Source organism: Novosphingobium sp. ZW T3_23 (assembly GCF_044987305.1).
Classification (GTDB): domain Bacteria; phylum Pseudomonadota; class Alphaproteobacteria; order Sphingomonadales; family Sphingomonadaceae; genus Novosphingobium.
The window spans coordinates 1-41,722 of sequence record NZ_JBJDRF010000045.1; the positions used below are offsets into that span (position 1 = coordinate 1).

The 41,722-nt window shown below is 63.2% G+C and carries 31 protein-coding genes and 3 pseudogenes; 21 read left to right on the forward strand and 13 right to left on the reverse strand.

The features are described from left to right. Positions 1-5,802 (reverse strand): MBG domain-containing protein (locus ACI3K3_RS19050; protein WP_404916513.1); only part of this gene is annotated, 5,802 nt, incomplete at its 3' end. An 11-nt stretch (positions 5,803-5,813) separates the two neighbouring features. Continuing rightward, entirely contained in the window at positions 5,814-7,538 is a 1,725-nt protein-coding gene (locus ACI3K3_RS19055) for a ShlB/FhaC/HecB family hemolysin secretion/activation protein (RefSeq protein ID WP_404916515.1), read from the reverse strand. Positions 7,539-8,105: 567 nt separating this feature from the next. Between ACI3K3_RS19055 and ACI3K3_RS19060 the strand changes: the two genes are divergently transcribed. The 4 genes from ACI3K3_RS19060 (at position 8,106) to ACI3K3_RS19075 (ending at position 14,808) form a co-directional block, all read left to right on the forward strand. Next, on the forward strand, positions 8,106-8,963 hold the full coding sequence (locus ACI3K3_RS19060; protein ID WP_404916517.1) for an RNA polymerase sigma factor: 858 nt from the start codon (positions 8,106-8,108) through the stop codon (positions 8,961-8,963). A gap of 31 nt (positions 8,964-8,994) precedes the next feature. Beyond that, positions 8,995-9,978: a FecR family protein gene (locus tag ACI3K3_RS19065; protein WP_404916519.1), complete on the forward strand. Its 984-nt coding sequence runs from the start codon at positions 8,995-8,997 to the stop codon at positions 9,976-9,978. A 121-nt stretch (positions 9,979-10,099) separates the two neighbouring features. Beyond that, complete coding sequence (locus tag ACI3K3_RS19070) at positions 10,100-12,637, forward strand: TonB-dependent receptor domain-containing protein (RefSeq protein ID WP_404916521.1); 2,538 nt, start codon at positions 10,100-10,102, stop codon at positions 12,635-12,637. Between the two features lie 173 nt (positions 12,638-12,810). Next, on the forward strand, positions 12,811-14,808 hold the full coding sequence (locus ACI3K3_RS19075; RefSeq protein WP_404916523.1) for an Atxe2 family lasso peptide isopeptidase: 1,998 nt from the start codon (positions 12,811-12,813) through the stop codon (positions 14,806-14,808). On the opposite strand, the gene ACI3K3_RS19080 is transcribed toward ACI3K3_RS19075, so the two are convergent. The 7 genes from ACI3K3_RS19080 to ACI3K3_RS19110 all read right to left on the reverse strand — a co-directional run bounded on the left by ACI3K3_RS19080 (position 14,798) and on the right by ACI3K3_RS19110 (position 20,397). Then, positions 14,798-16,537, reverse strand: coding sequence for an asparagine synthase-related protein (locus ACI3K3_RS19080; RefSeq protein ID WP_404916525.1), 1,740 nt, complete (start codon positions 16,535-16,537; stop codon positions 14,798-14,800). The two genes, ACI3K3_RS19075 and ACI3K3_RS19080, sit on opposite strands and share 11 nt — an antisense overlap. Further along, positions 16,534-17,202: a lasso peptide biosynthesis B2 protein gene (locus tag ACI3K3_RS19085; protein WP_404916527.1), complete on the reverse strand. Its 669-nt coding sequence runs from the start codon at positions 17,200-17,202 to the stop codon at positions 16,534-16,536. The genes ACI3K3_RS19080 and ACI3K3_RS19085 overlap by 4 nt, the downstream gene beginning before the upstream one ends. Before the next feature lie 65 nt (positions 17,203-17,267). Beyond that, positions 17,268-17,387 carry a benenodin family lasso peptide gene (locus ACI3K3_RS19090; RefSeq protein ID WP_334185946.1) on the reverse strand — a complete coding sequence of 40 codons (120 nt, stop codon included), beginning with the start codon at positions 17,385-17,387 and terminating at the stop codon, positions 17,268-17,270. A 113-nt stretch (positions 17,388-17,500) separates the two neighbouring features. Next, entirely contained in the window at positions 17,501-18,100 is a 600-nt protein-coding gene (locus ACI3K3_RS19095; RefSeq protein WP_404916529.1) for a GntR family transcriptional regulator, read from the reverse strand. Continuing rightward, positions 18,100-18,969 carry a phytanoyl-CoA dioxygenase family protein gene (locus tag ACI3K3_RS19100; protein ID WP_404916531.1) on the reverse strand — a complete coding sequence of 290 codons (870 nt, stop codon included), beginning with the start codon at positions 18,967-18,969 and terminating at the stop codon, positions 18,100-18,102. Before ACI3K3_RS19100 ends, ACI3K3_RS19095 begins: the two co-directional genes overlap by 1 nt. Then, positions 18,956-19,573 (reverse strand): acyl-homoserine-lactone synthase, encoded by a 618-nt coding sequence (locus tag ACI3K3_RS19105; RefSeq protein ID WP_404916533.1) that lies wholly within the window; start codon positions 19,571-19,573, stop codon positions 18,956-18,958. The genes ACI3K3_RS19100 and ACI3K3_RS19105 overlap by 14 nt, the downstream gene beginning before the upstream one ends. Before the next feature lie 71 nt (positions 19,574-19,644). Continuing rightward, the gene (locus ACI3K3_RS19110; RefSeq protein ID WP_404916535.1) at positions 19,645-20,397 is read right to left on the reverse strand and encodes an autoinducer binding domain-containing protein; all 753 of its coding nucleotides are present in this window, start codon (positions 20,395-20,397) and stop codon (positions 19,645-19,647) included. 176 nt (positions 20,398-20,573) lie between these two features. Here ACI3K3_RS19110 and ACI3K3_RS19115 point away from each other — a divergent pair, with 176 nt between their 5' ends. Both ACI3K3_RS19115 and ACI3K3_RS19120 read left to right on the forward strand, forming a co-directional pair. After that, positions 20,574-20,879, forward strand: a complete 306-nt coding sequence (locus ACI3K3_RS19115; protein WP_404916537.1) for a transcriptional regulator domain-containing protein — start codon at positions 20,574-20,576, stop codon at positions 20,877-20,879. A 157-nt stretch (positions 20,880-21,036) separates the two neighbouring features. Continuing rightward, positions 21,037-21,378 (forward strand): DNA -binding domain-containing protein, encoded by a 342-nt coding sequence (locus tag ACI3K3_RS19120; protein ID WP_404916539.1) that lies wholly within the window; start codon positions 21,037-21,039, stop codon positions 21,376-21,378. A 221-nt stretch (positions 21,379-21,599) separates the two neighbouring features. On the opposite strand, the gene ACI3K3_RS19125 is transcribed toward ACI3K3_RS19120, so the two are convergent. Next, on the reverse strand, positions 21,600-21,866 hold the full coding sequence (locus ACI3K3_RS19125) for a hypothetical protein (protein ID WP_404916541.1): 267 nt from the start codon (positions 21,864-21,866) through the stop codon (positions 21,600-21,602). A gap of 399 nt (positions 21,867-22,265) precedes the next feature. On the opposite strand from ACI3K3_RS19125, the gene ACI3K3_RS19130 reads away from it, so the two are divergent. The 4 genes from ACI3K3_RS19130 to ACI3K3_RS19145 all read left to right on the forward strand — a co-directional run bounded on the left by ACI3K3_RS19130 (position 22,266) and on the right by ACI3K3_RS19145 (position 28,175). Continuing rightward, on the forward strand, positions 22,266-23,087 hold the full coding sequence (locus ACI3K3_RS19130) for a DUF1206 domain-containing protein (RefSeq protein WP_404916543.1): 822 nt from the start codon (positions 22,266-22,268) through the stop codon (positions 23,085-23,087). A gap of 1,028 nt (positions 23,088-24,115) precedes the next feature. Further along, positions 24,116-25,201 carry a diguanylate cyclase gene (locus ACI3K3_RS19135; RefSeq protein WP_404916545.1) on the forward strand — a complete coding sequence of 362 codons (1,086 nt, stop codon included), beginning with the start codon at positions 24,116-24,118 and terminating at the stop codon, positions 25,199-25,201. A gap of 360 nt (positions 25,202-25,561) precedes the next feature. Continuing rightward, positions 25,562-27,163, forward strand: coding sequence for an alpha-amylase family glycosyl hydrolase (locus ACI3K3_RS19140; RefSeq protein ID WP_404916547.1), 1,602 nt, complete (start codon positions 25,562-25,564; stop codon positions 27,161-27,163). Between the two features lies 1 nt (position 27,164). After that, entirely contained in the window at positions 27,165-28,175 is a 1,011-nt protein-coding gene (locus ACI3K3_RS19145; RefSeq protein WP_404916549.1) for a glycosyltransferase family 4 protein, read from the forward strand. Between the two features lie 190 nt (positions 28,176-28,365). On the opposite strand, the gene ACI3K3_RS19150 is transcribed toward ACI3K3_RS19145, so the two are convergent. Beyond that, a complete protein-coding gene (locus ACI3K3_RS19150; RefSeq protein WP_404916551.1) occupies positions 28,366-28,974 on the reverse strand; it encodes an outer membrane protein in 609 nt (202 codons plus the stop codon). Positions 28,975-29,614: 640 nt separating this feature from the next. Here ACI3K3_RS19150 and ACI3K3_RS19155 point away from each other — a divergent pair. The 10 genes and pseudogenes from ACI3K3_RS19155 to ACI3K3_RS19200 form a co-directional block, all read left to right on the forward strand. Continuing rightward, positions 29,615-29,797 (forward strand): hypothetical protein, encoded by a 183-nt coding sequence (locus tag ACI3K3_RS19155; RefSeq protein WP_404916553.1) that lies wholly within the window; start codon positions 29,615-29,617, stop codon positions 29,795-29,797. A 62-nt stretch (positions 29,798-29,859) separates the two neighbouring features. Next, a complete protein-coding gene (locus ACI3K3_RS19160; RefSeq protein WP_404916555.1) occupies positions 29,860-30,111 on the forward strand; it encodes a hypothetical protein in 252 nt (83 codons plus the stop codon). Positions 30,112-30,647: 536 nt separating this feature from the next. Next, the gene (locus ACI3K3_RS19165) at positions 30,648-30,935 is read left to right on the forward strand and encodes a hypothetical protein (RefSeq protein ID WP_404916557.1); all 288 of its coding nucleotides are present in this window, start codon (positions 30,648-30,650) and stop codon (positions 30,933-30,935) included. Positions 30,936-31,993: 1,058 nt separating this feature from the next. After that, a pseudogene (locus tag ACI3K3_RS19170) lies at positions 31,994-33,004 on the forward strand (ArdC family protein); the annotation flags it as partial. After that, positions 33,001-33,405, forward strand: coding sequence for a DUF2958 domain-containing protein (locus ACI3K3_RS19175; protein WP_404916559.1), 405 nt, complete (start codon positions 33,001-33,003; stop codon positions 33,403-33,405). The pseudogene ACI3K3_RS19170 and the gene ACI3K3_RS19175, both read left to right, overlap by 4 nt. A gap of 104 nt (positions 33,406-33,509) precedes the next feature. Continuing rightward, complete coding sequence (locus ACI3K3_RS19180) at positions 33,510-35,492, forward strand: ParB/RepB/Spo0J family partition protein (RefSeq protein ID WP_404916561.1); 1,983 nt, start codon at positions 33,510-33,512, stop codon at positions 35,490-35,492. A 256-nt stretch (positions 35,493-35,748) separates the two neighbouring features. Then, positions 35,749-36,246: an NUDIX hydrolase gene (locus tag ACI3K3_RS19185; protein ID WP_404916563.1), complete on the forward strand. Its 498-nt coding sequence runs from the start codon at positions 35,749-35,751 to the stop codon at positions 36,244-36,246. A 649-nt stretch (positions 36,247-36,895) separates the two neighbouring features. Beyond that, positions 36,896-37,216 carry a DUF736 domain-containing protein gene (locus tag ACI3K3_RS19190; RefSeq protein WP_404916565.1) on the forward strand — a complete coding sequence of 107 codons (321 nt, stop codon included), beginning with the start codon at positions 36,896-36,898 and terminating at the stop codon, positions 37,214-37,216. 123 nt (positions 37,217-37,339) lie between these two features. Continuing rightward, the gene (locus ACI3K3_RS19195) at positions 37,340-38,239 is read left to right on the forward strand and encodes a HEPN domain-containing protein (RefSeq protein WP_404916567.1); all 900 of its coding nucleotides are present in this window, start codon (positions 37,340-37,342) and stop codon (positions 38,237-38,239) included. A 546-nt stretch (positions 38,240-38,785) separates the two neighbouring features. Then, a pseudogene (locus ACI3K3_RS19200) lies at positions 38,786-39,004 on the forward strand (transposase); the annotation flags it as partial. A 112-nt stretch (positions 39,005-39,116) separates the two neighbouring features. Here ACI3K3_RS19200 and istB read toward each other — a convergent pair. Both istB and istA read right to left on the reverse strand, forming a co-directional pair. After that, positions 39,117-39,854, reverse strand: coding sequence for an IS21-like element helper ATPase IstB (gene istB, locus ACI3K3_RS19205; RefSeq protein WP_404916569.1), 738 nt, complete (start codon positions 39,852-39,854; stop codon positions 39,117-39,119). 10 nt (positions 39,855-39,864) lie between these two features. Next, complete coding sequence (gene istA, locus ACI3K3_RS19210) at positions 39,865-41,391, reverse strand: IS21 family transposase (RefSeq protein WP_404916571.1); 1,527 nt, start codon at positions 41,389-41,391, stop codon at positions 39,865-39,867. 202 nt (positions 41,392-41,593) lie between these two features. Here istA and ACI3K3_RS19215 point away from each other — a divergent pair. Further along, positions 41,594-41,722: pseudogene (locus ACI3K3_RS19215) on the forward strand (IS3 family transposase); the annotation flags it as partial.

Below are 41,722 nucleotides of genomic sequence, written 5' to 3' on the forward strand. Positions count from 1 at the left end.
GAGGGCATAGTTGCCGCCGGCGGCGAGGGTGCCCTGGGTAATGCCATAGGCACCGACATTGCTGGTGGCGGTTGCTGCGGTGGCCAGCGCGCCGCTGAGGCTATCGCCATTGACGAGGCCGTCGCCGCCCAGGGAGTAGGTCAGCGCGGGATTGGCATTACCATAGAGGCGCGAGAGCGCGTCGGCGGTGACGGTGAGGCCGCGCGGAGTGACGGTGAGGTCGGCGCCGGTGAAGGTAAGGGCATAGTTGCCGCCAGCCGCGAGGGTACCCTGGGTGATGCCATAGGCGCCGACATTGCTGATGGCGGTTGCTGCGGTGGCCAGCGCGCCGCTGAGGGTATCGCCGTTGACGAGGCCGTCGCCGCCCACGGAGTAGGTCAGCGCCGGATTGGCATTGCCATAGAGGCGCGAGAGCGCGTCGGCGGTGACGGTGAGGCCGCGCGGGGTGACGGTGAGGTCGGCGCCGGTGAAGGAGAGGGCATAGTTGCCGCCAGCGGCGAGGGAGCCCTGGGTGATGCCATAGGCGCCGACATTGCTGATGGCGGTTGCTGCGGTGGCCAGCGCGCCGCTGAGGGTATCGCCGTTGACGAGGCCGTCGCCGCCCACGGAGTAGGTCAGCGCCGGATTGGCATTGCCATAGAGGCGCGAGAGGGCATCGGCGGTGACGGTGAGGCCGCGCGGCGTGACGGTAAGGTCGGCGCCGGTGAAGGTGAGGGCATAGTTGCCGCCAGCCGCGAGGGAGCCCTGGGTGATGCCATAGGTGCCGACATTGCTGGTGGCGGTTGCCGCAGTGGCCAGCGCGCCGCTCAGGGTATCGCCGTTGACGAGGCCATCGCCGGCCACGGAGTAGGTCAGCGCCGGATTGGCATTGCCATAGAGGCGCGAGAGCGCGTCGGCGGTGACGGTGAGGCCGCGCGGGGTGACCGTCAACGTACCGGTGCCAAAGCTCACGTTATAGCCGTTAGCGCCCGACAGTCCGGACATCGTGATGTCATAGGCGCCAGCGTTCGCGGAGGCGGCCGCTCCGGTCGAGGCGAAGGTGGGCATGCCCGTCCAGTTGAGGCCGGAACTATCGCCTTGGTAGGCGCCACTGACGCCCTGGCGATAACCGGTGACCATGAACGCGAAATTCGGGGCGATGGTATCGCCATAGGTCTTGAACGTATTGAGCGGCGTCATCACGAGCGTGCCGGCACTTTCGCCGAAAATGTAGCGATTGCCGTTCGCTGAGATGCTTGCTCCGGCTGCGGTAGCCCAGACTGCCGTGTTCTGGCTGTCGAGACCGCCATAAGCGTTGTCCAGCGCATCGGGAAGATAGATCAACCAGCGACCTGCGGCATCGAGCGCCGACGCTCCCGCCAGATTGATGAAGTTGCCGCCTGCGCTGAGACTGATATTGCGAGCCGTCAGGCTGGCGCCTGCGAGAAGGGACAGGTCCCCGCCCGTGTTCACCGAGAGGTCGGCGGCGCTGGAATTACTGCCGAAGCTCGTGTCGAACGTGAAGTTGCCCCGCGCATTGATCGTGGTCGAAATGTCCGGATCGACCGAGGTGAGCCCGCCCAGGGTCGCCTGGACCATCGCGCCCAGATCGGAAATCCGGGTCTGGCTGGTGGTCAGGTTCATGAGGCCGGACTGGACGGAAAGGCCGAGGAGATTACCCTGGGGATCGACTGAGACTGCGTCCCGATAATCAACGCCGCTTACGGTGGAAGCCCCACCCAGTGTCAGGGTCTGGCCGACGCTGCCGCCGTCAGCAAGGGTGCCTACCGGTAGGATGGTGTAGTAATAACCGTTCGCCGCAGTCGCCAGCGTGCCGCCCGCCAGCAGCGAGCTGCCGCTATAGAGGTTGACGATGGCATTGGCCGCACCCACACCGCCGACGGTGTAGGCGGTGCCGGAAATAACCTGCACGCCGTTGGGGAAGAAGCTGGCGAGATAGGGATAGAGGCCATTCGTGCCGCCGGCAAAGGCAGAACCGAGACCTGCGGCGCTGCCCGACTGGAACTGCGCCGTGTTGAGCCCGGTACCGCCGCCGGAGCTGGTGGGGCGACCGGTGGTTTCCATGTCCCAGAAGCTTGACTGGACAGTCCCCCCACCATTGCTGCCGACAAGGCCGCCTTGGCTAGAGCCGGTGCCGCTGACCGGTCCAGTGGCGTAAGCCTGGGTGAGAGCCCCCCGGTTGTTACCTACGACACCGCCGACAGCAGAACTGCCGCTCACCTTCGAGGTCGCGTAAGCATTGCTGATAGTGCCGTTCTGAGCCCAGCCTACCAGACCGCCGATGTTCTGTCCGCCGCTGACGGAACCCGATGCATAGACGTTGGTGATGAGGCCGGCGCCATTGTAGCCGACCAGGCCCCCGGCGTTGTTGGCCGAGCTGTTGATTGAGCCGCTCACCGAGGCATTGACGATCACGCCGGCGTTGTAGCCAGCCAGGCCGCCTGCATAGCCGCCGCCCGAAATCGATGCGCCGGTCAATCCTATGTCGCGCAGGGTTCCGGTGTTTAGCAGATTTCCGATCAACGCTGTGTAATCGGCCGTGCGCGTAATCCGGAGACTCGAGATGGTATGGCCCAGACCTTCCAGCGTGCCGCCGAAGGTGGGAATGACTGCCGTGGTATAGATATTGGAGGCCGTCAGGTCCGTGGCCAGGGCATAGCGGCCCGTCGCGTTGTTCAAACCGGCGAGGTCGCTCATCGAATGGAGAAGCGTATAGGCATCGCCGTTGATCGACAGGCTCTGTCCGCTGTTCGGTGCGGCGGTGTAGCTGATGCCGGCGCCGTTTCCGAAGGTCAGGTTCAGAAGGCTAAACCCGCTGACCGTGCTGGTAGCTGTATTCAGGGCCATTTGGCCGGCGCCGCTCGCGATGATCGACTTGTTGATGGCGATGGCACTTGCCGCATTCAACGTCACGGCGGCATTGGTCGCCCAGTTGATGGGCGCGGCCACGGTTATTTTACCGCCGGCGTGAAGGTTCAGTCCGCCATCGACGGTCAGGGCCTGGTCGAGCGTGAAATCGCCCGTTGCGGTGACCTGCCGGTTCAGCCCCGAAAGCGAAGTCTCCAGCGCGGCATGAGCGCTTGCTCCGAAGGTTGCATCGAGATCCGACCAGCGCGTCCGACCGGTGTCGATGAGGAAGGTGCCCGCAATCGGGGTCTGGCCGGAGATGTTGCCGTTGCCGTCAAGCGTCAGCCTGTCGCTGTACTGGAGGCTGCCGGGGGCACTTTGGCCGCTGAGCGTTATTGTCTGACCGATGCCGGTGGCGTTGGTGAGCGTGCCGGCCTGGACGATGGTGTAGTAGTAGCCGTTGGCACCGGTCGAAATCGTGCCGCCGCCGATCAGACCGCCATTGGCATAGACGCCGACCTGCGCACGTGCTGCTGCGGCATTGCTTGCGTCATAGGCCGTCCCCGAAATCGCCTGCACGCCATTGGGGAAGAAGCTCGCAAGATAGGGATAGAGGCCGTTCGTTCCGCCGGCGAAGGCAGACCCGAGCGCTGTTGCCGCACCTGATTGGAATTGGGCAGTCGTCAGGCCGGTGCCGCCGGCACTCCCTGACTGTCCAGATGTCTGCAAATCCCAATAGGCGTTTGTTACGCTGGTGTTGTTGTTGATGCCGATCAGGCCGCCAGCCGTACCGAAAGAGCCATTCGTTGTAGTCACCGATCCGGTGGCGTAAGCGTTGCTGACTGTCCCGCCGTTAGCATAGCCGATCAGGCCGCCAGCGAGACCGTTAAAGCTGCCCGCCACCGATCCGGTTGCGTAAGCGTCGACCACGGTGCCTTCAACGCTGTAGCCGATCAATCCGCCAGCCAAACCGTTGGAGCTATTTGCGACTGATACCGATCCAGTGGCGTAAACGTTGCTTACAGTTCCACGGTAATTGTAGCCTATAAGCCCGCCTACGAGACCATCGGACCCGTCCGTTACTGAACCGGTGTTGTAAGCGTTGTTTACAGTGCCCAGGTTGAAGCCGATCAACCCCCCGACACCGTTGCTGAGACCATATCGACTGGTTACCGACCCCCCGCGCAGGCCGATATTGCGAACGACGCCCCCCGAATTGAGGGATCCGATCAGGCCGCCATTAGAACTGGAGTTGTTGCCGGCCACGGTCAGGTTCGAGATATGATGGCCCAATCCCTCGAGCGTGCCGCTGAAGTACGGGATGACGGCGCTGTTATAGGTCTCTGTCGATGCAAGATCGTTTGCGAGCGCATACCTACCGTTGGCATAGCCCAGACCAGTTAGGTCGCTCATTGAATAGAGCAGGCCATAGGCTTCGCCGTTGATCGCCAGGCGCTGCCCGCTGTTAGCTGTTCCGGTGTAGCTGACGCTCGCGCCATTACCGAAACTGAGATTAAGAATGCTGGCGTTTCCAATCGCCGTGGAACCGGCATTCAGCGCTACCCCGCCGGCGCCGCTCACGGTGATCGGCGCATTGATGGCAATGGCGTTCGCTGCATCCAAGGTGAGCGTGCTGCCCGACGACCAGGTGAGCGGTGCCGCCACGGTGATGTTGCCTGCTTGCGCGCCCCCCGTTCCGGTGGAGACGGTCACGTTGGCCAGCGTCAGCGCGTTTTGCAGGGTCGATGCATTGATGACGCTGTCATCGGCGGTAGCGGTGAAACCGCCGCTGTCCGCGGCGTTTGAAATGAGGATGTTGTAGGGATCGAGCAGCAGCGTGCCGAAACGGCTGCCGCGCAGATCCGCGATGCCGGTGTAGTTCAGCATCCCGGCTGAGGAAATCTCGGCATCGCCGCCGATGCCGATGCCCGCGCCGCGGGCGGACAGCCTGCCGGCAAAGTCGGTGCGCCGGTCCGACCATAGAACGATTTCGCCGCCGTTTCCGGCACCGGTTGCGTCGGCCTTGATGCTGCTGGCGCCATCGGCGCTCAGCGTCTGGGCGTGCGCAAGCTTGCCCTGGCCCTTCGCCTCGCCGCCGATAAGGACGCTGCCGCCACCATGGGTGCCCGACACGTCGATGCTGGCGCCGGTGAGAGCGATCGCATCGCCGGTCAGCACCACGGTGCCACCCTTGCTCTCGAAGCCCTTGGCCTCGATCACGCCCGAGAGGTTGACCGTGAAGCGCGCGGCATCGACGGCCTGGGCCGCGCTGATGACCACCGCGCCGCCGTCGGCCACGACCCGGCCCGGCATGGTGATGCCGCTGTCGCTCGCGGGCAGGGCGACTTGGAGGAAACCGTCGCCTTCCAGATCGAGCGTCGCACGGGTGCCCGCGCCAAGCGCTACTTTGCCCAGCGGCGCCAGGATCAGGCCGCTGTTGTCCACTTTGCCGCCGATCAGCGCGGCGAAGCCGCCCTTGACGATCGAGATGGTTCCTTGATTTGTGACCGATCCGCCCCGCCCGAAGACGTTGATCTCGCCGCGCATGAACTCCGCATCGCCGAGGTCGAGCGTCGAGGCGACGAAGCCTGCCGCCTTTACCGATCCGGTGGGGGTGATGAGGATGCCGTTCGGGTTGACCAGAAACACCTGACCGTTCGCATTGATCTGTCCGGCGATCGTGGAACTGGTGCCCCCGGTCACGCGGTTGAGCAGGGCGGAACCGGCATTGGGCTGGAGAATGTCGACCCGTCCGCCGGCGCCAACCGAAAAGTCGTGCCAGTTGATGACGGCGCGGTCGCTGCCCTGGGTGATGGTCATGGCGCCACCGGAAGGGGCGCTGATGGCAGCGTTGCCGGCGGCGACCTGGCCGCCGCTCGGAAGTTGCTGTGCTTTGGCCGTGACCGGCAGCAGGGCGGTGGAAGCGAGCAGGGCGAGCGCGAAATTGCGGTTCATGGTTCTGGTCCTCAGAACTGGGTCAGGATGCTGAAGGAGACGCGGTCGGTTTCGCGGCGGATTCCCTCGATTTTGGCGCGGCCATATTCCAATGTGGCGGAAACGCCGGCGCTGCCGCCGGCTGTCTGGCCGTTCACGCGCAGGCCGAGGCCATAGGCAGTTGCGCCGGTATTGCTGCGTTCGACCACGGTGGGGCGCTCCAGATGGACCTCGCCATGCGCCGCAAAGATGTAGGGGGCCAGGCGCGAGAACATGCCGCGCGTGTCGAGATCGAACGGAGCGAGAATCTCTCCGCGCACCACATAACCGCTATCGCCCTGAAGCGTGCCCGAATAGAGCGGGGAGAGGCCGTCGGCGCTGGCAATGCCGATTTGCTCGGCATTGGCCATCACCTGCCCGAACGCCGTTTGCGCGCGGCCGTTCGCTGACAGCGCAAGATGCGGCGCAACAGGTTGATCGATCCCGGCATCGATGGTCAGCTTCTGGAAGTCTGCATCGGTCCCGGCGCGGGAAAGCGGCTGGACCGGAGTGGCTTCTGCCGCCGAGCGGGCGCCCAGCGCGTCGATGCCGGACGAGAACTCCACTCGCAGGCGGGCCATGCCGTTGCTGGGCAAGGCCGCGCGGCCGTCGATTGAGCTCCTCAGCACGCGGAGGCGGTCGAGCGAGATCGGCAATGTCAGCGGATCGATGATCTGCACCCGTTCATTCTGGACGTCGAAGGTCACTTCGCCGACGAGGTTGAGAGCGCGGCTGCGGATGAAAGGATAGTTCAGGCGCGTCGAAAGCCGCTTGAAGTGCGTGCCGAATCCGGGCGCGGTGTCTGCATGGCGTGGTGCCGTTCGCGCATCCGTGCCCTCGACATTGAGACGCAGTCCATCATGGCCGATCGGCACGATGGCTCCGGCAGCAAGCATCCGGTTTCGCGGTGCCGGATCGAGAAAGCTGTTGTCATGGGTGACGTTGGGAATGCCCGCTGCGCGCAGATAGACCGTCTCACCCGCGCCTAGCACCCCGTTGAAGGTCACTCCGATCGCGAAGTTCTTGCCGCCCAGGGCGCTCGGCAGGCTGTTGTCTACCGAAAGCAAGGCGTTGGTCGGTCTATAGGTTCCCTCCACCACCAATACGGTACCGCCCGGCGTTTCGCCGGCGGCGAGCGTCGAGCGCAGGGTAACACCCGGCACGTCAGCCGCGAGAAGCAGGCGGCGTTCGAGATCGGCCTGGGTCATGTCCGTGCTGCCTTCGAGCGCAGCCAGCGTCGCCGCGATGCGTCGCTGCACGGGGCGGGGCAGGCCGGTTACATCGACACGCTCGATAAAGCCTTGAACAGCTATCAGCTTGAGAGTGGCACCTTTATTAAGGCTTTGGGCCGGGACGGTAATGCGCGTCAGCACATGGCCCTGGCGGGCAAAATCCGCCTCCAGGGCCCGCGCAGCGCTGAACACTTCGGACAGCTTGACCGGATGTCCGACGAGTGTCTCGCGCAGGTTGGCCAAGGCCTTGGTGTCGAGATCGGCACCTTCGACACTGACTTCGCCCAGGCTCAGTTCGATTTCCTCGGCGCCTGCTGGCGCTTGCGCTCCAGACCCTTGCGGAATGACGATCGGAGCATCGACCCTTGGCGGTGGCGGCGCGAAGGTCGGAGGGGTGATCTGCGAAGCTGTCTGGGCGTAAGCCAGCGAAGGCATTTCCAGTGCGATCATCATGATCGTTCCGCCGGCCGCAAGGCGCTTCATCATCGGTGTTCTGTCCTGTCATCACGTAGGAAGTCATTCCGATGCCAGGAAGGCGCCGGGCGAGACGAGATGGCGTCTCAGTCACGACCGCCGTGTTTCACATCATGTGCCAAACGGGGCGTTAACTTCTCTATAGATAGGAAAACGTTGATAAGACGTAACATCGCGGTTTTTTCCGGCCGTGATGAAATGATCACGAAACAAGGTATGTGTGTCGTCAAAGGCCTCTATTCGGCGAGAGAGGGCTGTCCTGGCAGTGGCGTCTGAATGGGCTTCCCTCGGCCGCTGCTCGCGGGCTTTGGTGTGCATCACGAAGATGTGCTGCGAATAGGCCGTTATTGGGCAGCGTGCTGCGAAACTTGCAAAGATTTAATCCTGGCGCAGATGCCCTGATGATACTTTGTCAATGCGGCGACCAACATTCCATTATGTCGATGCGAAATGTCGGCCGAATGGATTATTCGGGCTGCCGGGATGTATGTCCAGGCCGCATGCGGCTAAAGATCTCGGCACTTGCTCAAGCAATGAATCTTCAGCCCGGGTCCCGTACTTTCGGAACTTGCATTGTGAGTGCACCTGCGTAGTGTCGGGCGTGCGCTTATTTTCAGCGTAGAGGCGTGCCAACTTCCTCTTGAAACTATCGCTCGGCGCGAAAGCATCCGGGCCGCCAGCGTGAATGTCCAGGCCTTCGTGGCTAAAGACGCCGGTACTCGATTTCAAAACGTTGGCTTCGTCCGGTTTAGGCCGGGTGAACTCCGTGTGGAGAAAGCCCATGAAGATGGGCAACGAGAGCGCCCGCAACTGGCGGAGTGCATCAGCTGCGTACGTTGCTGGACGGGCATCGTCATGCGGCTGAACCGGGCATCGGAAGACTGTGCGGAAACGCGCGTCATCTGCGAAGGCGAGCCCCTGCCGCCGGAGGACCGGCTCGTCAGGCGTGATCCCGACTGGCTCGAGGGTCTCTACCACGCGCATCGTGACAGGCTCGTGCGTTTTGCGGTCCGTCATACTTCGGCCGACCGCGCCGCCGATATCGTCCAGCAGCTTTTCATGCGGCTTGCCGGACGAGGAAGGGACGATCCGCTCGAAGTCGTCGCCCCGGCTGCGTACCTGAGGCGGGCGACGATCAATCTGATCAGGGACGAGGCGCGCCAGGCGGTTCGGCGCTGCGCCGAATTCCACGACGATGGAGTGGATGAACTTGAGGGTTTCGATACCGTTGCGGCCCTTGAAGCGAGGGATACTCTCGCGCGCCTCGAGGCGATCATGGCTCGCCTGAAACCCAGGACCCGGGAGATATTTCTCGCGCACCGGCTCGACGGCTATAGTTACGGCGAGATAGCGACAAGGACCGGGCTGAGCGTGAAAGCGATCGAGAAGCATATGAGCAAGGCGATCGCTCACGTGTCGCGGCATTTGAAACCGTGATCGTCGCGGCGGGAGCAGGGCCGGTGCCGCAATGAGCATCGAGCAGGAAGCGGCTGACTGGTTCGCGGTCATGCGCGGGCCCGACGCGGAAGCCTCGTGCGCCGCCTTCGAGGCCTGGCGCATGGATCCGGCGCGCGCGCAGGCCTATGAAGAGAAGCTACGGGCCTGGGACACGACGATGTTCCTCGCCAATACCGCGACGGGCAAGCGCCGTGGTCTCGAAGGCGTTGGACGGCGGAAATTTGCACCCCAGGGTTGGGCATGGGCCGCAGCGGCAATCCTCGCTGTCGGCGTTGGCGCCATGCTGGCCATCAAGGTCGCGGGCGGTCTGGATGCGCAGGCGGGCTCCCACCGGCTCGTGTCGGCGGCGATGGATGAGGCGCCCCGAACCATTCACCTTCCCGACGGGTCGAATGTCACCCTTGATCGCGGGGCGCGCCTGCAGGTGGCCTTCGATGAAGGAGGACGGCGGCTGCGGCTCCTTGCGGGCCGGGCACGCTTTGCCGTTGCCCATGACACGAGCAGGCCGTTCATTGTCGAGGCGGGCGGGGGCAGTGTCGAGGCGCATGGTACCCTCTTCGATGTCGCGCTCCTGCCGGGCGCCGCCGCCGATGTCTCGCTTCTTGAAGGCGCGGTCGAGGTTCGAAGCGTCCTTGCGGGAAGGCGGGGTGTTGATCTCAAGGCCGGGGAAAGCATTTCGTTTGCCGGTGGGACGCTCGGCAAACCTCGTGCCATCATTGCCGCAACGCTTCAGTGGCCGCGCGACATGATCGTGTTCGACGGTATGGACCTGGTTGCCGCCGTCGCGGCATTCAACCTTACCAGTCCTACCCCTGTCGTCATCGAAGGCGACGCGGCGGCCGGGATGAGGATAACCGGTTCCTTCCGGCGCTCCGATCCGGAGGCCTTCGCCCGGCAGGCAGCGCTAACCTTCGGCCTGGTGGTACAGGCGCGGGAAGAGGGCACCTTGGCTCTGGTTCGTCCGGGGTCAGAAGAAAGTCAAAAAAGGCGGTAGGGTAGATTCGGCACCAGGCCGTTCCCGTCATGAAGGATCCAGCGAACAGCGGTTCTTCGGGATGGGAGGTCACCAAGTGCGTTACCGTTTTCTGGCGTGCTGCAGCCTGACTGCAGCCGCAATGGCATGCTGCGCCCCTGTCGCGGCGCAGCCTCAGGCAAGTGCCGGGGTACTTGAGCGGCACCCGGTTCACATTCCGGCGCAGCCACTGTCGAGCGCGCTTCGCGAACTCGGGCAGATATTCGCTGCCAACATCAGCGCCAATGACGCCGAAATCGCCGGTCGCAGTGCGCGGAGCCTTGATGGTGACTACAGCCTGGAAGAGGCGCTTCGCGTGCTTCTGGTCGGGACTGGACTGAAGGCGAGCGCGAGCGGATCCGGCTTCGTGGTGGGGCCGCGGGAGCCGGACGGCGGGGCCGGGGACGGGATCGTCGTCACGGGAACGCGCATTCGCGGCGCGGCCATTGCCTCGACAACCCTCACGTACGAGCGCGAGGCGATGCGCAATGCTGGGCAGTCGTCCGTTGCAGACGTCTTGCGCGCGATCCCGCAGAACTTCGGCGGCGGCCAGAATGCCGGCGTGGGCTACAATGTTCCGGGTGGGCGGGGCGTCGACCTCGACGGCGGGACGTCGATCAACCTCAGAGGGCTTGGCAGCGATGCCACGCTGACGCTGCTCGACGGCCGGCGGATGAGCTATGCCGGGGTTACCCAGGGGGTCGACGTCTCCGCCATTCCCTTCGGTGCCATCGAGCGCATCGACGTGGTTCCTGACGGGGCCTCGGCGCTGTTCGGTTCGGATGCGGTGGCAGGCGTAGCCAACATCGTCCTTCGTCGCCGTTTCGACGGTCTCGAAGCGAGTGCACGGCTTGCCGGTTCGACGGACGGCGGCAACTTCCAGCAGCAGTACGGCGCCACGGCGGGCCGGACCTGGCAGTCGGGAAGCGTACTTGCCGCGTACGAGTTCGCACGCACAACCCCGATCAAGGCGGGTCAGCGCTCCTACGCCGAAACGCGTACCCCCGGGGTCACGCTGACACCCTATCTGCGTCACCACAATGCCGCGCTCGTTGTGCGGCAGGATCTAGCCGCCAATCTCACCTTCGATCTCGACTTTCTCTACAACAAGCGCTGGTGGGAACAGACGTTGCCGCTCAATGCGTCCGGCGACCTTGCGATCAGCCGCGTCGATTTCGCGCGAGGTTCGGAGGCCTGGGGCGCGGCGCCGTCGCTGAACCTTGCGCTGCCTTCCGACTGGCTGGTGACGCTGGGCGGCAGTTATGGCTGGAATCGCTCCGCGTTCGGCGGTGTGAACACGATCCGCGGAACTCGGAGCGAAGCCAGCTCCGGCGTCTATCGCAACACGACCCGGAATATCGAGCTCTCCGGCACCGGCAGGCTTGTCGAACTTCCCGGCGGCAGCGTGAAGGCTGCGCTCGGGGGAGGATATCGTCGGAATGACTTCCGGCGAATGGGCTCGGCGCCCGGTGCCTCTATCGAGGCTTCCCAGGACAGCTACTATGCCTTCGGTGAGCTTGCCGTTCCCGTGTTTGGCGCGGGTCAGCTTCCCGCCTTCGGCGAGCAGCTCGATGTCAGCCTTGCCGCGCGCTACGAGCGTTATCCCGGCGTCGGTTCAGTCGTAACTCCCAAGTTCGGGGTGATCTATTCGCCGACCAGGGATCTTTCGGTCAAGGGAAGCTGGGGGCGTTCCTACCGCACGCCGACGCTCTACGAGCAATTTCGGCCGGCGACAGTGTTGCTATACGCCGCCCCGGTGCTGGGCGGAAACGGCGGCGGAACAGCCCTGCTGGTCTCCGGTGGCAATCCTGATCTGCGGCCCGAACGCTCGACCAACTGGTCGGCCACGCTCGATCTTCATCCCCGGGCCCTCGAAGGGTTCAAACTTGAAATCAGCTATTTCGAGATCCGTTACCGCGACCGGATCGTCACGCCGATCCCTTATACCGCGCAGTCGCTGTCGAACGCGGTCTATGCCCCTTATGTCACGCGCGATCCGGACCCTGCCCAGCAGGCAGACGCGCTGGCCCGAGGGGCAACCTTCACCAACTATTCCGGGGCCGATTACGATCCGGCCACGGTGATCGCCATTGTTGACAATTCCAACATCAATGCCGGACGCCAGACGGTGCGAGGGGTCGATGTGCAGGCCGACTATCAGTTCGATTTGGGCAGAGGGGTGCTGCGCACCGCCTTCAACGGCAGCTACATCGAAAGCAGGCAGCAGATCGCGGCCGGGCAGGCGGTCACGCAGATGGCAGGGACGATCTTCAACCCGCCGCATTACCGGGCCCGCGGCGAGGTCGGATGGAGCGACGAGCAGTTTTCGTTGCTCGCTGCGGTGAACTACATCGGTCCGGTCCGTGATATCCGCTCGGCTTCTTCGCCTCGGATCGGCGCCATGACGCCGGTCGATCTGACCCTGCGTTACCACCTGGACCGGAACGACGCGGGCCTAAGTCCCGCGAACCGGCGAAGCGCCCTGTTAGCCGGGATCGAGGTGATCGCTTCGCTCCAGAACGCCTTCAACGACAAGCCCAGCCCCATCGCGGTCCGGGCCTATACCGATACCCCTTACGACAGCACCAACTACGCGCCTTTCGGCCGCGTCCTCAGCCTCACGGTGTCCAAAAAATGGTAAAGCTTTCTTCCAGCCTGCTCGCACTGGCGGGCGCTCTTTCTAGTGCGGGGCAGGCGCGAGCAACCTGCGACGACCTCCTTCCTTCGGCTCAGGCACTGCGGTCGCCGGAGTTGTCAACGGGGGCGCCTTCGGCGCCATCATCGGGGTCGTCGTCCCGGGCATCAGGCCGGACCATGACCACGATGGATCTCGCCCGGATCCGCGATGTCGGCGACACCGAAGTGATTTCGAATCCCCAGAGCCCCTATGCGCTGTCGCCCGACGGGAACAGCATCGCCTTCGTCATCACCCGAGGCGATCCGAAGGCGAATGCCTATTGCTCGGCGCTGGTGGTCATGCCGCGCAGGGGCGGGGGCGCGCCGCGGATCATCGACCGCGGGGGAGCGATCCCGCGCCTCGCGGGCGTGTTCCGCGACCTCTACATCGTCACCGGCTTTCCCGACACGATCGTTCCCGCCTGGTCGCCGGACGGAACGTCGATCGCTTACCGCAAGGAAGTGGACGGCGTTGTCCAGCTCGTTTCCGCGAAGGCCGACGGAAGCGGCAGCCGCGTGCTCACCCATGAAGGCAGCAATGTCGAGAATTTCACGTGGCTCCCGGATTCCGGCGCGCTTGCCTACTTCACCAGGCCGGGCCGGGACGCGGCAAGGCAAAGGATCGTCCGTGAAGCCCGAACCGGCTGGCTTTACGACAAGAGTATCCTGCCCATGCAATCCTGGGAGCCGCAGCCGTGGGCAAAGGATCTGGCGAGGGCAGCCTTTGTGATCGAACTCGCAGGTTCCAGCGTTCGCCAAGCGACGCCGGAGGAAGAGCGGATCATAAATCCGCCGCCGGCAGCGGGATCCCCCTACGAGCTTGCCGCTCGGGCCATGAACGGCGCATCGGCATGGACAGCGCCGGTCAATGACCTTCCCTATGCCAAGCGGCGGGTCTGGGCGCGACTGCCCGGCGGCAGGGATATCGCCTGCAAGGCCGAGGGCTGCGCCGGCAAGATCGGCCGCCTGTTCTGGGAACGTGACGGCAAGTCCGTCGTCTTCCTCGCCCGCGAAGGATGGAACAGCGAGGAATTCGTCCTCTACCGCTGGGTGCCGTCAAGCAATCGCCTTACCACCATCTTGCGTACGAACGATGCCCTGACCGGATGCATCTTTGCAGGTGACGAACTCATATGCGGCCGCGAGAACGCCGCCACGCCCCGACGCATCATGGGGGTCGATCTTGCGTCGGGGCGCAGCCGCCTCATTTTCGACCCGAACCCGGAGTTTGCGGACCTGAACCTCGGGAAGGTCACGCGGCTCAAGGTCACCAGCGATCGCGGCTATCCCGCCTGGGCCGACCTCGTGCTGCCACCGGATTACGACGGCAAAAGCAAGTTGCCTCTCGTCGTCGTGCAGTATCGCAGCGCCGGCTTCCTGAGGGGCGGGATCGGCGATGACTATCCGATCTATCCCATGGCCGCGAAGGGCCTCGCCGTGCTGAGCTTCGATCGCCCGCCGTCCGTAGGCAGCCAGGACCCTTCCGTAAGGACATTCGAGCAGGGCCGCGCTACCGACTGGAACGGCTGGGCCGATCGCAAGAACACGCTTTCTGCGATCGAGGCGGGCATCGATGCTGCCGTGGCCACCGGGACGATCGATCCCGAACGCGTCGGCATCAGCGGTCTCAGCGACGGTGCCTCAACCATTGAGTTCGCGCTGATCAATTCCCGCCGCTTCAAGGCAGCGGCCATGAGCACATGCTGCGACGACCTGTTGACCCAGACCGTGCTCGGGGGCTTCGCATGGGGCGAGGAAATCCTGCGGCGGGGCGTCCCGCCTTCGGTCGACAACGACCGGGAGTACTGGAAACCCATCTCGCTTTCGATCAACGCGCGCAAGATCGATACCCCGATACTCATGCAGTTGGCGGACCGGGAGGCGTCGCTCGGGCTACCGGCCATCGGCGCACTGACCGAGGCGGGCAAACCTCTCGAAGTCTATGTTTTCCCGGACGAGTATCACAACAAGTGGCAGCCGGCGCACCGCCTCGCGGTCTATGATCGCGCCATCGACTGGTTCAACTTCTGGCTGCGCGGCTATCAGGATCCGGTGCCCGGGAAACGGGAACAGTACGCGCGCTGGCGGGAGCTTGCGCGCAAGGCACCGAAAAGAGGGGGGCCGATCAGCCCGTGATCCCGCGGGCCCAGATCTCTACGTCCATCAGCCTGACGATCCGGCTGCATTCTCGTCCCCTGAAGGGAGTCGGATCGTCCAGAGCTGCTTCGACGGCAGCATTATCGATCACGCCTGCCCCGGCCAATAAACCGCCGAGCAACCGATCGCGGATCATCTCCCGGTTGGCCTCGTAAAGCTGCACGATATAGCTGTCCGGGATGCCCTTGCTGCGCCGCCAGATTACTTCGGGCGGCAGCATGTCCGAGAAAGCGCGACGGGCAATGGCCCGGTTGCATCCGCGCTCGATCCATTGCCATGGTGCGAGCGACAGGCAGTGCTCGATGAGCGGCTGGCTCACGAGCGGAGACACGACATTCGACTTCGCGCCGTGGGGGCCGTCCTCCATGAAACTCTGGGCGCCGATGAGCTGCGCGATCTGAGCAGACCGACCCGGTCGCGGCGGATTGCCGGCCGACAGCCAGGGGTGCAGCGGTGGCCGGTGCGCTGCGGCAATGGCTTTCGGTGACAGCATCTGCTCGGCGGCGGGCCAGCGGTAGGGACGCGAACGTTCCCAGGCGCGCCGAACGGCTTTTCTCGCTACCCGCGATGCCGAAGCATGGGTGAGCGCCGCTATCTCGTTGCACGTGCGCCGGAACACGCTCAGCCCTTGCCGATCAAGCAGGCAATCTGCGGCGGGCGAAGCCGACTGCAACGAGCAGAAAACATTGTCGCCGCCGCCGCCGTCGACGATCGTGTCGCATCCGAGCTCCTCTGCAATGTCTCCGGTGGTCCGATAAAGCATCTGTTCGAAGCTGCGGGCGACCGGACGCGGTAGGTGGGTTGTAGCCGGCAAGTCCCGCAACAGTGAGCCTTCATCCATCCTCCTTTCCGCAAGGGTGAGCTTGAGGCGCTCGCAGGCGGCCCGGGCATAGACGCGTTCGTCACCGGCCGATGCCGGGGCGACCAGGTTGAGGCATTGGGCGTCCCGGCCGCTCGCGGTCAGCGCAGCAGCGACAATCGACGAATCGAGCCCGCCCGAGAGCATGACCAGGCATCGATCCATGTCATCGGTTTTCGCCTGGACGCAGCGGATCGTTTCTTCGCGAAGCTTTGCTGCGGCTTCCTGCGCGCCAGGCGGCGCTCTGCCCGCGATCACGAAATCCCACGGCGACCAGAGGACATGATGCTCGGCCCTTCCGCGAAGGAAATGGGCCCGTTCGCCGCCGCGCACCTCGCAGACGTCTTCGAGGCAGGTTTCCCGCAGCCGCATGTCGGCGAACACAAGTTGCCGGGCAACTGCGTCGTAGTCGACAGACCATGTACCTTCCGTACCGAGCTGCAGGGTGTCGATGTCGGAGGCCAGACACGCATGCTGGTCGGCGGCGCGATAAAGACAGGGCAGCGTGCCGAACGGACTGCGCAGTACCGCCGGGCCCTCGGCAAGCGGTATCAGTGCGATGTAGTCACCCCAGTACTTGCCGAGCAGGTGTCTGCCGCCGCTATCCAGGATGTACTCCGTCTCGGATCCGGGCAGCGACAGCACTCGCTTCGCGCTGGTCCGCGAAAACAGCGAGCCGAGAATGCAGCCCGATTTTCCGATCGGGATTGCCTTCGAAGGCGTCTTGCTTGCGGCGAGCAGTCCGGGGCGGTCCAGAACGACGTAAAGGCCGTCACGGCGGAGGCGCCCGAGGAGGCGGTGTTGCCGCGCCTCACCGAGCCCGATGGCGATGAGATATTTCTGAATCACAGTACCGCGATCGGCGTGTAATGGGCGGCGATCTCCAGTCGCTCGTTGACCAGCACATCCCGCCACTGAACCCAGGCATGGGCCCGGAACGGCGGCATGCCGACGGCGATCACGATATCGGCGGGAATTCCGGCTGCATGGAGACTGCGTGCCGCCGCAATCGCATAAGGCAGGCACAGGTCATGGGAGCCGAACATGCGGGCGCAGGCCTCCTGCGCGCGGGCGACCGCAGCAAGAGCCTGCCGCGTGGTAACCGCGCCTGCCTCTCCATCCCGTGTCGCCGCGGCCTTGCAGCGCGCGAGGGTCGCTGCGGTTGCCGGTAGGCCCCGCAGGCGCAGGCTCACGCGTGCATGGAGCAAGCGCCAAGCGAGGGCGGCGACGTCACGTCGGCGCAAGGGGTTGGACATCTGGTCGAACGCGCTGCGATGCGGAGTTTCTGCAGTGCAGGGGGCGAGGCTCAGCGGCGCGTCGCCCGGGTCGATGATCCGGGCCCCTACCAAAATGTCCCGTTCAGTCCGCGAAATCGGATGACCTGCCAAAGCCCGCCTGAAAACATCCTCCGCTTCGCGCGATAGGCCAAAATAGCGGTCGGCGGGCAGGTCCAGGAAGACGATGCGGTCTCCAAGGGTGCAGAAGGATAGGCCTCTGCGCAGCGAAGTCGACATGATGCGTTCCCCCGAGAATGTCGTGGGCAGAAGGATGCGCGGCTCCCGCCGCGCATCCTCGTGGGTCAGTCGTCAGTGAGACCCGGCTGCTCGAGAGCCAGCACGAGATCGTTGCCCTGGCCGATCGGGCCCCTGGTTTCCGCAGTGGCGGAGCCAAGGTCGATGACAGTGTCTTCGCGTTCCATTTCAGTCTCCTTCTTCAAGCGCCGCTATATTGCGACTCAAACAAGGTGACTCGGATTGCTGATTATAAAAAATTTATAGTTTTCCTATATTCTGATTATATCTACCTCTTAGTTCAGTCTGTATTGTAAATTAGCGAGACTAACCTCCGTGCGTTGGTTATTCTTTTGTGGTGGTACGCTCTGATGGTGCGAGTGAACGCTTTACGGTCGTCATGTCTCGTGTCGTTAATTGACTTGAGTTCCTCCACGACGTCATCGAACAGCAGGCTTTCCGCTGCGCGGGCGCTCGCCAGCCGGTCATTGATCATGACGAGCTGGGCGAGAAGTTCCGGCCGCTGCGACGAGTCGGCGATAGCGATGAACAAACCGGCGGCGCCATCGGCATGGGAGGCGCCGGGCCAGTCCATCGGCAGAGCCGGGTCCCTGCTTCCCGGAACGGCATGGCCCAGGCGCAGCAGTTCGAAGTTCAGACGGTAGAGGTCGATGAGGATCGTTTCCGTCATCACCGGCAGGTGAAACCCCGTGTTGAGCCGGATCTCGACCAGCCGCTCGCCTGCCAGCCGCAGCAATGCTTCGCGTATCGGGGTGACACCGGAGACGAGATCGTTTGCAAGCCTCGCCGGATCGAGCCGCTCGCCGGGAGTGATCGTTCCGGACAGCAGCAGGCGCTTGAGATCGTCGTAGGCCTGCGAGGAGCGGGGACCGGCGTTCATCATCCGCTCCGCTGGCGCGCCGCATACGCGGCTGTAGCGCTCGCCTGTGCCGGAAGCAGCGCGTCAGCCGCGCCGCGGCCCGGCGCGGGGCCGTTACCGAGCAGGACCGATGGACACAGCCCTTCGTGGTTACCGAGGTTCGGACGGTGCTGCCGGTAGCCCACCAGCGCGGCAAGCTCGGGGGAAAACCGACGGGCAACCGCGGGCGGATAGGCAAGCCACTGATTCTCGTATGGTTTGAGCCAACCGAGAGAGTACCCCGCGATCATCCCGCGCCGGATGTCGCCGCTGGTGTTGGCGCCCGCGCCGTGAAGCGCCGAGCCCAGGAAAACCAGCGCATCGCCCGGTTCCATCTCGATCTGCAGCCCTTCGCTGTCCGGCGGATCTTCGCCCGCGGCCGGACCGTGACTACGCGGCCAGATCCAGGTGGCGCCGTTTTTGCGGGTAAAGGGCGTGAACGGCCATATGACGTTGACCAGGCATTCGGCAGCGCCCGGGCCGAGCCTCCACATGTCCTGGTCGCGGTGCGGCATCTGCGCCAGCTCTCCGGGATGGATCGCTATCCCTTGCGTCAGGTTGAGCTGGATCGTGTCGCAGGCCGGAGCAAGGATGTGCTCTGCCGCCTGCAGGATCGCCTCGTGCTGTACAAACGCCTCGGCATGCGCCGAACGCCGCAGCAATCGCCCGAAGCGCCTGGTGCGGTTGCCGTAGAAATGGCCGGCGCAGAAAGGCGTATTCTCGAAGGCGGGCGCGAGATCGCGGTCGATCGCTTCGACCTTTTCTGCCGGCATCGCTCCGGTCACCCGGCAGAAACCGTTGGAGAGAAGCGCCTCCGCGATCTTGCAGGCCTGATGTTCAGTGGAAGACATCGTATGCCTCCCGCCCTGCGCACGGTGCAATGAGGCCGCAGCGCTGCAGCAGGGCCGGGGTGTCCTCGTCGATCTCGATGGCCATCGCGGATAATGTGCGCCTGCCTATCTCTCGCGGCACCCCGAGCGGGCGGCATCGCCAGCCGAACGAAAGGACCTGGCGCATCCATGCTATTTCCGCGACGCCGGTGAAACGCTCGATGCCGCTGCGCAGCGCGAATGTAACAAGCGCGTGTATCAGCTCGTCACGGTCACGCCGGCGCCGGGCCGCCGAAGACCCGCGGTCGAGGCAGAAGCGGGTGATCTCCAAGGTCGTGGGACCACGCGGGATTTCCTCCTCGCACAGGCCGGCGAACAGCGCCGACAGGATATGCGGTCCCGTGGTCGGCAGCAGGCGGGCCGACGCCCGGTGAGCGCCGTCCTCGCCGCTGAGCACGACATAGGTGGCAGGTTCCATGTCGAACTCGTCGAGTTCGAAACGGCCGGCGATCACCGGAAGGTCCCAGTGCAGCAGATCGATGAACACGCGCTTGCGCGCCTCGAACATGCTGCGCAGGACCTTCAGTTCGGCGGCGCCGGGTGCATTGGGCAGGCAGTGGATCATCGCGAATCTCCAAAAAAGGGTTCGCAATCCTGCCTGCCGTCCGGCGCGGCCCGATAGGGGCGGTTCCGTCCCTATCGGGCGCAGCGAACCTCATGATAGCTGATCGCTCCGACGCGACATGCGAGGAACACTGCCTGTGGCCTTTTCACCGCACCAAGCCGGGCACAGGCGCCGCTGATATGGCGCCGGACGCTGCCCTCCCTGATCCCGATGATCTGGCCGATTTCCCAATCGGTCTTGCCGGCCGCGACCCAGGCGAGGCATTCGCGCTGCCGCCGGGTCAGCGGCGCGCTTCGCATCTGCTTCATGAATTCTTTGTATCCTATCAGCCGCCGCGCTGCCTTGAACGCATCGTCTGCGATCAGCCGCGCCAGGATGAGCCCGTCCTCATCGAGCTTGCGGCCCGGGATTGCGGCGAAGGAGCACGATGCCTGGATATCGCCCGGCATATGCGCCGGCACGGTGAAGCCTTCCCCGAGGCCGTGCCTTTTCGCGAGTTCCATGTGCCGCTGGTCGGTGCGGCTGAAATCTATGTACTGACCAGCCTCGCTCCACAGAAACGCCTCGTGGGTTCGACCCACCGCACGGTGTACAGGATCGCGGCCGCTAAGGTGGTTATCGTCGTAGAACTGCACCCAACTCGGCGGGTAATTGCACAATCGCAGCGTCAGCTTGACTTCGCCCTGTTCGACGTGATGGCCGAGAGCGTAGTAATCGCAGCCTATCGACCTCGTGATCTCGGCGAGGGTAATATCCAAATCATCAAGGTTTGCCGCGTTCTCGATCCGGTTCCGGAAACTCCTGTATGTTTTTATGAAGGCCATGCTTCGCCTCGGTTCGCCGCGGCGTCTCAAGCCGCCAGTTTGCGCCGAACCGTCCCTTGCCCGTTCTGGCGCATTCGGCTCCGGTCTTCGTTCCGGAAACGAAGCGCGATTGCAGATGACGCCTATCCTATAAGTTGCGGCTCCGACGGCAAGACACATTCTGTCATGAAATCGTCATGAATAGGGCTGCTGGGTGCGGCACTTCAGGCATTCGCGGCGCAGGCCATGACGCCCGCGACTGGCGCGATCCTCATTCCTATCGCAGTCTTGCCGGTATAGATCGGGCCGCGCTTGCCTGGGAATGGCTGCGCCGCGATCAAGGCTACATCGACTGGTATGCGCGCGCCAGCGAGCTCACCCGCTCAGGATGGGACGGAGGCGCCGCCCAGGCGTGGGGGCTCCACTTTTGCCGAGGATCCCGAGGTTTCCGCCCCGGGGGCACAGCTTATCTGGTCGGCCGATATCGACCCCGGAACCATTGAGGTCGAGGCACTACCGGCCGGGCGGGATGGCGACGACACCATCGATCCGGCGGCATTTGCCGAGTGGCTGTCGCTTGTTCGGGCCGAAGACGGCAAGGAGCATGTCGTCATCAGCGACGGGCGCCGGCGGATCAGGCTCGATGTCACTGCCGGTTCAATGAGGAACGGGCCTGTATGCCTGCGTTACCGGCTCCACGGAATCGCTACGTTACGCGCCCGAGTGCTTCCTCTGCGCCGGCTTCTTGCTTTCTGCGACCACCGGCGGTTTCTGGCCTCTCTTTATCCAGAGGATCCTAAGATGGCGAGGCTAGTCCAGATGCTCAGAGTTCACGACGGGCTCGTTGCCGGCGCGAGCCTCGGAGAAATGGCCAAGGTCGTTTACGCCAATGAGCCTGCCGATGGCCGTCGCTCCGATTCTTTGCGCTCGCGCGTACGGCGTCTTGTTCGGGAGGGTAGTATGATGGCCGCCGGCGGCTATCGCGGGCTGATGCGTAGTTGATTTGATTCGCGCTTACTTCGATTTGGCGAAGCTCAATGATACGTTGCCAGATCGGTCGTCACCCCCGTTGACGACCGATGCATTCTGGTCGAGGCTTTGTAAGCCCTCGAGGGTCGTCGCGGCTCATCTGCAGCTGACGCAAGACCCCTAAGGCTTCCTCTCAGCCGAGGATGCCTCGATTATGAAGCGGCAAAATCCTGAAAAGTAAAGCAGGATCCGAGTTAATCTTCGCCATTGTCCTTTACGCCAACGGTGGGAACATCGATCGTTTCCTTCTTTGTGCCAACCTCGACTTCCTTGCTGTCCACGTCAACCTTGGGAAGCTCTCCGCCCTTCACGCTGACTTCGGGAAGGTCGCCTTCCTCTACGTCAGCGCTCCAAAATCCGGTCGCAAACAACAGGCCAACGATTACAACGGCAATGACGGCTACCCATACCCAAACGTTAACGCCCTTACGGCCGGTGTGATCATATCGCGTATCTACCATGAAAACCTCCTCCCAAAAGATTCAAAGTAAATTTGCGAATGCCGACTTTGTTCCTCGTGAGAGTCGATCGCATTCGCCACGCCCTGCTCCTCGTGCGGGTGAAGGCGGTACCGGTCAGGCGGGTGGTATTTACGATCGGAAGGTTGCCCTCATCTTCCCTGAGGACACATTTGCGCATCAGGGCTGACATGCCACCGCCACGCGCCGGATAGTTTAGAAGTTGGCAAGGCGCACAGTCACACCGAGCGAGTCGATTCCGAATTGTACGCAGGATTTCGGCCGTGTTCCATGCTTTTGGGGTGCGGGAGTGGTTTGGGCTCTACCTGCCGGCTCCCAGCCAAAGAGGCTTTGCGGAACGTCGGCCGCGCACGGGCATTCAACCTGAGTTGGGAGAATGCCATGACCTACAGCGATAGAATGACAATGCTTGCCCGGCTCGGTTTCGCGGCCCGCGGCCTGGTCTATATCCTGGTGGGGTGGCTTGCGTTCGATGCCTCTCTCTCCGGCGCTGAACCCAGCGACAATCAAGGTGCGCTCGGCACCTTGAGCGATACCCAGCTGGGTCATGGAATTCTGGCGATATGCGCGATCGGTTTTGCGGGTTATGCGTTCTGGAGACTGGCAGAGGGAGCGCTTGATCCGGAAGCTCGCGGACGCACGAGTAAGGGCAAGTTCGAGCGCCTAGCCTACCTTGTCAGCGGCGCGGCCAACGCCTTGCTGTGCGTTATCGCTGGCAAACTCGCGCTTCGGCAATCTCCTGCCAACCACGGCAGCCCGGGCGACGAAAGCGCGCAAAGTTGGTCGGCTTGGTTGCTCGACAAGCCCGGCGGGGTTGCATTGCTTCTTGCCGTAGGCGTTGGGCTTTTCCTCGTAGCCGCGGCCCAGGCCATCAAGGCATACAAGGCCAACTTCGATGAAATGGGCGGTGACGTCCCGGCTCCATCCTATGTCAGGTGGATCGGCAGACTGGGATATGGTGCTCGCGCGGTGGTTTTCGCTATGATCGGTTGGCTGCTGATTTCTGCTGCACTTCAGCACGATCCGTCCCGAGCAGGCGGTTTGGGCGACGCACTCGCCGAATTGCGCGCGCAACCAGAAGGCGCGTGGATACTCGCGATAATCGGAGCGGGACTGAGCTTGTTCGGCGTTTTTAGCCTCGTCGAGGCACGCTATCGGCGCTTGACGGTCCCGAAGCTGCGAAGTCCGACCAGACTTCAATGAGCTCTCACAAGCAGCTACCTGGCGGATGAGGCCTTTTCATCTAGGGCCTACTCCGGCCGGACAATGCTGCCACATACCGCGCACTTCAGCTGTTTTACTCGAATTTCATGCTCGTCTTGGTATCGCTTCCGGTTTCACCCGAACATCATTTGTGCGAAACGCCTTGTGGCAGACAAGGAGGGCCAGGATCGGCATACCTCCCGGAGACAGGATGGCGTCTCGCTTGCTTTCTGATGAGTGTGGCCGGCTAGTTCATTTTCGAGACGCTACTCCGGGGCAAAGTGCTTTTGACACAGCCGCCGATCATCGGCAGGCCTTTGGTAACACTGCGCCGCCGCGCCAGAAAGCAGGCTTTCTGATCAAACGAGGTTATGGCGCAGCCGCAGATGGTGAAAAATCAAGCGCAGCAGGCCCTGAGCCTCTTTCCATATCGCTTCACAAAGAACGAACAGCTCGTCTCTTGCAGCCTGTCACCGCGCCGCTTTCCGCGGTGCGGCGTCCAGAATTTTCCAGCTGCATCATGCACTCTCTGGCCGCACACAGCGTTAGGATGCAAGCCGCCGCCTGATCATTTCAGACGGCGGGGACTTTTCCAGTCCGGGTCTTAGATCGGCGGTGTTGGCTGTTGCCTCGTCAGCGCGCTCTCTTGGTCATCGGGGCCAAGAGAAGGCAAACGATCTTGCGCGGAGCCCCCAAGATCGTCCTTCTTCTGTCGCGCGGTCGTCATCAGGTGGTCGGTCTGCTCCGATGACATGCGTGCCGGCGATTGCGGAACACCGCGGCAGCCTTGTCGAGCTTGTCCCGGAAGCTGTGGCATCATCTACGCGCGCCCGCTCTACCATGAAGTAGTTGGCGCGCACGGCATCGCGGCGGCGCTGGTACCGGCACGACGCCAGTCCATCGGGGGGCGGGGCCTTCGTTGGAGCTACCGCAGTGGAGCACATCATAGTGGATCCGGGCTGGAACTCGAGAGCGATCTCCTTACGTTGTAATTAGAGGATAATCGTGGAGATGAAGGAGACGAGGGCATGACCAGTGTGCCGATGCTTGAGGATGAACCTGGGCGGCTTGCCGCTCTCCAGCGCCTCGAGATACTCGATACCGAAGCGGAGGAGCCGTTCGAGCACATCGTCTCCCTGGTGCGCTCGGTCCTCAACGTTCCCATCGCGGCCGTGTCTCTCGTGGATTCCGATCGCCAGTGGTTCAAGGCCAGGGCTGGCCTCGAAGCCCGCGAGACGCCGCGCGATCTCTCGTTCTGCTCGCACGCGATCAAGGAGACGCAGCCGTTCCTGATCGAGGATGCTCTCAACGACGATCGCTTTGCAGGAAATGCCTTGGTGATCGGCGATCCCCAGATCCGCAGCTACGCTGGCGTTCCGCTGAGAACGCCAGAAGGCTACAACGTCGGGGCGCTATGCGCGATCGACCAGCAGCCGAGACACTTCACCGAAACCGAAGTGACGATGCTGAAAAACCTCGCGCGGATCGTCGAGACGGAGTTGGAACTGCGCAGGATCGCCGAGCGCGATGTCTTGACCAGTGCCCTCACCAGGCGAGCCTTCGCCGAGCGCGCGCTGGTAGAGATCGACCGATTCCATCGCTATAGCCGCCCCAGTACACTCGTGCTGGCAGACCTCGATCACTTCAAGGCTGTGAACGACACTTATGGCCATGCTGCGGGAGACTGCGTGTTGCGCGAAGTGGCGCGCCTCGTAACCGACCTCAAGCGCGATGCCGATGTCATGGGACGGCTTGGCGGCGAGGAGTTTGCCGTGCTGCTGCCGGAGACGGACGTGGACGCGGCACATGTTGCCGTCGAACGGTTTCGCAAGAAGCTTGAAGATCACCCAATTTCGCTACCGGGCGACCAAGTGGTGAAGGTCACCGCCAGCTTCGGGATCGCTGAGATGGAACCGGCTATATCTTCGGTGGAGGAGTGGCTCGCCGCTGCGGATCAGCCGCTCTACGCAGCGAAACGCTTAGGACGAAATCGAAGTGAGATAGCCAGCGGTACGTTTCCACAGCCTCCGATGCTGCCGATCAAAAAACCGATCAGCGCGAAGGCCGGCTTACGCGAGTTGTGCGAGAGGAAGCCTGAAAGGCGAGATCGGTAGGGTTGATCAACGTATCGCTCGCAAGTGCAACAATCGCATAGTTGTTCGCGGGCTCGGCAGGAGAAAATCACAGTCCATTTGCGTAGCCGAGCATTGCCGCACTCAAGCGGGCGAGGCGGCCTGACTTCGCTTGGCGCCCGCCGTTCGCGAGCATCATCGCGAACAGCTGCAGATGGAGTGGGCGTTCGCGAACTCGACAGCAACATCGGGGCTCCCCTCGAAAAAGAAAGCCAGGGCAGCCGAGCTTTTGTGTGACCGGGATGGTGTTTGAACCGGCGGCGAGTTCTTCCAGGTAAGGTCCTTGCTCGGATCGGAGACCTCTCGCCACTACTGGAACTGGCGGCGCGCAGGCGCTTTGGTATGCGTATGGCGAACGAGGGCGAGAAACCGTGGTGGGAGCGCGGCGTGATCTATCAGATCTACCCTCGCTCTTTTCAAGACTCCAATGGCGACGGGGTCGGCGATCTGGCAGGTATTGAGGCGCGGCTTGATTACGTGGCCGCCTTGGGCGTGGATGCGATCTGGCTTTCACCCATATTCCCTTCGCCCATGGCCGACTTTGGCTACGATGTCGCTGATTACTGCGGCATCGATCCACTGTTCGGAGACTTCAAAGCCTTCGACAGCCTCATCTCCGCAGTGCATGCACGTGGATTGAAGCTTCTGCTCGACTTCGTTCCGAACCACACCTCGGACCAGCATCCCTGGTTTCTTGAGAGCCGGTCTGCGCGCCGAAATCCAAAGCGCGATTGGTACATCTGGCGCGATCCATCGGCGGACGGCGGCGTTCCGAACAACTGGATCAGCGATTTTGGTGGATCCTCATGGGAGTGGGATGAAGCGACGGGACAATATTATCTCCACGCTTTCCTCAAGAATCAACCGGACCTCAACTGGCGTAACCCTGAAGTAAGGGAGGCCATGAGCGCCGTTCTGCGATTCTGGCTGGATCGCGGCGTGGATGGGTTTCGGATCGATGTCTTGTGGCACATCGTCAAGCATGAAGCCTTCCCGGACAATCCACTCAACCCCGATTGGACTCCGAAGATAACGGAGCGCGACCGGCTCCTGCAGATTTTTTCCACCGATCAGCCGGAGGCCCACGCCATATCTGCGCAGATTCGAGATCTTGTCGACGAGTACGGCGAGCGAGTGCTGGTTGGAGAGATTTTCCTGCCGAACGAGCGGCATTCTCGCTGGTATGGCACGCCTGAAAGGCCGCAAGTCCACCTTCCCTTCAACTTTCAACTGATCGAGAATGCTTGGGAAGCAGAGCGGCTTCGCGAGGTCATTGCTGATTATGAGGCATCTCTTCCTGATTTCGGTTGGCCCAACTGGGTCTTGGGAAGCCACGACGCGCCGCGGATTGCGGCGCGGATCGGCGAAGCGCAGGCCCGGGTGGCAGCCATGCTTCTCCTGACGCTGCGCGGTACACCAACGCTTTATCAAGGGGACGAGCTGGGGATAGGGGAGGTCACAATTCCCCCCGAGCGCATGCGCGATCCCCAGCATCTTCGCCAGCCCACGCTGGGCATCGGGAGGGACCGATCGCGAACCCCCATGCCTTGGAACACCCGCGTGAACGCAGGTTTCAGCACGGCAGAGCCCTGGTTGCCGCCCAATGACGATTGGAAGAAGCGCAACGTTGCGACGCAACTTGCCGATCCAGGCTCGATGCTGCACTTTTACCGTTCGCTTCTTGCGCTGCGGCGAGCTCATCCAGCCTTGTCCGTCGGCTCTTTCCGCATGCTCTCCGGCGCTCGAGACGTGCTGGCCTACGTGCGTGAGCACGATGGCGAAAGTCTTTGGGTGGTATTGAACCTGGCGTCGGAAGCGCGCCGATGCGAGCTCTTCCAGGAAGGCGTTGCGGAGGTGCTCGCATCAACCCTTGCTACCCGCCCGTTTGACGGAACGCTGATGGCAGACGAAGGGCTCGTGCTGCGCTACGGGAGGGAAACCTGACATGCGCGTCGCGATGCTTGCTCCTATCGCTTGGCGAACACCGCCTCGCAACTATGGTCCATGGGAGCTCGTCACGAGCCTGCTCACCGAAGAACTGGTCGCGCGCGGCGTCGACGTTACCCTTTTTGCGACGCTCGACAGTCTGACCTCGGGACGTCTTTGCGGCGTCGTGCCGGCACCTTATTCTGAAGATCCAACCATCGACGCGAAAGTCTGGGAGTACCGGCACCTGGCGCACCTGTTCGAACGCGCGGGCGAGTTTGACATCATTCATAACCAGGCAGATTTCCCGGCTCATGCTTTTAGCAGGCTCGTCGAAACGCCAATCGTAACCACCATCCATGGCTTCTCGTCCGAGCGCATCTTTCCTATGTATAAGGAATTCGAGGATCGCATTCACTACGTGGCGATCAGCGAAGCCGATCGCCACCCCGGACTGCGCTATGCAGCCACCATACACCATGGCATCGATTTGGAGGCATTCCCTTTTGATCCCAAAGGTTCAAACGATCTTCTCTTTTTCGGCCGGATACACCACAGCAAAGGCGCGCGCGAGGCACTCGAGGTTGCTCAGGCGGCCGGGCGGCGCCTGAACCTCTACGGGATTGTACAGGATGAGGCGTACTTCGGGCGCGAAGTGAAGCCACGCCTTATGAAAGGCGGTGCCTCCTTCCTGGGAGCCGCGGGTGGCGCTGACCGCGCACGCGCGCTGGGCGGTGCGCGAGCGCTGCTGCATCTCGTCAATTTTGAAGAGCCATTCGGCCTTTCGGTGGTCGAGGCAATGGCCTGTGGCACTCCAGTTATCGCGACCCCGCGGGGCTCGATGCCGGAAATCATCGAGCATGGGGTTAACGGCTTTCTCGTGAACAGCTTGGAGGAAGCTGTAGCCGCTGTCGAGAACGTCGATCAATTGAATCGCGCTGAAATACGGCGAAGCGTGGAACGGCGTTTCAGCGTTCAGCGCATGGCGGACCAGTACGTGGCGCTTTACCAATCTGCTGATTGCCACTGAGGTGGGACCCGGTGAGCCTACGAGTTTCCATTGAGAATTTCGGTGGCAATCAACGTCCGATTTCCGCTGCTTCTAAAGTGCCAGGACAGGCGATAGCGCCGATGACAAATGGCGCATCCCAGCGCAGGCTGGACGAGCAATCCAGATAAATCCTTCTTCTCGTCCAGGCCCGAACTGATCATCCGAAGGCTTAGAAGCGGAAGCCGCTAACCAAGGCGACCTGGTGGCGCGAGAGACCGATTTCGCTCTCTACGTCACCATAGCGGTAGTTGCCGTAGTCGCTGTAGCGGTACTCGATACGGGCGAAGGTGGCAGGTGTGACGGTGACTTCCGCACCGGCGCCAACGCGAAAACCGTCGAGGTTGTCATGCTCGCTGTATTTTTCGCTGTCGTAGCGGATGGTGAGGTCAGCGCGGGCATTGGTGTAGCCGCCCTTGGCATAAAGCAGAACAGTGGGCGTAACATTCACGCCGAGGCGGGCACCGACGTAAAGATCGCGGCCGGCCGAAAGCTTCCAGCGATCATCGGCCAACACCAGATTGTCGTAGCTTTGCTTGGTCGTAGCGCCCGTAATCTCGCCTTCGATGCCTACGACCACAGGACCGGCATCATAGTCGTAGCCCAGGGTCGCACCATAGAGAAAGCCGCCCTTGCTCTCGTCCAGATCATAATAGCTCAGGTTCGTGCTGTCATAGCCGACGATCACACCCGCCTTGATACCGGTCGCGGTGTTCTCTTCCTGTGCCAGGGCAGGCGACGCGATCAGGGTGAGTGCAATTGCTGAAATAATTTTCTTCAATGTTGGTCCTCGATACGTGAATTTAGATGTGATCAGGTGAGGATCCCTTATCGATGTCCGCTCAGCGTACAAGATTGACGGGCCAGCATATCTATTAAAATGGCTGTTAAGTTGTATTAATTAGGGACGCTGCATTCCTTTGCATATTGATTTACCGCTATCGGAATTGTGCCGCTGACTTTCAGAATTTTAATTTTGCGTGGCTTTTATCAATAGCCGAGGTGCTTGTGGTGCCGTCCGGGCTCAACATTCTCATCGATACGTTGCTCACTTATTCGCGCTCAAGGCGTCGCCGGCAGACGTCGAGGCGGCGATCCGAGTCCCTGCAATTGCTAATCCCAACCTGCCGGGCATAGGCGGCTCAGCCACGTCCCCAAGCGCAGGATGGCAGGATCGAACATGGCGACCTGCAGCAGGTTCATGTCACCCTTGCCGGATGATAGCGGACGCCTTCGCGCACTGGTCCGGCAATGCGGGCTCGATGGAGTGGCGCTGAGCAACATGCGTAGCCGTTCCGGTCGCTTTACGGCGGGCGAAACCACGGCGGAACGGGGCCTTTTGAACTTTGGAGCCAAATTCGTTCTGGAGCCTTTACACATCGTCGCCGCGGGCAATCGCGGCAACGACAAAGGAGAGAACGATGAGCATCAAGGGCGAAGCTAAGGAAGCCGCAGGCTACATCAAGGAAGAGCTGAACGAGCACGACAAGTCTCCGGAAGGCCAGCGCAAGGCTCAGGAAGGCCGCGATCTGCGCAACGAAGGCCGCATCGAAGACGGCAAGGAGCCCAAGACGTCCGAACCGGGCACCGGCAAGCCCGAATAAGCCGAACAGGAGCCGGCGCACTCCGGTGCGCCGGCGCTGTTGTAGCCATCCAGAGGCTTCCAATGTTCACGCAGCTCAACCCCACAATCCCGCTCCACGTCGTCGGCAAGGGCGACGGCTATGCGATCGGAATGATCGACTACGGTCAGGAGCATAATCTCATCTGGGTCACCGCCCTTGATAGCTCGGGCGAGATCTGGTGCGCACCCAACGCAACCGTTCGCCTCGGGAAGAACTGGACCATGGGGCGCCAGGAAAATCCGCTCATTACCGAAGACAAGCAGGCCGAACGAAACCGGCAGACGGCTTGCTGAGGCAGCCTTCTTTTGCTGCGGAGGTTCCAGCGGGCGGCGAAGCGTCCGTTGCGACGGCTTATCCTCGAGCCGATGCGCGAAAGGCGACTTTGACACTGAACTGTGCCAGCCAAGACCGCATCTGAGTCGGTCGGGCCGCGGCCATCCTTGTACCTTTCCCGGGTTCGCAGTCTAAGTTCGGCAGACGGCCGAATGTGGAACTGCTTGCGGTCGCGCTCTTCTCTGGCGAGACGGCAACACCCAGCTGTGCTGGCTACTGGATTCCTGAAAGTTGGTGGCGGACGCGCGCCCGGGCACACCGAGCGCAGAGAAGCTTGTCCTGCGAGGCGGCCTTTTCGGATCTGACTGCTAAACCAATCGGGTCGCTGGCGCGGGATGTGCGGGCGAGAATATTGCAGCGCTTCCCGGCGAACGCGCTGTTCGATCGCTTCCTGTGGGTGCGTACGACCCTTTCCCGGCAAGCGTTTGCCGCATCCCCCGGAACATCGCACGTCCTCGCGAGGTTGTTCCCTCGTGCTAAATGCGGGAGCAGAACCATGGCATTTGAATGCGTAGCCTATCGCGATTCGAAAGGCGGGCTTCACAGCAGTCTGGAAAAGGCGACGCTGGAGGACCTGGCCGCCGTGCTCGGGCGGGTTGGCGATGAGGGCGGCATGACCAGCGGCGTGGCACGCATGATCTTCGACAAGCGTGCGGAGATTGAACGCGTCTTTGCCGAGCATGACGCATTGGTAGCTTCTGCTTCCGGCTCTCTCACAGGAAGCGCCGGCTCCGGGGCGTCCGGAACCGACGGCATTCGTGTCGTGAGCACTGATTCGCCCTGATCGTGCTATAGTGCGCATTCGGCGGCGGGGGAGGAACTGGGCTGTCTTTGGCCAATCGGTTGGAGCGGGGCCTGAGGGCGAGTCTGATCGGGTGGAACCGCCCGGTTAATCGTAAGATGTGATCGCCTGATAGGGCTGAGAACTTTATCCGACGCAATGGCTCGAACGTCCTGGCGCCGGGTCAGGCGTTCCAGCTCTAGTCGGATGATGAAGGCTGTCGGAAGCAAGACAGCGACACCATGATTTCGTTATGGATGCGAACCACCGCGCCTCAAGCCTTCGGCCTGACCGCGCTCCATGCCGCGCGCGGGCGGGCTGATCGCCCCTGACGCCCGCGCGCAGGCACCGAGCCCCTTGTGGGTCTCGGCCTGCCGGTTTCGATCGCTGACGCGAAAAGGTGGAAGTGGTGGTCGGCGGGGCATGCCCCGCCTCGATGTTGACGCGCGCGGGCTGCGCCCGCGCGCGGCTTCATTTGTGAGCCTCTCCCGATCAAGTCGGGGTGTGGGCTCGACAACCGTCTGGGCCCGCCATCGGCCCCTGCAAGCCGCTCCTTCGTCACGGCTCCTCCACATCCGTTCCGGCCTTTCAGGTGCAGGCGCCGCTTGATGCGGGCCCTGTCGGTCGTCCGGGCCGCCCACCCCCCGCCTTTTCGGGGGAGGCCCATGATGGGTTTTTTCGGGCAGTGCAGGAGGTGAGACATGCGCAGCAATCGCAAGGTCCCGCAATGCGCGGGGCCGCAGGATCAGGTTCGGGGTGATGCCGGCTGCGACCGGTGCAGGGAAGGGGCCAGCGCCGATGCTCTCGGGGGCGAAACCCGGACGCGAGGCAAGCCGGGGCGGGGCGGTCGGGGCGGTGTGGATAACCCTGCTCATAATCAGGGCCATAACCTTGCGGATAACGGTGGGGATAATTCTGCGGGTAACTCCGGCGGCATTTCCTCATGCCCCGGACAGGTCGGGAGTTCGGCCTGTGACCTCGCAGAGGTCCGGGCGGGGCGTCAGGAAGGCCAGCGCGGGAATGTTTCTTGTGGTGATGGCCGGAGCAGGCGCGGGAAGCAGGAGACCCGGCTCTCGCTCTATGACGAGGTCACGGCGCGGATCATTGCCGAGCTGGAAGCGGGGCGCATTCCCTGGGTCCAGCCATGGAGCAGTGCGGCTTGCGGCGGCGCGGGGGGAAGCGGGGCTGTCCCGTGCCTGCCGCGCAATGCCCTGACGTCGCGCAGCTACTCGGGGATCAATATCCTCCTGCTCTGGGCCTCGGCGCTTGCCTCCGGCTGGGAGCGTCCCGGCTGGCTGACGTTCCGGCAGGCCATCGCGGCGGGCGGCAACGTGCGCAAGGGCGAGCATGGCACACAGGTGGTCTACGCCGACCGGTTCACCCCGGAAACCGAAAAGGAACGGGCGCGGGAGAGCGGCGGCGAGGCGCGGTCGATTGCTTTCCTCAAGCGCTTCACCGTCTTCAATGTCGCGCAGTGCGAGGGCTTGCCGGACGATATCATGCCGCAGCCGGTCGCCTTGCCCGAGCGGGAGATCGTGCCGGTGGCCGAGGCGCTCATTGCCGCGAGCGGCGTCGATTTCCGGATAGGGGGCGACAAGGCCTTCTATGCTCCCGGCGCCGACTTTGTGCAGGTGCCACCGCAGCAGGCCTTTCACGATCAGGTCAATTACTACCGGACCTGTCTCCATGAACTGACCCATGCCACCGGCCACAAGTCCCGGCTCGGACGCGACCTTACGAACGGCTTCGGGTCGAAGGACTATGCCCGCGAGGAACTCGTCGCGGAAATGGGTTCGGCCTTTCTCTGCGCCTCGCTCGGCATCGTTCCGACAGTTCGCCATGCCGATTACATCGGCGCATGGCTGGACGTCCTTCGCGAGGATGCCCGCGCGATTTTCCGTGCCGCCTCCATGGCCAGCAAGGCCTCGGACTGGCTGCTGGCGCGCCATGCCGCAGCGGACGGCGAGGTTGCGGAGGATATCGCGGCAGGTCCCGGCTCCGTTTCGCGGACGGACAGGGATGCACCAACGGAACCGGCTTCGCGAACCGATGCGGGGAGGGCGGTGTCATGACCCTGCTGTCTCCCGGCATCCGCGCGATGCTCGCCGCGAACTTCGAGCATTGCCTGCGCAACCCCCGCTTCGATCTGTTCCCCCTGGTCCGGCTGTTCAATCCCACCGGCCGCGCGGTCTGGCTGGTCAGCGAAATCTACCCCGATGACGATACGCTCTACGGGCTCGCGGACCTCGGTCTGGGGTGCCCTGAACTCGGCATCTTCTCGCTGCGCGAGATCGAGGCCATCGATCTGCCGCTGGGCATGAAGATCGCCCGCGACCTCGTCTTCACCACCCGGCGCCGCCTGTCGGTCTGGGCCGAGGCATCGCGCCTTGCAGGATCGATCCCCGATGCCGCCGAACTGTTGAGCCGTCTCGTTCGCGAGGACGCGTCGGCCATCCGCCTTCTGCCCCGCTGAGGGGCCGATGACGCGGGCAGGCGTTTTCCTGCCCATCTGAAAGCCGGTCCGTCCGACCATTCCACCTGAAGGACGGACCGGCACTCTCTTAAGGAGTGCTATCCATGAAACTCGAATTCATTGCCCTTGGCAACCTTGCCGTCAGCAAGTCCAACATGCGCCATGCCCGCAAGGCTCCCGATGTGTCCGACATCCTGCCCACTGTACGGGCGCGCGGCGTCCTCCAGCCGGTTCTCGTGCGGCCCTGTGCACCGCCGGAAGGACATCTCGCAGCCGGGGCCGCCGATCCGCAGGCGCATGTCCGCCGGGACACGCAGCATTACGAGATCGTTGCCGGAAGCAGGCGCTTCCATGCCGCCTGCATCGTCGCTGCCGAGCGGCAGGCGGCGTCAGCCGAAACCGGCGAGCACGATCCCGAAATCCTCCTGCTGCCCTGCGCGGTGCTCGACGATGCGGACGATGCCAGCGCCGTCGAGGCCTCGCTGATCGAGAACATCGCCCGGCTTGATCCCGATGAGGTCTCGCGCTGGGCCTGTTTCACCCGGCTGGTGAAGGAAGGGCGCGGCATTGCCGAGATCGGCGCGACCTTCGGCCTGCCCGACCTCGCCGTGCGCCGCGCGCTGGCGCTCGGCAATCTTCTCCCGCCCATCCGCGAGATGTATCGGCGCGGGGAAATCGATGCCGCGACCATCCGGCATCTGACCCTCGCCTCCAAAAGCCAGCAGAAAAGCTGGCTCGTGCTGGTGGACGATCCCGATGCCTATGCCCCGCGCGGGCATTCGCTGAAATCGTGGCTGCTGGGCGGAGCGTCGATCCCGACCCGGCATGCGCTGTTCGATGTCGAGGGCAGCGGCCTTGCGGTCGTCTCCGACCTCTTCGGCGAAGATGCCTATTTCGCCGAAAGTGAGAGCTTCTGGGCCTTGCAGAACGCCGCCATCGAAGCGCGCCGGGCGGCGTGTATCGAGGCGGGCTGGAGCGCCGCCGTCGTCATCCCGCCGGAGGAGCATTTCCATGCGTGGGAATACGAGAAGACCGCCAAGCGCAAGGGTGGGCGGGTCTATCTCGATGTGCGGGACAATGGCGAAGTCGTCGTTCACGAGGGCTATCTCCTGCGCAAGGAAGCGGCCCGTCTTGCCAAGAGCGGGAACGCAGGACAGGGCGGAGAAGGCGAGGACGGCAGCGGCGGCGGTTCCGGCCCGGTGCGCGCCGAACTCACCTCGCTCACGCAGACATATGTCAACCTCCACCGGCATGCCGCCGTGCGGACCGAATTGCTCGGTCGTCCGGCTCTCGCGCTGCGGCTGGTGGTCGCGCATGTGGTCGCCGGGTCGGCGTTGTGGCCGGTCCGGCCCGAGCCGCAAGCGGTGAAGAGCGATGCCGTCCGGCAAAGCCTCGACGAAAGCCGCGCCGAGGCGGTGTTCGACGCGCGGCGGCGCGAGGTTCTTGGGATATTGGGGCTGGACGCCGAGGATGCCACGGTCACCTCCAGCGGCTACGGTTATGGCGCATCGGGCCGGAATATCTGCGAGCTGCTCGCCCGTCTCGTATCGCTTCCCGATGCCGAAGTGCTCGATATTCTCGCTCTCGTCATGGGCGAGACTTTGGCAGCCGGTACTCCGGAAATCGAGGTGCTTGGCACCATGTTGGGCCTATCGATGGCCGACTGGTGGGAAGCGGACGATGCCTTTCTCGAGGGCCTGCGCGACCGCGAGGTGCTGCTCGCGATGCTCGCGGAAGTGGCGGGCGAACAGGTCGCCTGCGCCAATGCCCGCGAGACGGGCAAAACGCTCAAAGCGATCACCCGCGCGCATCTGGCAGGCGAAGGCGGCCGGACGAAGAAGGAACGCTGGGTACCGCGCTGGATGGCCTTCCCGCCAACTGCCTATACCTCGCGTGGCGGCGTCGGCACGGTGGACGCCCATGCCCGGGCCATGGCCCTGATGGGCGAAACGAAGGAGGGCGCCGGAGAAACTGGTAGCGGCGAAACCTTCGGTTCGGGCGATGATCCGCTGGGCGTTCCCGTGCCCTGCGGAGTGACCGGTGACGGCCTTGCTCCGGATCAGGCGGACGACCGACAGGCCGCGTGATCCGGCAAAGCCCGGCAGGACCTTTCAGGACCTGCCGGGCTTTGCGATTGCGGGGGCCGGTTTGCTTGAACGATTGCGCGCTGGTGGATCGGATCCCTGCAGCACCCGGGATGATGCCGATGGATCAACTTCCCTGCGCGGAAAAGGGGAGAATTTTCGCGCGCCCGTGCACCTTGCGGCGCCCGGGCGCGCGGCTGCTTGGCCCTGGATCATCTGCCGATTGCGCTACACGCCCTCAGGTGGCACGGGCCAGGGCATGGATAACGATGCGATCCCTGGTGCAGTGACGGAGCGGCGCGCGGTGCGCGCCGTTCTCCTTACCCCGGATCACGAAGTGCTCCTGATCCTCATCCGGCCGCCGGTCGGCTCAGCGTTCTGGGTCATGCCGGGCGGCGGGATCGAGCCGGGTGAGGACCCTGCCGATGCCCTGCGGCGCGAGCTGCGCGAGGAACTCGGTCTCGTGCATTGCCAGCCCGGTCCGGTGGTCTGGCTGCGCCACCATACGTTCGACTGGGACGGCAGGCGGCTCTCCCAGCGCGAGGAGTACCGCATCGTGCCGGTCCAGCGCTTCGATGCCCGGATGCTGGATCCCCGCGAGGCGCGGTTCGTGACCGAAATCAGATGGTGGCAGCTGGGCGATCTAAGCCACGCCCCCGAGCGGCTGACGCCGCTCGCCGCCGCGGACATCGTGCGCGATTACCTCGCGAACGGCGCGCCCGATCCGCTGCCGCCCGAGGAAATCCTGGTCGACTGAACGCCTGGTCCTCGCGGCGGAAGCGCGCTCTCGAAGGCGCGGGGGACGGACCTTTGGTCTACCGGATACAGTGCGGGCCGACGCGTCTTCATCGTCCCGGGAGGCAGCGCGAAAAGAGGCGCGGATGAGCCGCTGGTGTCCGAATTCCGGGGCGGCAAGGCTCGTGGCGGCAACCGTGCTGACAAGGCGTCGCTGCGGCGGATCCAGCCTGCCCGAAACCTCGTCGCCGACAGGCGGTGCGGGTAGGGCAGCAAGGGTGTCCTAGGACGTGGCGGGACGCGACGATTTCGATCTCGGTGCGGACCGAGAGGGGCTTCACTTCCGGCATCGAAGCTGTGGCCGTCGCGGGTGACATATTCAGGCGGGCAAGTCCGTCTCCCCTGAAAAGCAGATCACCGCAGAGCCCTTTCCGGCTGAAGGGGCATCGACCTGGAACGGTCGCGGTCTTCCGAAACCATCGACCCGTCCTTATTTCCCCGCCTGCCCTGAGGCAGGCTCCTCGCGGCCGCTTCGCTCCAAATAAGGCCATGTCTTCCGGTCCTTCGCTGACGCTGCGGCCTGGCGGTTCGGATGCCCGCTGCAACCGTCCCCGAAGGTCTGCCCATCGCCCGGAAATGGCTCTGCGGCGAATGCTTCAAGGAGACGAAAGATGCCCGCAATCGGATATGTCACCCGCGACGGCCGCAGCTTCAAGGGCCAGCTACGCACCCTCTCGATCCGCACCGAGATCGAAATCACCCCCAACGCCGCCAAGTCCGGCGACACCCAGCCCGATTACCGCGTCACCTGCGGCGGCGCCGAAGTCGGGGCAGGCTGGATCCGCCGCAGCGAAGCTTCCGGCAACGACTACGTATCGCTGAGCCTCGCCGCCCCGGAATTCGGACCCCGGCGGCTCTACGCCAACCTCGGCCGCGCCGCCGGACGGGACGATGAAGACAGCTTCGCCATCATCTGGAACCCGGCGGACTGAAGGTTCCGCCCCCCGCGCCTCCGGGCGCGGGGTTTCGCGGCACGACGAGCGCTCACCGGTCATCCGGGGGCGGGTAGACAGAACGGTTGTTCCTGGCCGAAACTAGTCTAGAATCAGCTGATTATGAAGACCGATCTCGACCATTTGCCGGAGCAGAAGCGCGCCGATCTGAAGCGCGTGGTCGAGATCATCTTTGCCGAATTCGAGGACGTTCTCGCGCTCGCCACCCAGGGGTGGAAGCGCCAGGGTCGGATCATGAAAGTGATCCTCTACGGCTCCTATGCGCGCGGCGACTGGGTGTCCGATCCGATCGGCGGCTACTTCTCCGACTACGACATTCTCGTCGTCGTCAACGACGAGCGCCTCGCCGATGAGGCGGAATATTGGGGCAGGGCCAAGGATCACCTCAACCGCGAATACGATATCGCCAAACGGCTGTCCGCCCCGGTCGGTCTGGTCGTCCATTCGATGAAGGACGTGAACTTCCAGCTGTCGCGGGGACGTCCCTTCTTCGTCGATGTCGTGCGCGAGGGCATCGTACTTTACGAACTTGCAGCGGAACAGTTCGAGGCGCCCAAGCCGCTCGACACCGGCCTCGCGCATGTCGAGGCCGAGAATTACTACAGACAGTGGTTCGAAAGCGGCACCGAGTTTCTTGAGTTCGCCAAGTTTGGCATGTCGAAAGGCTACCATAACCGAACAGTTTTTCAACTGCATCAGGCGACCGAGCACTTCTATCACATGGTCCTTCTCGTCCTGAAACTATACTCTCCCAAATCGCACAACGTTAATTTTCTGCGCAACCGTGCGGAGGACATTTCCCGTGATCTTATCGCCGTATGGCCCCGCGATACCAAGTTCGCCCGTCGCTGCTACGAGTTGCTGCAACAGGCCTATGTGAAGGGCCGCTATTCACCCCATTACGTGATACGTGATGTCGAGCTCGAATGGCTTCTGGAGCGGGTCGAAATGCTTCAGGCTGAGGTCAAAATGGTCGCCGAGCGTCGGCTGGGCAGCAAGTAAGGCGCTAATCACAAGGTCACTTGTTGGACTGTCATCAAGCGTAGCCCGACAGCGGAGTGATATGTCCGCTGGGCGATGCTGCTCGCAAATCCTAATCCTTTTCGCCGGCAGTTCAGCGCTCGGCTGAGCCTTCGGCGCGGCTCCTGTACGCAATTGCCGATCGACGGCGCCGTCAGCGTCACGCCTCCCGGGTGTCCCCGGAGGGAGGGTCGGAATTGGCTATAGCCGTTTCCGACCCTGCCTGAGCGCCGTGTTCTGTCTCAGATCGAATGTCCCTCGCGGGCGGCACGGTGCCGCCGCGCAAAACCAGGCAGGGACATCATGGAAAGATCTAGCGAGATTGACAGGGCGCAGCGCGCGAAGAGCGGTTCGCCATTCCTGAATACCGATCAGGCAGCCGCGTATCTGAAGATATCGAACCGCCTTTTGAGGCAGCTGCGCCGCAACGGTGGTGGTCCCATCTTCAGGTTTCACTGCCGCTTTGACGTGACCCCCGGCTTTTCCTCCAAGCTTGATTAGAGTCTGGCCTGATGGAAGGACGGACGAATGAAGCGAGCAAGGTTCACAGAAGAGCAGATCATCGGCGTGCTGAAGGAGCAGGAGGCTGGCGCGAAGACTGCCGACCTGGCTCGTCGCCACGGCGTGTCGGAAGCGACGATCTACAACTGGAAGGCCAAGTATGGCGGTCTGGAAGTTTCGGAGGCCAAGCGGCTGCGGGCACTCGAGGACGAGAACGCCAAGCTGAAGCGACTGCTTGCGGATTCCGACGATCGCGCGCAGGCATTCCGATTTGATGCCGCGCAGCGTTCCGATCTGATCGCGCTCAGTTGAAGCGCCTGATCGTTGGTCGTGGATGTCACCTATGTTGGCGCCTTGGTCAAGCGGCTGCAGCTGCTGGTCGACGCATGGATTCACCCTCGAGTTCGAGCCGGTGTGCGTTGTGCACGAGGCGGTCCAGGATGGCGTCGGCGTAGGTCGGATCGTTTATGGTCTGATGCCAGCGGGCCACGGGAAGCTGGCTGGTGACGAGCGTTGAGCGCTGACCGTAGCGGTCCTCGAGGATTTCGAGGAGATGGTGCCGGGCGTAGCCGTCGAGTGGCTGAAGCCCCCAATCATCCAGGATCAGTAGCTCCACCCGGGCAAGGCTCTTCATGCGGGCGGCGATACGGCCGTCACCTTTGGCCAGCGTCAGTTCGTCGATCAGCCGCGGCAGCCGGGTGTAGAGAACGGAACGATTATCACGGCAGGCCTTGTGGCCGATTGCACAGGCCAACCAACTTTTCCCGATGCCGGTCGGGCCGATTATGGCCAGGTTCTCGTGCCTGGAGATCCATTCTCCGGCGAGCAGCGTTTCGAAGAGCCGGCGATCAAGGCTGCGGCGCGTTCGGTAATCAACATCCTCAGGTACGGCGCGGTGCCGCAGCTTGGCGTGACGCAAGCGCAGAGCGAGGCGTCTGTCATTTCGGTAGGTGGCCTCATGGTCGAGCAGCAGCGCCAGCCATTCGGCGTGGCTGAGGCCGGCTGCATCGTCGTTGCTTTCCATCTCGGCGAAGGCCTTGGCCATGCCGGCGAGGCCGAGTTGGCCCAGAAGGTCCAGAGTGGGATGCTTCAGCATTCTTGCTCCTTCAGTTGTAATAGCTTGAGCCGCGGATGTTGGAGTGGATGATCGGCTCTTGCTCGGGGGATTGGGGAACCGGGACCTGGTCGAGGCCCTTTTCGAGGATCGATTTGACCGACGGATAATTGCGCGCCTGGATTTCCAGCGCGCGCAGCGCAGCGGCTTCAAGCCGCTGGGCACCGAAGCGCCTCTCGAGCCCGATGATGCCCAGACAGGATCGGTAGCCCTGTTCGGGATGGGGTTTTGCCTCGATGACCTTCTCGACCAGCAAGGACAGCATCGGCCCGATCCGGCTTGCCTCTTCGCGGATCTTGGCCGGCGTCCATTCGCCGTAGCGCCGATGGCTGGAGGGCATGTGCTCGGGGACTGTGGTGTGCCGGCCATTCCCGCTGCCGCGCATGTGCACAGCGATGCGCTCGCCTCCCAGGAAGATTTCAACTGTGCTGGCCGTGAACCGGGCTTCGACCTCGCGGCGCGCGAAGCGGTGCGGGACGGAGTAGTGATGTCGCTCGATCGCGATATGATAATCGAGTCCGACGCGGCAGCGGCGCCATTCGGCATGAACCCACGGCTCTGGCGGCAGCGGCTTGAGGTTCGGAACATCGACTTCGTTGAACAGCTGGCGGCGCGTCTTGCCGAACTGGCGCAGCACCCGCCGATCATTGAGATCGGCAAGGCATTGGGCGATCGCTGCGTTCACTTCGGCGAGGCTGTAGAAGATCCGGTTACGTAAGCGACCAAGCAACCAGCGTTCGACGATACCGACGCAAGCCTCGACCTTGGCCTTGTCCCGCGGCCTGCGTGGCCGGGTCGGCAGGATCGCCGTACCGTAATGCCGGGCCATGTCTGTGTAACTGCGGTTCACCTGAGGATCGAAGTGACAGGCCTTGATCACCGCCACCTTCGCATTGTCGGGCACCAGCAACTGGGGGACGCCGCGGAAGAAGGCGAAGGCGGCATTGTTGCCCGCGATCCAGTCAGGGAACTGCTCGGTCCATGTCGCCAGCGCAAACGACAGGCTCGATCCGCCCATTACAGCGACGAAGATGTGGGCACCGCGGACTTCCCCAGTCCTGCGGTCCACCACGACCGGCACCGTATCGCCAGCGTAATCAAGGAACAGCTTTTCGCCCCCGGCATGGCTCTGGCGCATGACCAGCGGCAAGCGGCCCTCCCACCGGCGGAATAGATCGCAGAACCGGCTATAGCGATATCCGTCCGGATGCTCGGCACGGTACTCCTCCCAGAGCACCTGCAGCGTCACGTGTTTGCGCTTCAGCTCGCGCGCTACCACCGGCCAGTCCGGCTCCGGAAGCTTGCGTCGTCCCGGCTTTACGCCGGGAACGCCGTAGAGCCGCTCCTCCAGATCTGCATCGCCAATCTCGGGCGGCAACGGCCACGACAGCCCGGATTGATCAAACCGCCTGAGCGTGTCGCGTACCGTGGTTGCTCCCGTCCGGACATGCTCTGCTACAGCTCGGGTCGAGAGCCTGGCGTCCAGGCTCAGTCTCAATATCTCGCGTACGTGGCGCATCATAACCCTCCTCGTCGGCATCCAATCCTCCTGGCTGCTCAGCCAGAAAACTGGTCCCAACGATCAGGCTTCACGTCATCCCAAACTGCGCGCGATCATCTCGGAATGCTGCGCGGATAATTCTCGGAACGCTGCGCGCGATCGTCTCGGACTCCTGCGCGCCATCAATTCGGAATGGTGCGCGCGATAACCCCGGAATCCGCAACTGCTGGCCGAGGCTATGCTGGATAATGCCGGCCTGAAGGATCTTCTTACAAAAAATTGGTAACGCCCGCTGCCAAGCGAGAGGCGGTCGCTCGTCTCCAGGCGGTTCTGGGGATGAGCGAGCGGC

Excerpts from the sequence above, each read along its gene's own strand:
- ACI3K3_RS19180 (WP_404916561.1), top strand. The coding sequence starts at position 33,510 with ATGAAACTCGAATTCATTGCCCTTGGCAACCTTGCCGTCAGCAAGTCC.
- istB (WP_404916569.1), bottom strand. The coding sequence starts at position 39,854 with ATGCTGAAGCATCCCACTCTGGACCTTCTGGGCCAACTCGGCCTCGCC.
- ACI3K3_RS19185 (WP_404916563.1), top strand. The coding sequence starts at position 35,749 with ATGGATAACGATGCGATCCCTGGTGCAGTGACGGAGCGGCGCGCGGTG.
- ACI3K3_RS19120 (WP_404916539.1), top strand. The coding sequence starts at position 21,037 with ATGAGGAACGGGCCTGTATGCCTGCGTTACCGGCTCCACGGAATCGCT.
- ACI3K3_RS19145 (WP_404916549.1), top strand. The coding sequence starts at position 27,165 with ATGCGCGTCGCGATGCTTGCTCCTATCGCTTGGCGAACACCGCCTCGC.
- ACI3K3_RS19160 (WP_404916555.1), top strand. The coding sequence starts at position 29,860 with ATGTTCACGCAGCTCAACCCCACAATCCCGCTCCACGTCGTCGGCAAG.
- ACI3K3_RS19090 (WP_334185946.1), bottom strand. The coding sequence starts at position 17,387 with ATGGAACGCGAAGACACTGTCATCGACCTTGGCTCCGCCACTGCGGAA.
- ACI3K3_RS19075 (WP_404916523.1), top strand. The coding sequence starts at position 12,811 with ATGACCACGATGGATCTCGCCCGGATCCGCGATGTCGGCGACACCGAA.
- ACI3K3_RS19105 (WP_404916533.1), bottom strand. The coding sequence starts at position 19,573 with ATGATCCACTGCCTGCCCAATGCACCCGGCGCCGCCGAACTGAAGGTC.
- ACI3K3_RS19140 (WP_404916547.1), top strand. The coding sequence starts at position 25,562 with ATGCGTATGGCGAACGAGGGCGAGAAACCGTGGTGGGAGCGCGGCGTG.
- ACI3K3_RS19065 (WP_404916519.1), top strand. The coding sequence starts at position 8,995 with ATGAGCATCGAGCAGGAAGCGGCTGACTGGTTCGCGGTCATGCGCGGG.
- ACI3K3_RS19155 (WP_404916553.1), top strand. The coding sequence starts at position 29,615 with ATGAGCATCAAGGGCGAAGCTAAGGAAGCCGCAGGCTACATCAAGGAA.
- ACI3K3_RS19195 (WP_404916567.1), top strand. The coding sequence starts at position 37,340 with ATGAAGACCGATCTCGACCATTTGCCGGAGCAGAAGCGCGCCGATCTG.
- ACI3K3_RS19130 (WP_404916543.1), top strand. The coding sequence starts at position 22,266 with ATGACCTACAGCGATAGAATGACAATGCTTGCCCGGCTCGGTTTCGCG.
- ACI3K3_RS19125 (WP_404916541.1), bottom strand. The coding sequence starts at position 21,866 with ATGGTAGATACGCGATATGATCACACCGGCCGTAAGGGCGTTAACGTT.
- ACI3K3_RS19100 (WP_404916531.1), bottom strand. The coding sequence starts at position 18,969 with ATGTCTTCCACTGAACATCAGGCCTGCAAGATCGCGGAGGCGCTTCTC.
- ACI3K3_RS19085 (WP_404916527.1), bottom strand. The coding sequence starts at position 17,202 with ATGTCGACTTCGCTGCGCAGAGGCCTATCCTTCTGCACCCTTGGAGAC.
- ACI3K3_RS19165 (WP_404916557.1), top strand. The coding sequence starts at position 30,648 with ATGGCATTTGAATGCGTAGCCTATCGCGATTCGAAAGGCGGGCTTCAC.
- ACI3K3_RS19055 (WP_404916515.1), bottom strand. The coding sequence starts at position 7,538 with ATGATGAAGCGCCTTGCGGCCGGCGGAACGATCATGATGATCGCACTG.
- istA (WP_404916571.1), bottom strand. The coding sequence starts at position 41,391 with ATGCGCCACGTACGCGAGATATTGAGACTGAGCCTGGACGCCAGGCTC.
- ACI3K3_RS19095 (WP_404916529.1), bottom strand. The coding sequence starts at position 18,100 with ATGAACGCCGGTCCCCGCTCCTCGCAGGCCTACGACGATCTCAAGCGC.
- ACI3K3_RS19070 (WP_404916521.1), top strand. The coding sequence starts at position 10,100 with ATGGCATGCTGCGCCCCTGTCGCGGCGCAGCCTCAGGCAAGTGCCGGG.
- ACI3K3_RS19110 (WP_404916535.1), bottom strand. The coding sequence starts at position 20,397 with ATGGCCTTCATAAAAACATACAGGAGTTTCCGGAACCGGATCGAGAAC.
- ACI3K3_RS19175 (WP_404916559.1), top strand. The coding sequence starts at position 33,001 with ATGACCCTGCTGTCTCCCGGCATCCGCGCGATGCTCGCCGCGAACTTC.
- ACI3K3_RS19190 (WP_404916565.1), top strand. The coding sequence starts at position 36,896 with ATGCCCGCAATCGGATATGTCACCCGCGACGGCCGCAGCTTCAAGGGC.
- ACI3K3_RS19135 (WP_404916545.1), top strand. The coding sequence starts at position 24,116 with ATGACCAGTGTGCCGATGCTTGAGGATGAACCTGGGCGGCTTGCCGCT.
- ACI3K3_RS19115 (WP_404916537.1), top strand. The coding sequence starts at position 20,574 with ATGAATAGGGCTGCTGGGTGCGGCACTTCAGGCATTCGCGGCGCAGGC.